53 protein-coding genes (2 of these 53 only partly in view) are annotated in these 56,364 nt (G+C 63.1%); 24 read left to right on the top strand and 29 right to left on the bottom strand.

From position 1 onward, the window contains the following. A protein-coding gene (locus ASF84_RS13000) for a LysR family transcriptional regulator (RefSeq protein WP_056838918.1) crosses the window boundary here: on the top strand, window positions 1-921 show its 3' portion. Its footprint begins 15 nt before the window's first position; the window shows 921 of its 936 coding nt (coding positions 16-936); its start codon lies beyond the left edge, outside the window; it ends in the stop codon at window positions 919-921. 1 nt (window position 922) lies between these two features. On the opposite strand, the gene ASF84_RS29475 is transcribed toward ASF84_RS13000, so the two are convergent. Both ASF84_RS29475 and ASF84_RS13005 read right to left on the bottom strand, forming a co-directional pair. Continuing rightward, window positions 923-1,087, bottom strand: a complete 165-nt coding sequence (locus ASF84_RS29475) for a hypothetical protein (RefSeq protein WP_164708306.1) — start codon at window positions 1,085-1,087, stop codon at window positions 923-925. A gap of 67 nt (window positions 1,088-1,154) precedes the next feature. Then, a complete protein-coding gene (locus ASF84_RS13005; RefSeq protein WP_056838919.1) occupies window positions 1,155-2,039 on the bottom strand; it encodes a CAP domain-containing protein in 885 nt (294 codons plus the stop codon). A 106-nt stretch (window positions 2,040-2,145) separates the two neighbouring features. Between ASF84_RS13005 and ASF84_RS13010 the strand changes: the two genes are divergently transcribed. Further along, complete coding sequence (locus ASF84_RS13010; RefSeq protein WP_056838921.1) at window positions 2,146-3,051, top strand: LysR family transcriptional regulator; 906 nt, start codon at window positions 2,146-2,148, stop codon at window positions 3,049-3,051. Window positions 3,052-3,100: 49 nt separating this feature from the next. Here the strand turns inward: ASF84_RS13010 and ASF84_RS13015 are convergent, their stop codons facing one another. From ASF84_RS13015 to ASF84_RS13070, 12 genes are all read right to left on the bottom strand, one after another. Next, window positions 3,101-3,460 (bottom strand): hypothetical protein, encoded by a 360-nt coding sequence (locus ASF84_RS13015; protein WP_236709418.1) that lies wholly within the window; start codon window positions 3,458-3,460, stop codon window positions 3,101-3,103. Continuing rightward, window positions 3,460-4,893, bottom strand: coding sequence for a lipid II flippase MurJ (locus tag ASF84_RS13020; protein WP_056838923.1), 1,434 nt, complete (start codon window positions 4,891-4,893; stop codon window positions 3,460-3,462). The genes ASF84_RS13015 and ASF84_RS13020 overlap by 1 nt, the downstream gene beginning before the upstream one ends. A gap of 10 nt (window positions 4,894-4,903) precedes the next feature. Further along, complete coding sequence (locus tag ASF84_RS13025; RefSeq protein WP_056838925.1) at window positions 4,904-5,725, bottom strand: acyltransferase; 822 nt, start codon at window positions 5,723-5,725, stop codon at window positions 4,904-4,906. Beyond that, window positions 5,722-7,137, bottom strand: coding sequence for an O-antigen ligase family protein (locus ASF84_RS13030; RefSeq protein WP_056838926.1), 1,416 nt, complete (start codon window positions 7,135-7,137; stop codon window positions 5,722-5,724). Before ASF84_RS13030 ends, ASF84_RS13025 begins: the two co-directional genes overlap by 4 nt. Next, a complete protein-coding gene (locus ASF84_RS13035) occupies window positions 7,137-8,237 on the bottom strand; it encodes a glycosyltransferase family 4 protein (protein WP_056838928.1) in 1,101 nt (366 codons plus the stop codon). The genes ASF84_RS13030 and ASF84_RS13035 overlap by 1 nt, the downstream gene beginning before the upstream one ends. Beyond that, window positions 8,228-9,445, bottom strand: coding sequence for a glycosyltransferase family 4 protein (locus tag ASF84_RS13040; protein ID WP_056838930.1), 1,218 nt, complete (start codon window positions 9,443-9,445; stop codon window positions 8,228-8,230). Before ASF84_RS13040 ends, ASF84_RS13035 begins: the two co-directional genes overlap by 10 nt. Window positions 9,446-9,448: 3 nt before the next feature. Beyond that, window positions 9,449-10,762 carry a hypothetical protein gene (locus tag ASF84_RS13045; protein WP_056839093.1) on the bottom strand — a complete coding sequence of 438 codons (1,314 nt, stop codon included), beginning with the start codon at window positions 10,760-10,762 and terminating at the stop codon, window positions 9,449-9,451. 6 nt (window positions 10,763-10,768) lie between these two features. Next, the gene (locus tag ASF84_RS13050) at window positions 10,769-11,947 is read right to left on the bottom strand and encodes a glycosyltransferase (protein ID WP_056838932.1); all 1,179 of its coding nucleotides are present in this window, start codon (window positions 11,945-11,947) and stop codon (window positions 10,769-10,771) included. Continuing rightward, entirely contained in the window at window positions 11,947-13,938 is a 1,992-nt protein-coding gene (locus tag ASF84_RS13055; protein WP_056838934.1) for an exopolysaccharide transport family protein, read from the bottom strand. Before ASF84_RS13055 ends, ASF84_RS13050 begins: the two co-directional genes overlap by 1 nt. An 18-nt stretch (window positions 13,939-13,956) precedes the next feature. Next, window positions 13,957-14,736 carry a polysaccharide biosynthesis/export family protein gene (locus ASF84_RS13060; protein WP_056838937.1) on the bottom strand — a complete coding sequence of 260 codons (780 nt, stop codon included), beginning with the start codon at window positions 14,734-14,736 and terminating at the stop codon, window positions 13,957-13,959. 111 nt (window positions 14,737-14,847) lie between these two features. Continuing rightward, window positions 14,848-16,305 carry a mannose-1-phosphate guanylyltransferase/mannose-6-phosphate isomerase gene (locus tag ASF84_RS13065; RefSeq protein ID WP_056838939.1) on the bottom strand — a complete coding sequence of 486 codons (1,458 nt, stop codon included), beginning with the start codon at window positions 16,303-16,305 and terminating at the stop codon, window positions 14,848-14,850. A 3-nt stretch (window positions 16,306-16,308) separates the two neighbouring features. Beyond that, the gene (locus ASF84_RS13070) at window positions 16,309-17,745 is read right to left on the bottom strand and encodes an undecaprenyl-phosphate glucose phosphotransferase (protein ID WP_056838940.1); all 1,437 of its coding nucleotides are present in this window, start codon (window positions 17,743-17,745) and stop codon (window positions 16,309-16,311) included. Window positions 17,746-18,280: 535 nt separating this feature from the next. Here ASF84_RS13070 and yegS point away from each other — a divergent pair. Continuing rightward, window positions 18,281-19,222, top strand: a complete 942-nt coding sequence (yegS, locus tag ASF84_RS13075) for a lipid kinase YegS (protein ID WP_056838942.1) — start codon at window positions 18,281-18,283, stop codon at window positions 19,220-19,222. On the opposite strand, the gene ASF84_RS13080 is transcribed toward yegS, so the two are convergent. Next, a complete protein-coding gene (locus ASF84_RS13080) occupies window positions 19,206-19,637 on the bottom strand; it encodes a hypothetical protein (protein ID WP_056838944.1) in 432 nt (143 codons plus the stop codon). The two genes, yegS and ASF84_RS13080, sit on opposite strands and share 17 nt — an antisense overlap. 531 nt (window positions 19,638-20,168) lie before the next feature. On the opposite strand from ASF84_RS13080, the gene ASF84_RS13085 reads away from it, so the two are divergent. The 4 genes from ASF84_RS13085 (at window position 20,169) to ASF84_RS13100 (ending at window position 22,943) form a co-directional block, all read left to right on the top strand. Next, window positions 20,169-21,101 carry a chemotaxis protein CheV gene (locus tag ASF84_RS13085; RefSeq protein WP_056838946.1) on the top strand — a complete coding sequence of 311 codons (933 nt, stop codon included), beginning with the start codon at window positions 20,169-20,171 and terminating at the stop codon, window positions 21,099-21,101. A gap of 76 nt (window positions 21,102-21,177) precedes the next feature. Beyond that, window positions 21,178-21,987, top strand: coding sequence for an MOSC domain-containing protein (locus ASF84_RS13090; RefSeq protein WP_056839095.1), 810 nt, complete (start codon window positions 21,178-21,180; stop codon window positions 21,985-21,987). Between the two features lie 387 nt (window positions 21,988-22,374). Then, window positions 22,375-22,575, top strand: coding sequence for a type II toxin-antitoxin system VapB family antitoxin (locus ASF84_RS13095; RefSeq protein ID WP_056838948.1), 201 nt, complete (start codon window positions 22,375-22,377; stop codon window positions 22,573-22,575). Then, complete coding sequence (locus tag ASF84_RS13100) at window positions 22,572-22,943, top strand: type II toxin-antitoxin system VapC family toxin (protein WP_177339463.1); 372 nt, start codon at window positions 22,572-22,574, stop codon at window positions 22,941-22,943. Before ASF84_RS13095 ends, ASF84_RS13100 begins: the two co-directional genes overlap by 4 nt. A gap of 187 nt (window positions 22,944-23,130) precedes the next feature. Here the strand turns inward: ASF84_RS13100 and ASF84_RS13105 are convergent, their stop codons facing one another. After that, window positions 23,131-25,059 (bottom strand): transglycosylase SLT domain-containing protein, encoded by a 1,929-nt coding sequence (locus tag ASF84_RS13105; protein ID WP_056838951.1) that lies wholly within the window; start codon window positions 25,057-25,059, stop codon window positions 23,131-23,133. Between the two features lie 215 nt (window positions 25,060-25,274). On the opposite strand from ASF84_RS13105, the gene ASF84_RS13110 reads away from it, so the two are divergent. Next, on the top strand, window positions 25,275-27,188 hold the full coding sequence (locus ASF84_RS13110) for an ATP-binding cassette domain-containing protein (RefSeq protein WP_056838953.1): 1,914 nt from the start codon (window positions 25,275-25,277) through the stop codon (window positions 27,186-27,188). A gap of 49 nt (window positions 27,189-27,237) precedes the next feature. Here ASF84_RS13110 and ASF84_RS13115 read toward each other — a convergent pair whose 3' ends face one another. Further along, window positions 27,238-27,678, bottom strand: a complete 441-nt coding sequence (locus ASF84_RS13115; RefSeq protein WP_056838955.1) for a universal stress protein — start codon at window positions 27,676-27,678, stop codon at window positions 27,238-27,240. 123 nt (window positions 27,679-27,801) lie between these two features. Between ASF84_RS13115 and ASF84_RS13120 the strand changes: the two genes are divergently transcribed. The 7 genes from ASF84_RS13120 (at window position 27,802) to ASF84_RS13150 (ending at window position 36,284) form a co-directional block, all read left to right on the top strand. Then, complete coding sequence (locus tag ASF84_RS13120) at window positions 27,802-28,245, top strand: hypothetical protein (protein WP_056838957.1); 444 nt, start codon at window positions 27,802-27,804, stop codon at window positions 28,243-28,245. 560 nt (window positions 28,246-28,805) lie between these two features. Continuing rightward, a complete protein-coding gene (gene fadB, locus ASF84_RS13125) occupies window positions 28,806-30,971 on the top strand; it encodes a fatty acid oxidation complex subunit alpha FadB (protein WP_056838959.1) in 2,166 nt (721 codons plus the stop codon). Window positions 30,972-30,975: 4 nt separating this feature from the next. Next, window positions 30,976-32,151, top strand: coding sequence for an acetyl-CoA C-acyltransferase FadA (gene fadA / locus ASF84_RS13130; protein ID WP_056838961.1), 1,176 nt, complete (start codon window positions 30,976-30,978; stop codon window positions 32,149-32,151). Between the two features lie 104 nt (window positions 32,152-32,255). Further along, window positions 32,256-32,492, top strand: coding sequence for a DUF1653 domain-containing protein (locus ASF84_RS13135; protein WP_056838963.1), 237 nt, complete (start codon window positions 32,256-32,258; stop codon window positions 32,490-32,492). Window positions 32,493-32,758: 266 nt separating this feature from the next. Next, window positions 32,759-35,371, top strand: a complete 2,613-nt coding sequence (gene topA, locus ASF84_RS13140; protein ID WP_056838965.1) for a type I DNA topoisomerase — start codon at window positions 32,759-32,761, stop codon at window positions 35,369-35,371. Between the two features lie 89 nt (window positions 35,372-35,460). Further along, entirely contained in the window at window positions 35,461-35,982 is a 522-nt protein-coding gene (locus ASF84_RS13145; RefSeq protein ID WP_056838967.1) for a DUF6586 family protein, read from the top strand. 65 nt (window positions 35,983-36,047) lie between these two features. Continuing rightward, entirely contained in the window at window positions 36,048-36,284 is a 237-nt protein-coding gene (locus tag ASF84_RS13150) for a hypothetical protein (RefSeq protein ID WP_056838968.1), read from the top strand. 21 nt (window positions 36,285-36,305) lie between these two features. Here the strand turns inward: ASF84_RS13150 and sulA are convergent, their stop codons facing one another. After that, window positions 36,306-36,791 (bottom strand): SOS-induced cell division inhibitor SulA, encoded by a 486-nt coding sequence (gene sulA / locus ASF84_RS13155; protein WP_056838970.1) that lies wholly within the window; start codon window positions 36,789-36,791, stop codon window positions 36,306-36,308. An 11-nt stretch (window positions 36,792-36,802) separates the two neighbouring features. Further along, entirely contained in the window at window positions 36,803-37,411 is a 609-nt protein-coding gene (gene lexA, locus ASF84_RS13160) for a transcriptional repressor LexA (RefSeq protein WP_056838972.1), read from the bottom strand. A gap of 230 nt (window positions 37,412-37,641) precedes the next feature. On the opposite strand from lexA, the gene ASF84_RS13165 reads away from it, so the two are divergent. Next, a complete protein-coding gene (locus ASF84_RS13165; protein WP_056838974.1) occupies window positions 37,642-38,367 on the top strand; it encodes a TetR/AcrR family transcriptional regulator in 726 nt (241 codons plus the stop codon). 87 nt (window positions 38,368-38,454) lie between these two features. After that, window positions 38,455-39,453 (top strand): beta-N-acetylhexosaminidase, encoded by a 999-nt coding sequence (nagZ, locus tag ASF84_RS13170; protein WP_177339465.1) that lies wholly within the window; start codon window positions 38,455-38,457, stop codon window positions 39,451-39,453. Here nagZ and pssA read toward each other — a convergent pair whose 3' ends face one another. Together pssA and ASF84_RS13180 are read right to left on the bottom strand one after the other, a co-directional pair. Then, window positions 39,454-40,797, bottom strand: a complete 1,344-nt coding sequence (gene pssA, locus ASF84_RS13175; RefSeq protein WP_056838978.1) for a CDP-diacylglycerol--serine O-phosphatidyltransferase — start codon at window positions 40,795-40,797, stop codon at window positions 39,454-39,456. Between the two features lie 63 nt (window positions 40,798-40,860). Beyond that, entirely contained in the window at window positions 40,861-42,006 is a 1,146-nt protein-coding gene (locus tag ASF84_RS13180; protein ID WP_056838980.1) for a glycerophosphodiester phosphodiesterase, read from the bottom strand. 207 nt (window positions 42,007-42,213) lie between these two features. Here ASF84_RS13180 and ASF84_RS13185 point away from each other — a divergent pair, with 207 nt between their 5' ends. The 4 genes from ASF84_RS13185 (at window position 42,214) to ASF84_RS13195 (ending at window position 45,429) form a co-directional block, all read left to right on the top strand. Beyond that, entirely contained in the window at window positions 42,214-43,530 is a 1,317-nt protein-coding gene (locus ASF84_RS13185; RefSeq protein ID WP_056838982.1) for a GGDEF domain-containing protein, read from the top strand. A 77-nt stretch (window positions 43,531-43,607) separates the two neighbouring features. Further along, window positions 43,608-44,543 (top strand): 2-hydroxyacid dehydrogenase, encoded by a 936-nt coding sequence (locus ASF84_RS13190; RefSeq protein ID WP_056838984.1) that lies wholly within the window; start codon window positions 43,608-43,610, stop codon window positions 44,541-44,543. Beyond that, window positions 44,540-44,689 (top strand): hypothetical protein, encoded by a 150-nt coding sequence (locus ASF84_RS29100; protein WP_156684223.1) that lies wholly within the window; start codon window positions 44,540-44,542, stop codon window positions 44,687-44,689. The genes ASF84_RS13190 and ASF84_RS29100 overlap by 4 nt, the downstream gene beginning before the upstream one ends. Next, on the top strand, window positions 44,686-45,429 hold the full coding sequence (locus ASF84_RS13195; protein ID WP_056838986.1) for a transporter substrate-binding domain-containing protein: 744 nt from the start codon (window positions 44,686-44,688) through the stop codon (window positions 45,427-45,429). The genes ASF84_RS29100 and ASF84_RS13195 overlap by 4 nt, the downstream gene beginning before the upstream one ends. Before the next feature lie 22 nt (window positions 45,430-45,451). Here ASF84_RS13195 and ASF84_RS13200 read toward each other — a convergent pair whose 3' ends face one another. The 3 genes from ASF84_RS13200 to ASF84_RS13210 all read right to left on the bottom strand — a co-directional run bounded on the left by ASF84_RS13200 (window position 45,452) and on the right by ASF84_RS13210 (window position 48,358). Next, window positions 45,452-46,870, bottom strand: coding sequence for a short-chain fatty acid transporter (locus ASF84_RS13200; protein ID WP_056838988.1), 1,419 nt, complete (start codon window positions 46,868-46,870; stop codon window positions 45,452-45,454). Between the two features lie 116 nt (window positions 46,871-46,986). Continuing rightward, window positions 46,987-47,643: a CoA transferase subunit B gene (locus ASF84_RS13205; RefSeq protein ID WP_056838990.1), complete on the bottom strand. Its 657-nt coding sequence runs from the start codon at window positions 47,641-47,643 to the stop codon at window positions 46,987-46,989. Window positions 47,644-47,659: 16 nt separating this feature from the next. Then, window positions 47,660-48,358: a CoA transferase subunit A gene (locus tag ASF84_RS13210; protein ID WP_056838992.1), complete on the bottom strand. Its 699-nt coding sequence runs from the start codon at window positions 48,356-48,358 to the stop codon at window positions 47,660-47,662. 127 nt (window positions 48,359-48,485) lie between these two features. Here ASF84_RS13210 and ASF84_RS13215 point away from each other — a divergent pair, with 127 nt between their 5' ends. The 3 genes from ASF84_RS13215 (at window position 48,486) to ASF84_RS13225 (ending at window position 50,472) form a co-directional block, all read left to right on the top strand. Then, complete coding sequence (locus tag ASF84_RS13215) at window positions 48,486-49,376, top strand: LysR family transcriptional regulator (protein ID WP_056838994.1); 891 nt, start codon at window positions 48,486-48,488, stop codon at window positions 49,374-49,376. 87 nt (window positions 49,377-49,463) lie between these two features. After that, window positions 49,464-49,739, top strand: a complete 276-nt coding sequence (locus ASF84_RS13220) for a hypothetical protein (protein ID WP_056838996.1) — start codon at window positions 49,464-49,466, stop codon at window positions 49,737-49,739. 127 nt (window positions 49,740-49,866) lie between these two features. After that, window positions 49,867-50,472, top strand: coding sequence for a LysE family translocator (locus ASF84_RS13225; protein ID WP_056838998.1), 606 nt, complete (start codon window positions 49,867-49,869; stop codon window positions 50,470-50,472). A 166-nt stretch (window positions 50,473-50,638) separates the two neighbouring features. Here the strand turns inward: ASF84_RS13225 and ssuE are convergent, their stop codons facing one another. The 5 genes from ssuE to ASF84_RS13250 form a co-directional block, all read right to left on the bottom strand. After that, a complete protein-coding gene (ssuE, locus tag ASF84_RS13230; protein ID WP_056839001.1) occupies window positions 50,639-51,220 on the bottom strand; it encodes an NADPH-dependent FMN reductase in 582 nt (193 codons plus the stop codon). A gap of 206 nt (window positions 51,221-51,426) precedes the next feature. Then, window positions 51,427-52,515: a polysaccharide biosynthesis/export family protein gene (locus ASF84_RS13235; RefSeq protein WP_056839004.1), complete on the bottom strand. Its 1,089-nt coding sequence runs from the start codon at window positions 52,513-52,515 to the stop codon at window positions 51,427-51,429. A 58-nt stretch (window positions 52,516-52,573) separates the two neighbouring features. Then, on the bottom strand, window positions 52,574-53,977 hold the full coding sequence (locus tag ASF84_RS13240) for an undecaprenyl-phosphate glucose phosphotransferase (protein WP_056839006.1): 1,404 nt from the start codon (window positions 53,975-53,977) through the stop codon (window positions 52,574-52,576). Between the two features lie 12 nt (window positions 53,978-53,989). Next, on the bottom strand, window positions 53,990-55,189 hold the full coding sequence (locus ASF84_RS13245) for a glycosyltransferase family 4 protein (RefSeq protein WP_056839008.1): 1,200 nt from the start codon (window positions 55,187-55,189) through the stop codon (window positions 53,990-53,992). A gap of 140 nt (window positions 55,190-55,329) precedes the next feature. Continuing rightward, a protein-coding gene (locus tag ASF84_RS13250; protein ID WP_056839010.1) for a glycosyltransferase family 4 protein crosses the window boundary here: on the bottom strand, window positions 55,330-56,364 show its 3' portion. The gene runs 63 nt beyond the window's last position; 1,035 of the gene's 1,098 nt are visible here — the last part of the coding sequence; its start codon lies off the right edge, out of view — the gene reads right to left on this strand; its stop codon occupies window positions 55,330-55,332.

Raw genomic sequence — 56,364 nt, forward strand, 5'->3', positions numbered from 1 at the left:
GCCCTTCGCAAACTGGACATGCAGGACCTGATGGTCTTCGTGTCGGTCTATGAGCAGCGCAACCTGACCCTGGTGTCCGAGGCGCTGCATGTCAGCCAGTCGACCGTCAGCTACTGCCTGAAAAAAATGCGGGCCCAGTTTGACGATGACCTGTTCATCAGCACCCGCAACGGCATGCACCCGACCCGCAAGGCGGTGGCCATGCTCAGTCATGTGCAGCAGATCCTGCATCAGGTCAATCTGTGCCATGACGGGCTGATGACCTTCGACCCGCGCCAGCAAGCCATCACCTTCAACCTCTGTGCGCCGGAGTATTTCGAACTGCTGGTGTTGCCGCACCTGATGCGCGGTTTCGACGAGGCGGGGTTTGCCGTGACCGTCAATGTGCACAAGCTCGACCGGGACCTGCCGGCCGATGCCCTGCAGGATGGCCGCTACGACCTGGCCTTGTGCTTTGGCCCGGGTTTTCATCGACTGCCGGCCGGGTTGTGCAGCCAGGTGCTGCTCGAGGACGATCTGGTGGGGGTGATGGACCGCCAGAGCCTGCCGGTCGATGCCCGGCTGGAACTGGAGGCCTACGCCGCCAGGCGGCACGTCTACCCCACGCCGTGGACCTCGGACAACAACATGGTCGATGGCTGGCTGCGCCAGCAGGGCCTGACCCGCGAGATTGCCGTGCGCAGCAACAGCTACCGTGCGGCCTTGCAACTGCTCGAAGGCAGCGATTGCGTGCTGGCGCTGCCCCGACGCATCGAAGCCCTGCTGGGCAACGAGCCCTGGCTGGGCGTGTGCGAACTGCCGTCGCAGTTGCCAGGCTTTACCCTGGACATGATCTGGAGCGAACAGGCCGAACGCCTGGAAGCCAACGGCTGGCTGCGCGAGCAGGTGGTCAAGGTCTGTGCGGCAAGAGGGCTGTTATAAGCTACTGAGGACCTTCCTCTGCAGTGCCATCGGACTGCTCCCGTGGTCTTGGCTGCTCGCCTTTTTCATTGGCCTGCTTGTTCTGCTCACCCACGTTGCCGGCGTTTTCCGGCTTGTGGTCGAGGTCTTCGCGTTGCGCGTGTTCTTTATCGTTCGCGGCAGTCATGGTCGTTCTCCATCAGGGAATCACTTGAGATTGGGCCGCAGCCGATGCACAAGATTCCCTGAATCGCTCACTCGCCTGTCTCTTGTGCCGGGGCACCGAACAGCGCAGTCCAGTAGATACCGGCATTGCTTTTCGGGTCGGCGGCATAGGCGGCGCCCACCTCGCTGTAGCCAGGGTTCATCAAGGCTGCGCAATGACCGGGACTGGCCAGCCAGCCGTCGACCACCTTGCGCGCGTTGTCTTGCCCGGCGGCGATGTTTTCGCCGATCTGCTGGCCCAGGTAGCCGGCCAGTTCGGCGCGATCACCCGGGGTGTCGCCGTTACGGCCCTTGTGGTCGAAAAAGTTGTTGTTGGCCATTGAGCGGCTGTGACCTTCGGCAGCGGCGGCCAGGTTGGCGTTCCAGCTCAGCGGGGCGGCCGCGTTGAACGCTTGCTCGCCACATTGGCGTGGCTGGCTGCGGGCAGTATTGAGAAAACTCAGAATGGCCTGGCCTTCGCTCTGCGAGGGGCCCAGGCGCGAGGTCAGCAGCGGGCGAGCCAGCACGATGCGCCAGTCGCGGCCTTCGCGGCTGATACCGATGTCGACGAATTGCGGGTCGAGCACCACCTGGCAGAAGCTTTCGCGGATCGCCTGCATGGCGGCCTCGGCATCACGCGGGCCCGACAGGGTGATGGCCTGAACCGTGACCATCGGATAGGACGCCTGGGTCATGGCCTGGCGCAGATCGATGGTGTTGCTGACCGGCATGATCAGGCGCGGATCGCGTGCCAGCGGCGGCAGTTCGGCCGAGGCCTGCCCGGCACAGGGTTGCACCTGGCTGCGGTAACTGTTGATCGATTCCTGCAGGCGGCCTTCTTCACGGGCCATGACTTCATCGGCGGTGGCCATGGCGCTGAACGTCAGACTCAATGACAACGCCGCAAGCGGCACAAGGGTGGATATCAAGCGCATGGAGAACTCCCTTACAACAGTGGGCACATGATGCGCGATTTCACCGGCTGCGGCGACCTGCCTGGCTTCGCGTTATCATCGTGAGCCTCTGACAACGGATCACGTCATGCAACTCCCGGACCTTAATCTTTTGATCGCCCTCGACGCTTTGCTCGATGAGGGCAGTGTGGTGGGCGCGGCGCGGCGCATGCACCTGAGCCCGGCGGCCATGAGTCGGACCCTGACCCGTATCCGTGAAGCGCTGGGCGACCCGGTGCTGGTGCGCGCCGGCCGCGGCCTGGTGCCCACGCCCCGGGCACTGGCCTTGCAGGCCCAGGTGCGCGAGTTGCTGGAGCAGGCCGGCCAGGTGTTCCAGGCCCGTGACGAGGTGGACATGAGCACCCTGCAGCGGTGTTTCAACGTGCGCTCCAACGATGTGTTCTTCGGCACCTTCGGCGCCCGCCTGATGGACGCCATGCGCGCCGGTGCACCGGGCTGCACCTTGCGTTTCGTGCCCGAGGGCATGGGCGACGACGATGCCCTGCGCGAGGGGCACATCGACCTGTACATCGCCTCGCGGCGCAATTTCGGTCCGGAAATCAAGATGCAGAGCCTGTTCACCACGCGCTTCTGCTGCCTGGCAAGGGAAGGGCATCCGATTTTCGAGGCGCCCATCACGCCTGAGCGCTTTGCCGCCTTCGACCATGTCAGCGTCTCGCGCCGTGGCCGTGCCCAGGGGCCGATTGATCCGGCGCTGGCGGCGTTGGGGTTGCAGCGTCGGGTGGCGCTGATCACTCCGCATTTTCACTCGGCCATCTTCGGCGTGGCCGGTTCAGACCTGCTGTTGCCGCTGCCGGAGCCGGTGATCTGGGGCATGCAGGGGCTGGGGCTGCGCATGCGCGCCTTCGAGATGCCGCTTGATCTGGAAGAAGTGACGGTGATCCAGGCCTGGCACCCGCGCTTCGACAAGGACCCGGCGCACCGCTGGCTGCGCCAGACGCTCAAGACGATCTGCGCGGTGCTGCCTGGCTAGCCGGGCCATTCACCTGCGCGCGATGGCTGGCCGGTCCACGCGTACGGCTTCAGGGCTTCCAGAATCGCAGGCTTTGCAGATGGCGTTCGATATCGTCCATTTCATCCTCCCCGAGCGTCGCGTCAAACTTTCTGCTGATGATCTTTCTGGCCTTGGCCAGCCGATGAGTGACGTTTTCATCATCAATGAAATCGGTGGTGGCTTTGCGGTACTGCGCGACAGGTTTGTCGCGGTAGTAACTGCCCATTTGATGCAGCGAAATCAGGATGAACTCTATCTCTGCCAGCACTTCAAGCGCTTCTTCGCCGGTCAGGGCAATGTGTTTGTTGCTTTCGAGCATGGTGTTCTCACAAAAATCCGGTTTGGCTGAGCAGTCCGGCTCACAGTCATGCCGGTAATGGGTGTTCATCAAACATCGGCCTGTTCAGCCGTGGCCTGCATCCGCCATGGCTTGAGCCACAGCCCCAGCCCGGCCAGCAAGGCCGCACCATACAGCGTGGCGAGGGTCAGTTGCAGCACGATCGATTGCAGCGGGTGCAACAGCAGCGCTGCCAGCAGCATGACGAGCATGGCCAGCAGCCCATGACGGCGCCAGGGCGTAACCTGCGTCAATCCCTGGCGACGCAGCAACAGCGCACCGGTGAGCAGCGCACCACCCAGCGCCGCCAGGGCAATACCATCGATGCCCAACGCCCAGGGCAGCAGCGCCAGCAGCACGGCATTGCACAGGCTACCCAGCAGTTCGCAGTTCAGCGGCAGGCGGGTGTCGCCGTCGGCATAGGCATAACGCGCCAGCAAGGCGTTCCAGGCATTGAACAGCAACGGCGTGGCAAACCAGGCCAGCAGGGCCGGCAAGGGGCCGCCGTGGGTCTGTTGCGGCAACAACAGCACCACCAGCGCGCCGGCCGCGCCGATCAGCCCGGCCACCGCCGGCAAGGTCAGCAGCGTGGCACTGGCCAGGCCGCGTCGCAACAGGTCCAGGCGTTGCTGGCCGGCGCTGGCGCTCATCAGGCCAAGCAGCACCTGGTTAAGGCTCATCAGCGCAATCAACGGCAGGTTGATCAGCTTGCGCGCCAGGTTGATCCAGGTCACCGCGCCTTCGCCGAGCAACGAGGCAACCATGCGCTCCAGCAGCGCCAGGCCCTGGCTGGCCAGGTTGCTGCCCAGCAAAGGGCCGATCCGCTGCAGCAGTTCACGTACCGCGAAGGTTTCGGCGTCGCGTTGCCAGGGTCGCCAGCCAAGGCGGCACAGGCTGGGCAGCAAGACGGCGGGCATCAGCAGGCTGCCGAGCAGGCAGGCACCGGCCAGGCCCATCGGGCTGGCGACATGGCCCTGGACCGCCAGGTACAGCACCGGCGGCAGGTTGAACAGCAGCGAGCCGAGCCCGGCCAGGACAAAGCGCGCCCTGGCCTGCAACGGCACGCACAGCAAGGCATGCAGGACAAAGCCCGGTGCGCACCAGGCCAGCCATTGCAGGCTGTTGGCCGCTTGCGCATAGGCCCCGGCCTGCAGGCCCGGACCGATCAGTCGCACCCACAACCCCGAACCCATGCTCAACAACAGCCCCAGCAACACCGCGCCCAGCACCAGCGGCAGGGTCAGGCCGGCCAGCCAGCGCCGTTGCTGGTGCTCATCGCGCTGCTGATAAAGCGGCAGCGCTGCAGCGCTGAGCAACCCTCCGGCCAGGGCCATGCGCAAGGCCTCAGGGAGGAACATCGACACCAGGAAAGCATCGCTTTGTGCCCCGGCACCCCAGGCCGCGACCAGCAGCCATTCACGGGCAAAGCCGGCGGCCAGGCCGGTAAGGGTGGCCAGGGTCAGCCACAGGGTCGAGCCGAGCACGGTGCGCGGGTCAGTGGAACAAGGTGAACAGGCCTTTGCCGCCCACCTTGTACTTGAGGTTGCGCGCCCGTTCGCCCTTGATCTCGGCATTCGGACCACTGACGATGGCGTACGGCGGGATGGGCTTGGACACCACGCTGGCGCCCCCGACCACCGCGCCCTCGCCGATGTCGGCGCCGAACGACAGCAGGGCGCGGCTGCAGATCCAGGCGTAGTCGCCGATGAACACCGGTCCCCCGACTGCCCAGAATTCCGGCGCCTTGAGGTCATGGCCGCCGGCGATGATCAGCACATGCGAGGCGATGGTCACGTGGTCGCCGATGATCAGCCCGCCGCGTGCATCGAGCTGGCAATGCCAGCCGACCGTGCTGTCGGCCCCGATGCGCAGGCTGTCGACGCCCAGCACCTCGGTGTTGCGCCATACGGTGGAGCCCTTGCCGATCTTCGCACCGCCCAGACGCAGCCAGGCCAGACGCAGGGTATGGCTGGGAATCTTGCAGATCAGCAGGTTGTACAGCTGCTCCCACACCCGCAGCATACGGTCGCGCAGGGTCGGCCAGTTGATGCCGTACAGCGGAATCAGCGCACCGTGCATCTCGCTGGCCAGCAACCGATAAAAGCGCCGTGCCAGAGGCGGCTCGATGCGCGGCTCGATGTTCAGGTAGCAGATGAATGACAGGGTGGTGTCCTTGATGCGCGTTTCGAAGGCCACCTCGTTGTCGAGCATCCACTGCCAGGTCGCTTGCAGCTCCTCAAGGCTGACGCCCATTTTCTCGGCGTACTGGGGCAGCGCCTCGCGCAGGTTGTGCGAGTGCATCAGGCGATGTTTCATGGACGTTCTCCCGGATCGGGTTGCGCAACGTGGGATTTGAAATCGGCCACCACCCTGGCGCGCAGGCGCCTGGACTCATGCAGGCTGATGCCGACAAACAGCCAGAACAGGGCGACCAGCACGCTGGTGAAGCTGAAGTAGTGGTCGAACAGGCCGCTGAACAGCGCCGCCAGCACGCCGCTGAGGGTGCCCAGGGCAATGGCGTTGTCGGCGGTCAGCACAATCGCCCCTTTAAGCGGACGTACCTGGCGCCACCAACTGACGCTGACCGCGATAAACAGCAGCATGCCAGGCAGGCCGAGCTTATAGACGAAGTTCAGCCACAGGTTGGAAATGCCGAACTCGGTGTAGTTGACCACTGGCGGATCGACCTTGAAGCCGATGCCGAACGGGAAGGTGGCCACGGCATCGGGAAAGTGCGTGTACTCCAGAAAGCGAATGGCGGTGCTGGCGTCGTCGTCGGAAAACAGGCTCATGATCCGGTCTTGCAGCGGCGGGTAGAACAGCAGCAAGGCAATGCCGGCAAACACCCCGGCCAGCAGGATACGGCCCAGGTGCGGAATGCGCCGCCGGGCCATCCACAGCATGATCGCCACCAGGCTCAGCAGTGCGCCGCGCGAGCCGGTCAACAGCAGGCCGGTCACCCCCAGCACCGCCACGGCCAGCGCCACGCTGCGCGGTCCGCCACTGCGGGTCATGCCGAAACAGAACGCCAGTGGCACGATCATCGCCAGTGCCCCACCGGCCACGTTGGGGTGCATCCACGGCGAGCCCATGCGGTTGGCCAGCGCCGTCAGGCTGCTGCTGAGGACATCGACGCCGCTGTAGCCGAGCACGCTCAGCACTGGAATCATCGACACCGCCGAGCGATTGACCAGAAATACCGGGATCGACAGCAACAACATGGCCAGGGTGCCGAGCATGACGGCCATGACCAGGCGTTCCAGGGTCTGGCGGTCGAGCAACAGGCGCGGCACCAGGAACAACACCGACAGGTTGAACAGCCAGCGCACCCAGTTGATCGGCCCGTTGCCTTCGGCAACCACGGTCACTTCGCCGATCACGAACGGGAAGGCGCTGTAGAGCATCAGTACCAGCAGCAGGCGCTCGGTGCGCAGCATGGCGGGCAGCCTGGGCTTGTCGAAGAACATCGATTGCAGCAGGTAACTGCCCCAGGTCAGCATGATCAGCGCTTCGGACACCGTGGTGCGCACCCCGATCTGGATGGTCGAATAGGGTATGAAGGTGCCCAGCACGCAGAACAGCAGCAGCCCCAGTTGCGGGCGGCGCACCACGGTGACGACCGACGCCATCCCGGCCAGTACCAGCAGCACCATGGGCAGCGGTGCCAGCCAGATCAGCAGGCCGAAGATCACCGCCACGATTACGCCAAGGGGCAGGGCAATGGGCATCAGCGCAAGGTCTCCAGGGCGGCATGGATTCGCTGCCTGAAAGCGTCCACGCCATACTGCGCGGCCCAGTCCTTGAGCGGCTGTGGATCTTCAGGGCCGGCGCTGGCCAGCACACCCATCAGGCGCACCAGGGCGGCACTGTCGCCGGGGACAAAACGCGGGCTGTCGGGCGGGGTGATTTCATCCAGCGACGAGCCGCTGGCCACCGCCACGGGCGTACCGGTGCCCAGCGCCTCGATCACCGGCAGACCGAAGCCTTCGGCCCGCGACGGGTGCCAGAGCCGCTCGGCCTGTGCATACACAGCATGCAGTTCGGCGTCCTGCAGCCCGCGCAGCCCATGCAGGCCCGGCAGGCTGCGTTGCGCGGGGCTCAGCGGCTCATCGCCGCCCACCAGCACCAGGTCCGGCACCTGCGCGGTGCGCAGACGGGCGGTCTGCCAGGCCTCGACCAGCCAGGCGATGTTCTTGCGCGGCTCGCGGGTGCCGACGCACAGCCAGTAGCGCTCGGGCAGGCCCAGGGCGCCGATGTCGGCAGGTTCCCCGGCAAAGCCTGCGACCACATGCGGCAGGACCCGCAGCTTGTCCTGTGCCCAGGGAAACAACCGCCGGGCCTCGTCGGCGGTGAATTGCGACGGCACCCAGACCTGATCGGCCACACGCAGCGAATGAGCGATCGACAGCCGGTCGGTGTGGCGGTACACCTGCGCCTTGAGCCTTGATCCGTGGCTGTTGTTCTCCGTCAGCTGGAACAGATCATGCAGTTGCAATACGTACTTCAGGCCGTCGGGCTTGCGGCCCAGCGGCAGGCCCATGTTGATATTGGCCACATACAGCTCGATGCCGGCATCGCGCAGCGCACCGGGCAGAAACAGCCCTTCGAATCTGAGGCGCTCGGGCAGGCGGTGCACCGCATCGAGCGGGGTGGCCCAGCGCGGCGCGAAGATCCGCTTGCGGATCGGGTGGTCATGGGGCGCCACGCCGAACAGTTGCAGGCTGACCTGGGGATGGGCACGAAAGGCCGCTTCCAGGGCCAGGTTCTGCCGACCGATCCCGCTGAACGGGTAACCGGCAGCGGCACGGTAATCAAGACCTATCTGCATGAGCGCGCTCCAGGCTGAGGGGGCGTGAGTCGGGTATAGAGGCCTTCGAGCTGGGCGGCCGCCACCGACCAGTCATGGCGTGCACGCACATAGGCACGACCGGCTTCGCCGATCTGCGCCAGGCGCAGGGGGTTGTCGATGGAGTCGCTGATCAGTTGCGCCAACGCCTCGGCCTGCTCGGCGCCCAGATAGTGCTCGGTGTTCTGTACCGCCAACCCCGAGACGCCCTGGCGGGTGGTCATGACCGGCAGGCCGGCGGCCATGGCTTCGAGAATCTTGAGCTTGGAGCCGCCGCCCTGACGCAGTGGCGCAAAGAACAGCGCCGAGCGGCCCTGCAAGGCACGCAGGTCTGGCACATAGCCCAGCCATTCGATGCGCGGGTCGGGCCATTGCTCGCGCCAATGGGCCGGCAGGGCGAAACCGGCGAGGGTCAGGTGTACGTCGGGCTGCAGGGCCCAGACCCTGGGCATGATGGCCTGCAGCGCCCAGTGCACCGCATCCACATTGGGCGCGTATTCGTAGTTGCCGATAAACAACAGGTGACGGCTTTCGCGGTTGGGGTGCACGCTGGCGTAATAGCCGCAATCGACGCTGTTGACCACGATCGACACCGGCTTGCCACTCAGGCGCGACAAGGCCTTGGCGTCGTCCTCGGTGACCGAGATCAACTCGTGGGCCTGGCGGAACACCCGCGCTTCCCAGCGCCGGTAGCGCCAGCGGTCATACACCGCGAACGGCGCCGCCCAGCGTGGCAGCTTGTCGTAGCTGGCCGCGCCCAGGGCCGATTCGACGTTGTGTTCGGTGAGGATGAACGGCTTGCCACTGCGTTGCAGGGCGCGCTCGAACGGCTGAAAGGCGTAGGTGTGCTGGATCTGGATCACGTCCCAGTGTTCTTGCAGCAGTGCCTCGAAGGTGCGCTCCAGTTCGGGCGCATAGCCGTTGATGCTGGCCAGCATCGGTGCGGGCGCGAAGGCCACCGCCAACAGTGTGCGCAGGCTGCGCAACGGGCGCCGGGGCAGCACGATCAGGCGCTCCAGCCAGGGCTCCATGGCCTGCCGGCATTGCGGGTCAAGGCCGGTCTTGGACTGCACCAGCAAGGTGATGCGGTGCCCGCGCGCGGCCAGGTTGCGCAGCAGGTGGTATTCGCGGGTCTTGCCGCCGCTGGTGGTCGGCCAGGGCAGGTACGGCAGGGTCCAGAGAATGCGCATGGCTCAGGGCTTCCATTCCAGGATCTGCAGGGTCGGGCGCAGCGCCAGGGTCACGCCTGCACGGCTGGCCAGCGAGTTTCGTGTGCCGTCCAGCGGATCATGGACCACGGCTTCCCGAATGTTCGGGAAGGTCAGGCTGGCACTGCTGGCGCTCCACACCATCAGCAGGCGCGTGCCGTCCGGGCGGCTCCAGGGCACGGCGTACAGGTCGCGCGGGACACTGCTGACCGCTGGCGGGTCGGCAGGCAGCAGGCGCGGGCCGGTGATGGCCAGGAAGTTCTGCAAGGCCAGGTACACAGGTTTCGGCCGGGCCTGCAGGTCAACCAGTCCATAGCCCTGGTCGCGGGCGCTGGCACGTTCGTCCAGATCGCTCAGGTTGAACAAAAAGATGCGCTGGTAATCCATGGCGCTCATCAAGGCCAGGCGGCGCAGGGTGTAGTCGGCCTGGCCGCGCAAGCCGATGATCGCCTGCATTTCCACCGGCCCGGCATAACTGGACCAGCCCCATTCGGTGGCCCAGACGTTTTGCACACCGTTGCCGTGCAGCAACTGGTTCATGGCATTGCCGCGCACCAGGAAGTCGCGGTCGGGCGGCGAGTCGCCTTCGGGGAACTCCGAGTACGGGTGGTAGGCGGCGACAATGTTCTGCTGGCCCAGGCCGCCGTCGACCAGGGTCTGCAGCAGGTAGCCCGGGGTGCTGTGCATCTGGCTGTAATAGGCCATGCCGGCGGTGGCGACCGACTTGCCCGGTGCCACGCTGCGGATGGCCTCGGCGGTGACGCTGAGCAGGCGGCCATAGGCGACCGGGTCTTCCTTGGGGCGCCAGATGATATTGGGCTCGTTCCACACCTGCCAGGTGTCGACCTGCGGGTAGCGCTGGGCCAGGCGCGCCATGCGCGAGGCGAACAGGGCGAAGTCGACGGGCGGGTACTGGTCGCGGCTTTCGGCATCCAGCGGTGCGCTGCTGGCGAACGGTGCCGAGCCGACCAGGTACGCCAGGGTCTTGTAGCCCCGGCTCTGGATCGCGGCCATGGCCGCGTCCACGGTCTGCAATTGAAACTGATCGCGTACCGGTTCGATCAATGGCCAGTGCAGGGTCAGGCGCACCCAGCCCAGCCCGAGGGCATCGAGGCGGTCCATCTGCTGCTGGTAAACCTCAGGGGCGAAATAGGGGAACTGCACGTTGACCCCCAGAAAGTCGCGCCACTCGACCGGGCGCGGGGCCTTGAGCACCGTCTCGGCCAGGCCTTCGCCGGTGTAGGCAAGGCCGGTGGCCAGCAGCGCGGCCGCCAGCCAGGGTGTGGAAGGGACGTGCATGGTCATTCACCTCGCCTGACAGGCATGCTGGAACATTTCGCGAAAGCGCTCGGCCGTGTGTGGCCAGACCCTGTGCCGGCCCAGTTGCGCGGCGTGCCCGGCCCAGTCCTGGGCCTGATGCGGTTGGCTGCACAAGTGCGCCAGCGCCTGGCCCAGGGCCGCGACGTTACCTTGCGCGTACAGCGCGCCGTTGCCATGCGAGACCTCCTCGGCAAACGAGCGGGCATCGGAGGTGATCACCCCACGCCCGCAGGCCACGGCCCACGACAAGGCCCCGCTGGTGCCGCGCAACTGGCCCAGCAGCCTGAGCTTGCTCGACTCGCGGTACGGCAGGACCATCACATGGTGGGCCTGGATCACGCTGGCAATGTGCTCGGCCGGCAGGTCCAGTTGCCAGTCGATCAAATCGCTCAAGCCCAGTTGGCGGATGCGCAGGCGCAACTGGTCGAGGTAACTGCCGGCGCCGGCGAAGGCCATTTCCGGCTCGCTGCCGCCGGCCAGGGTCAGGCGCACGCTCTGGCGCAGGGCCGGCTGACTGACGAACAGCCCCGCCAGCGCGTCGAGCAGGTCCTCGATACCTTTGCCACGGTAGATAAAGCCGAAGTACAGCAGGCGCAGCGGTTGCAAGGGCGGCAGGGGCACGGGTGCGATGTCCAGGTTGCCGTGGGGGATAACCACCATTTGTTGCTCATGCAAGCCCATGCGCTGGCGCAGGCTCTGGCTGCCGGTGCGCGTCAGCGTCACCAGGCGGGTCATGCCCCTGGCCAGTTGCCGTTCCTGACGCAGGCACAACGGGTCGGCCAGGACGGTGGCCACCTGTGTGGCAGGGGCTGGCAGGCGGTTGGCCAGCGACAGCGGCCAGGGCAGGCTTTCCAGGCGCCAGACCAGCCGCTCCGGGTCATGCACGGTGGCGGTCAGCGGCAACCCTGGCCAGCGCTGGCGCAGGGTCTGCAAGGCGCGAAACTCGGCCAGCCGGCCGCCGCCCAGTTCAGCGTGCACCAGGTCGATGCCTTGCCAGTCGGTGTCGAGCACCCGCTGCCGGGCCTGTCGGGGGTCGTTGCCCACGCCCTGCAAGGGTGTCAGTACCTCGACATCCAGCGCCTGCAAGGCCTGGCGCAGATGGCCGGCATAATCGGCAATGCCGTTCTGTTCGGGCGGCAGCGGGGCGAGCAGGGCAATACGCATCAGGCACGGCTCCCCAGACGCTTGATGAACCTGAGCACTTTTTCCGGCACTTCGAAGCGGCGACGGTTGAGAATGATGCCGTCGACCCGCTTGAAGGCGGTGTTCAACGTGGTCAGGGCGTCTTCGAGCATCGGCACGGTGGTCTGTTGCGCACGCACCACCAGCACGATCAGGTCGGCCTCGCGCAGCAGTACGAACGGCTGGTCGTTGCCGTACAGGCCCGAGGCGTCGATCAGGACGATCTCGCCGGGGCTGGCCGGGCCCGCGCCTTCTGTGCGTACACGGTGGCCGTGTTCGACCAGCACGTTCTTCAGGCGCGCAATCACGAACTTCACCCCTTCGCCGGGGTGCTCGGAAGTAAAGCCGATGGCCAGGCCTCTTTCCGCTACCTGCTGGAGCGGCAGGATGCCGTACACCCGGTGCAGGTGCGAGGTGAACGCCGCACTGCGTTCCTGGGCGCGTTCCAGGTCTGGCAGGCTGGTCCACACCGGCACCCCGAAGCGGCTTTCGATCTTGTCGCCGTCGTGGATGCGCTGGTCCAGCAGGTAGAAGAAGTACAGCGCCAGCAGGCCCACCAGCAGACTCAACGGCAAGGCCAGCAACAGCATCAGCATGCTTTTGGGGAAGACCCGGCTGGGGTTGAGGGTGGCTTCTTCGATCAGGGCGATGTTGCTGATCTGGCTGTTGTCCAGCTCACGGTCGATACGGGCCTTTTCCAGGCTGTCGGAATACAGGGCGTAGCTTTTTTCGGCGGCGTCCAGTTCGCTTTGCAGGCGCGACAGTTCAGGTTCCAGGCTCAGGGCCTGTAGCCGGTCCTTTTCCAGTTGGGCCAGTTGCGTGTCTTGCTCGGTCAACTGGGTCAGCAGCCGCGCATAGCTGGTCTGCTGGTCGGCGTAGACGTTCTGCATGCGGTTGTAGATCGGGTTGGGGGTGATGCTTTCCGAGCGCTGTACGGTCGTTTCCTGCTCCTTGAGCAACTTCTTGATGTTATCGATTTCCTCGCTGATCGCCCGGATCGGTGGGGCGGTGTCGAAGAAGGTCCGGCGCAGTTCCTGGCGCTCGACCTCCTTGGCGTTGATGCGGTTCTGCAGGTCTTGGCGGTTAGGATTCAAGGTCAGCTCGCGACCGGCGGAGACGGTCTTGGGCTGACTGGCCAGTTGTTTTTTCAGGGTTTCCAGGCCGGCCTTGGTCGAGGCGATGGCGCGGATGGTGTTGTTGCGTTCGGTGCGCAGGTCGTTCAGGCCCTGGGAGGTATCGGCCAGGCGCTGGGAAATGCTGACGGCGCCCAACTGGTTGAGGTAGGTCTGGATCTGTTTCTTGTAGACGATGATATTGGCGCCGGTTTCCTTGACCTCGGTGTCGAAGAACGTATACAGGCTGACCCGGCCCAGGGTCTTGGTGCGTTGCAGCTGGTACTCCTCGATCCAGTTGCGCAGCACGTCCTGGGCCACGGCCGGATCGTCCCAGGTGAAGGTCAGTTCCATGACCGACGAGCCTGGCTCGTGGCGCACCTTGAAGCCCTTTTCCAGGTTCTCGGCCAGGCGCTCGGCTGCCGAGCGCCGTTCGGCCAGGCCGATCAGTTCGAACAACCGGTGCACGGTGTCGAACACTGCGTAGACCGAATCCTTGAGCAGGTTCTTGACCGAACCCATGAAGCCCGCTTCTTCCCGGGCCTTGGACATTTCGGCCAGGTATTTTTCGGCCACCGTACGGGTGATCGGTCGGCCGGTGAGCATCCGTTCTTCGTCCAGCAACGGGTCGCGCAAGGCACTGGGCAACACGATCGACTGGCGGTTGGACAGCTCGATCGGCACCGTGCTGCTGTCGCGGCCAGGCTTGACCAGCAGCAGGGCGGTGGACTCGTAGCGGTTGGGCAGCAGGAAGGCACCCAGCACCACGATGACAAACGTCACCAGCACCGTGGTCTGCACTTCACGCCTGAAAATGAAAAACAGGCGCAGCAGATCACGAAATGAACGGATGTTGATCATGTGTCTTTTCCCTGACAGTTAGTTCTGCAACTCGTAATTCACGCCAAAGCCCAGGGACTTGGAGAACGGGATCAACTGGTTGAAGTACAGGTTGACGCCATCGGCCTTGTTGCCGACCGTGGATTTGGGCACGAACACCACATCGCCGCGTTGCAGCAGCACCGGGCCCCGGGGCGCCTGGGGGCTGGACCAGAGCATCTTGCTGTAGTCGAAAAAATAGGTCTTGTAGAGGCCGTTGTCTTCCTGGCGCAGCAAGGCCACTAGTTGCGCGTCGCCGTCAGGGGCCACGCCGCCGGCCCCGATGATGGCCTGGTCCAGGGTGGTGGCGACGGTCACCGGCAGGTTGGTCGAGTTGCGCACCGCGCCACCGATGAACACCGTGTTGCCCGGCGCCTGGTTGATGTTGATGGTCATCGCGGTCTCGCGATAGATGCCCTTGAGCTGGTTCTGCAGGTGCGCGGTCAGTTGCGGGACGGTCAGGCCGGCGGCTTGTACGGTGCCGACCCAGGGATAGGAAAAGGTGCCGTCGGTGAGCACCTGAAACAGCGTCAGTTCATAGAGGGTGTTGGCCGTGAAGGCCGAAATGGTCGGCGGCTCGCCGGTGTTGCGCACGATACGCAACGTGTCGCCGGCTCGAATCTTCTGCGCCGGCAACGGCTTGCCGGCCAGCGCAAGCCCGGCGGTGCGGCCGGCCTCGATCAAGGCGCTGTCGTCCGGTACGCCGACCCTGGCCGGGGTGTTGCAGGCACCGAGCGCCAGCAGGCAGGCGGCCAGCAGCACGGATTTGAAAGGGCGCATATACATCCGATCCATGAATACAGCTCCCTGACGGGGAAAACATGCCGGCCCACAGCGCCGGGTTGCAAGTGCCGCGTGCCAGAACGCACACGCGGCCGGTCACGCAGCGGTTCAGGCCTTGGCGGTCTGGGCCGGCACGCGCCCGTAGATGTCGGTAAAGCGCACGATGTCGTCTTCGCCCAGGTACTCGCCGCTCTGCACCTCGATCATCACCAGGTCGATGACCCCGGGGTTGACCAGGCGGTGAGTGTGGCCGGGCTTGATAAAGGTCGACTCGTTGGTGTCGAGCATGAATTCGCGCTCGCCGTTGGTGACCGTGGCCATGCCGCTGACCACGATCCAGTGCTCGCTGCGGTGGTGATGCATCTGCAACGACAGCGAAGCCTGCGGGTGCACCACGATGCGCTTGATCTTGAAGCGCTTGCCCTCCTCAAGCACGGTGTAGGTGCCCCACGGCCGGGTGACGGTGCGGTGCAGGCGATAGGCTTCATGGTCCTGGCGCTTGAGTTCCTGGGCGATGAGCTTGACGTCCTGACTGCGGTTGCCGTCGGCGATCAGCAGGGCGTCGGGGGTGTCGATGATAATCAGGTTGTCCAGGCCGACCGCGCCGACCAGGCGCTTGGGCGAGTCGATGAAACAGTTGGTGACCTCGTGCAGCACGGTCTGGCCGTTGCACTGGTTGCCCTGGGCGTCGGCCGGGGTCAGTTCGCGCAGGGCCTGCCACGATCCGATATCGCTCCAGCCCAGTTGGCAAGGGACCACCGCCACTCTGGCCGAGTGCTCCAGCAGGGCGTAGTCGATGGAAATGTCCGGCACCTGCGCGAACAGGTCATTGTCCAGCTCGACCTGTAATTCATGGCTGCCTTGCTTGGTGGTGCTGTGGGCCAGGCAGGCGCTGACTGCGTCGAGCACCTCGGGGGCATGCAGGCGCATTTCGGCCAGCAGGGTGTCGGCGCGCAGGCAGAACATGCCGGCATTCCACAGGTGCAGCCCGCCGTCGACCCAGGCCTTGGCCGTGTCGGCGTCGGGTTTTTCGACAAAGCGCGCCACCTGGTAGCCGTCGCCATTGAGCTTCTGGCCCTTTTCGATGTAGCCAAAGCCGGTTTCCGCTTTGTCGGGCACAATCCCGAAGGTCACCAGCCAGCCCTGTTCGGCCAGGTGCCGGGCCTGGGCCACGGCGGCCTGGAATGCCTCGATGTCCGAGATCAGGTGGTCGGCCGGCAGGATCAGCAGCTGCGCATCCTCGCCGTACAACGTGGCCACGTGCAGCGCGGCGGCCGCGATGGCCGGTGCCGTGTTGCGCCCCACCGGCTCCAGGATGAAGTCGAGTCTGGCGCGCTTTTTATTCAGCGGCCGGTAGTCGTCGACCGTGCGGAAATACACTTCACGGTTGGTGACGGTCAGCAGGTGTTCGACCTGGGGAATGCCGGTGGCGCGGTTGAAAGTTTTTTGCAGCAGGCTTTCGCCATCGGGCAGGCGCATGAACGGCTTGGGCATGGCCTGGCGCGAGACCGGCCACAGCCGGGTGCCGGAACCGCCGGCGATGATGCAAGGGATGAGGGTACTCATCAATCAATAAACCTCTCGGTTGAGCAGCACGGCCGGAACCGTGCGCAGAAGGATGTAGAGATCGAACCAGACGGACCAGTTTTCGATGTACTCAAGATCGAATTCGACGCGCTTCTCGATTTTTTCCACGGTATCTGTCTCACCCCTGTAGCCGTTGATCTGCGCAAGTCCTGTAATGCCCGGTTTGACGCGATGCCGCGAGGTGTACTCCTTGACCGCTTGCTCGAAGAGAATGCCGGCCGCTTTGGTGGCTGTGGCATGGGGGCGCGGGCCCACCATGGACATGGTGCCGGCCACCACATTGAACAGCTGTGGTAGCTCATCCAGGCTGGTTTTACGGATGAAGCGACCGACCCGCGTGACCCTGGCATCGTGGCGGGTGGTTTGGTTTTCCGCCGTGGCATCGGCCTGGTGCTGATGCATGGAGCGAAACTTGAAGACCTCGATGAGGCGATTGTTATAGCCATAGCGTTTCTGCCGGAACAGCACCGGCCCCTTGGAGTCGAGCTTGATGGCTATGGCGATCAGTAGCATGACCGGCGACAGCAGGGCGACGGCCAGTGACGACAGCACGATGTCCTCGGCGCGCTTGATGAACGGCGACCAGCCGTTGAGCGGCACATCCGAGGCATTGAACATCGGCAGGCTGGCCACTTCGGTGATGCGGTTATGGGTGTGGCGAAAGGCAATCATGTCCGGCACCAGCAGCACATTGACCGGTAACCGGCGCAACTCGCGAATGATGTAGTCCATGCGGTTTTCGGCCGTCCAGGGCAGGGCCACCAGCACCTGGGTGACCTTGTCTTCGCGGATCAGGCGCTCCAGGTCACCGGTATTGCCCAGCAGCGGCAGGTTGGCAACGGTCTTGGGCATGCGCCCGATGCGATCGTCGATGAAACCGCTGACCCCCGAACGAATGTCCTGATGCTGGAGCAGGTATTCGGCCAGGCGCAGGCCGTTCTCGGTGGCGCCCAGAATCACTGCGTTCTGCAGGAACAGGCCTTTCTTCATCAGGTGGCGGAACAGCACCAGTAACAGCAGGCGCAGCAGGCACAGCAGGGCCAGGGTCGACAGGTACCAGACCAGCAGCGTGTCCTGGCTCACCGACTGCAGCACTTGCATGAAGTGATGCATGATCAACAACAGGCCGAAGGCCGCCGTCCAGGCGAACAGGATCATGCGCATGCGCAGCGAGTTGCTGAACAAGGCCTCGGAGTACACGCCCAGCGCCTGGAACATCATCACGCAGATCAGGCCGAAGACCAGCAGCATGCCCAGTTGGCCCTTGGCCTGATCGACCTGGATCGCAGGTGCCAGTGCCAGGATCACCAGCCCTGGCACCACGCAGGCCAGGCCATGAGCCAGGCGAATGCCGAACAGGAAATATTCCACCAGGCTGGTTCGGGTCAGCGACAGGCTGTCGACGGGCTGCAACCGCATAGGGTTTCCTCACTGCGTGTCGGTCCTTTGCTCAAGCGTCGGTCCTTGAAATCCATGGCTTGACAGGAGAGGGTCAAAAAAATGTCTATTTGTAAGAGCTTGGAAAATATAGTCATTGTTTTGGCGTTTGCAGGCTTGATTGCTCCTTGATTTTCAGTCACTTGTTAACAGTTCTGACGATTGCTGTAGCTAATGCCTTGTTTTCATGTAGGACGTATCTGTGATGGCGGACAGAAGCCGCTCTCGGTCAGGCTTTTTGACAGTAAAGCCCATGCAACAAAAAACGTCGGGTTCGACACGCGGATTTGCCGGACAGCGAACGTGCAAACCGCCCGCCTGCAGTTTCTTTCCCCAATAAAACCGGGCCGATGCAGGCGCTGGCCGGGGTACGAAAAAATTACTGGCGCTCGCGAGCGCTTTTGTTTTGGCCAGGGTCATATGCAGGTATCGCCCGCCGCCCGCGACGAACCTGCCCAGGGCAACGCCTGGCGTCCGGCGCGGACGTGGCAACCATCATCGATTACAGGGGACCGTCATGGCTCAACGCAGAGCGATTCTGATTCTTCATGGCAAGCAGTCGCTCAATGAGGATGTACGCAGTGCCGTCAGCCGCAAGCGCGAGGAGGGCTGGCAGCTGGATGTGCGCCTGACCTGGGAAGGTGGCGACGCGCAACGGCTGGTCGCCGAGGCCCTGGCCGCCGGTCATCGACGGGTGATTGCCGGCGGTGGCGACGGCACCTTGCGCGACATCGCCGAGGCGCTGGCCTTGAGCGACGTGCCAGTGGACGATGATGATCCGTTGAGCCTGGTGATCCTGCCCCTGGGCACGGCCAATGACTTTGCCCGTGCCGCCGGCGTGCCGCTGGAAGTCGATGCCGCCATGGACTTGCTGGACGCCCCGGCACGCCCGGTGGACCTGGGCGAGGTGGACGGCAAGCTGTTTCTCAACATGGCCACCGGCGGCTTCGGCAGCCAGGTGACGGCCAATACCTCTGAAGACCTGAAAAAGGTCCTGGGCGGTGCCGCCTATCTGTTCACCGGGTTGAGCCGTTTCAGTGAACTGCATGCGGCCTATGGCGAGTTGAGCGGCCCGGACTTCCAATGGAGCGGCGACCTGCTGGCACTGGGTATCGGGAACGGACGCCAGGCCGGCGGTGGCCATGAACTGTGCCCCACGGCGCTGGCCGATGATGGCCTGCTGGACATCAGTATTCTGCCGGCCCCGCAAGAACTGGTCGGTACGCTCAAGAGCCTGCTGTCCGGCGGGCTGGGTATCGAGAACATGTTTGTCCGCGCCCGCCTGCCGTGGGTCGAGATCAAGTCGGCACAAGGCCTGGACATCAACCTTGATGGCGAGCCGTTGTCGATCAAATCGATGCGTTTCAGTGCGCGGCCGGCAGCCTTGCGGGTGCATTTGCCAACGGGGTCCGCGCTCTTGGGTGCCAGCGAAACGCCCTGGCTCAGTCGCGCTGACTGACGCCTGGGGGCGTAGCGGTTGCTGCCTGATCGCCGAGTCTGGCGAGCAACCGATGCTGATCATCATCGTCCAGCGGCAACTCGCCGGTGTGCGGGTCGATCAGCTCCAGTTGCCAGGCCAGCAGGCCCAGGCAGTGCCTGAGCGTGGCGATGGCCTCAAGGCTCAAGCCATGACTATCAATCAACCGCGCCAGGCGTTGCTGCAGTTGCAGGGTGAAGGCTGCCATAGCGTCCAGCGAGGCGCCGGCAGCCTGCTCGGTGAGGCTGAGCAGGGTCGCTTGCAGGCAGGCGATGGCGTCTTCGTCATCGGCGATCATTTCCAGATGAGTCACGCATTCGTGCAACCGGTGCAGCAAGGCCTGGGACTGGGTCACGAATTGATCGTGTCGATGCAACCATTGATTGCTGTTCAGCATCCTTGATCTCCATGCTCAATGGATAGCGCACACAGGGCGTGCGTTATGAATGCCTGACAGTTAATTTTGGTTTTGTTGGAAAGTCTGTAGGGCGTTTCTGAATGTTGTCTGGCTGTGATATTCAACCGCCTTGAACGCACGACAGAGGCTGCAGCAGGCGCGCACCCGGACGCGCAATAGCGCCCGGGCAGGTGTAAGGGTCGCAAATCCTGAAGCACGGTCAACGGCCTGACTCCATTCATGCGTTGAGAAGGTCGTCACAATAATGGCTATCGAATATGACGAGTATCGGGCGCGCCCCGAGCCGGACTCAGGCTTACCCTTACGCTCGGGCATTCCAATTGGCTTTGCGGGAGGGCTTGCAGGCCTGTCGGACAGTGGCAATCAAGGCACCACTCAAGCATGATGACTGTATGACATCAATGACTCCGATTGACTGCAAATAGCCTTCAAGGGTCGCTAAGGTCTGGCGTTTCCCAGCCGATAAACCGGCTGGCAGACTCATCGTTATCAACGCTTCAGGAGCTATAAATGGCCGGCATTCTCGACACAGTAGATCAGCGCACACAATTGGTGGGCGAGAATCGCCTGGAAATCCTCATGTTCCGCCTGGCCGGTCGTCAGTTGTTCGCGATCAACGTATTCAAGGTCCAGGAAGTGCTGCAGTTGCCCAAGCTGACGCTCATGCCGCAGCGTCATTCATTCGTGTGCGGCGTGGTCAACCTGCGTGGCCAGACCCTGCCGGTGATCGACCTGTCCCAGGCCATCGGCATGCGCCCGCTGGTGCCAGGCCCGGAAAGCACCATCATCGTGACCGAGTACAACCGTACGGTGCAGGCATTTCTGGTCGGGGGCGTCGATCGCATCATCAACCTGAACTGGGAAGCGATCATGCCACCGCCGGCCAGTGCCGGTCGCCAGCATTACCTGACGGCCATCAGCAAGGTCGATGACCAGTTGGTGGAAGTGATCGACGTGGAAAAGGTCCTGGCCGAGATCGTGCCGTACAACGCCAAGGTCTCACGCGAAAAACTCGAGGACCCGATCCTGGATCATGCGCACGGGCTCGAAGTGCTGCTGGTGGACGACTCCAAGGTGGCCCTGGCCCAGTTGCGCGATACCCTGTCACAGCTGGGCCTGAAGCTGCACACGGCCAGCGATGGCCTCAAGGGCCTGAACATGCTCAAGGCTTGGGCCGACACCGGCATGGACATGAACGAAAAACTGCTGATGGTCTTTACCGACGCCGAAATGCCGGAAATGGACGGTTATCGCCTGACAACCGAAATCCGCAACGATCCGCGACTGAAAGGGTTGTATGTGGTGTTGCACACCTCATTGTCGGGCAGTTTCAACGAATCGATGGTCAAGAAGGTGGGATGTGACAACTTTCTGTCCAAGTTCCAGCCCGACAAACTGGTGGACATCGTGCGCGACCGGTTGAAAATGGTGCTGGAAGGCTAAAATTTGCGCAAAGCCTGTAAGCTGTGGCGCGAGTCTTGAAGTGTTCGTGTCACACAAGGAAAAGCCGGCCATGGCCATGTTACAACTCAGCGCGCTCTACCGTTACCCCCTCAAGTCCTGCAAGCCCGAGGTGCTCGACAGCGCCCGCTTCGATGCGCTGGGGCTGGCCGGGGACCGCCGCTGGATGCTGGTCGATGCGGCCACGGGACGTTTTCTGACCCAGCGCGCCTTGCCACACATGTCGCAACTTTCAGTGCTGTGGAATGCCACCGGTGGCGTCACGCTGGCCGCCGAGGGCCTGGGCTCGCTAGACGTGGCCGTGCCCTGTGATCAGGCCGATACCCTGCGTGGCGTGACGGTCTGGCGCGACAGCCTGCAGGTGCCTGATGCCGGTGACGAGGCCGCCGCCTGGGTCAGTGCCTTTATCGGCAAGCCGGCCCGCATGGTGTACATGCCCGAGGGTCGGGCGCGCTGGTTGCCGGATGGCTATGGCACGGTCGACGACAAGGTGGCATTTGCCGATGGCTTTCCGCTGTTGCTGATTGGTCAGGGCTCGCTGGACGATCTTTCGGCGCGCATCGGCCGGCCGCAGGAGATGCTGCGCTTTCGGCCCAACCTGGTGATCAGCGGGGCCGAGCCGTTCGCCGAAGACAGCTGGAAGCGCATTCGTATCGGTACGATGGAGTTGCGGGTGCTCAAGGGCTGCTCGCGCTGCATCCTGACCACCATCGATCCGGCCACCGGCCTGCGCAGCCAGGACCGCGAACCCTTGACCACGCTCAGGACCTATCGACAGGTCGAGGGCGAGATCTTGTTCGGGCAGAACGTGGTGGGTGACGGGGAAGGGCGGCTGGAGGTGGGGATGGCGGTCGAGGTGCTGGAGTAGGGCCCTTTAGGACCCCTCTAAAAACGACCTGCGTTTCATCGCTGCGTTAAAAACACGCTCGTGCGCGAGTCCGATCGTGCGCGATCCCGGTCAAAATGCTCATTTAAAACCTGTAAAGTCGAACTTGACTCCGACCGTTTTTCGCCTGTTTTTGTGGGGCCGCCGTCGGTATTGCGCTGACTGCCTCGCCTACGTTTATAGAGGCCCCCCTTTATGGCGTGGCTTCGCGCACTTTCCCCAGTCCTATCCGTCCAGATCAGCGGCCGGTTGATTGCGCGTCTGTCGTTCCTTTATGAAACACAAGTATTGTATTAAAAGGTACACGCTGCCAGCATCAGGTTTGATGTATGTTCGCATTATTATTGATGTTGTAAGCGAGGTTCGATCATGAGAACGACCGTTACGATTGATGACGCCCTGTACGCGCGCGCCCTGGAAGTTGCAGACCCCAACATGGACAAGGCCGATTTGTTTCGTGAAGCCGTACAGACGTTTGTCCGTGTCCAGGCGGCCAAGCGCCTGGCTGCCCTTGGCTCTTCAATGCCCTCGATCAAGGACATTCCACGCAGAAATGAAGATTTGAAATGATGGATGTATTGGTCGATACATCCATCTGGGTGGCGCACTTTCGAACTCACAATCAGCCCCTGGTGCAATTGCTTGAGCATGATCGAGTGCTGATCCACCCTATGATCCTGGGTGAGCTGGCGTGCGGTACGCCGCCTGCGCGGGTTCGAACGCTGGCTGACCTTTCCAGCTTGAAGCATTGTCAGCAACCTGCCTTAAGCGAAGTGATGACCTTTGTAGAGCAGCACAAGCTGTATGGTCTGGGATGCGGACTGGTCGACATGACCCTGTTGGCATCAGCCTTGATCACTCGTGCCAGGTTGTGGACGCTGGACAAACGACTTGCCAGTCTGGCCACACGCCTGCAGATCAACTACCAGCCCCTTTGACAGGCCCCTGCATACTTACTGTTGCGGTTGCCGCTTTGCCAACACTGATTGCAGACGCCTGGTGATTTGGGGGCGGGTTGTTCTTGCAGGCTATGGTCTGGCTGGGGAGAGGGTCGCAACCTCTCTCACAGACCGCCCCGGTCAAAGAACAACCCGGCCGCAAGCGTGGAGCCTGGCCGTTCAGCCCTTACAAGTCATCAAAAAACCGTTCATGCCAATCCACCAGCGGCTGCGGCGAGTTGAGCTTCTGGCCGTAGATCACCGAATACGACAGCACGTTCTGCACATACTGGCGCGTCTCGTCGAACGGAATGCTTTCGACCCACACATCGAATGCCAGGTGATTGGCACCCTTGAGCCATTGCCGCACGCGGCCCGGGCCTGCGTTGTAGGCGGCCGAGGCCAGGACCCGGTTGCCATTGAACTGGCCATGCACCTGGCTCAGGAACGCGGCACCCAACTGGATATTGGTATCCGGGTTCAACACCTGCTGCGGTGAGGCCAGCGGGATATTGAAGCGCTTGGCGGTCTCCTTGGCGGTGGCCGGCATCAGCTGCATCAGGCCGCTGGCGCCGACACCTGAGCGAGCGTCATCCATGAAGGCGCTTTCCTGACGGGTTATGGCAAACACCCAGCTCGAATGCAGGCCGCGCAGATTGGCTTCACGCACCAGGGTGTCGCGATAGGCCATCGGGAAGCGGATATCCAGATCGTCCCAGTACTGCGCCTGGCTGATGGTGCGAATGGCCGGGAAGTACCATTTCAGGTCATAGGCCAGTTTGGCCTGGGCGACCATTTCATCGCGGCTGAAATGACGGCTGACGTGATACCACTCACGGCGTCCGTCGACGATCTCGCCCCGGTCATGAAACTCCAGGGCACGGCGCACGCCTGGGGTGTTGCGCACCTTGGTGATCAGCGCCTGGCTGAGCAGCAGCGGCTTGTTGTTGAGCTGATAAGGGTTCTGGGTACGATCGGCGGCCAGGAAGCCGTAGAAATCACGCTCCTTGGCCACGTCCTTGTACAGGGTTGGAATCTGTGGATTGTTCGGTTGCGCCAGCTCCAGCGCACGCGCTTCCCAGTAACGCCAGCGGTTGGTGTCGGCCAGCGACGGCGGCAGGCGCCGGGCCAGGTCGTAGGCGTCCTGCCAGCGGCCCAGGCGCAGCAGCAGGCGCATGCGCCATTCGCTGACCGTGTCGTCGCGCAGTTCGGGGTCGTAGCGGGTCATGACGTCCAGTGCGCGGTCGTCATAGCGCCGCGCCAGGGTCAGGCCGATCTCCTTGGCGATCTCGACTTTCTCTTCCCGGGAAAAGCGCAGGCTGGTGGCATAGCCATCGAGCATCGCCAGCGCTTTCTGCGGGTCCTGGCGTGCCAGGCGGCGCAGGCCCAGGCCGACGACATCGGACATGGCCTCGTCGACCGGCATGAACTGCGCCGGGTTGTTGAGCATCTCGGGCTTCTGCGCCACGGCCAGCAACAGCTTGCCCTGGGGCGCCAGGGACGTGAGGCTGTCGACCAGCGTCTTGGCCAGCGTGTAGTTGCGCGCCTGGGCGGCGAGCTTGGCACGCTGCCAGCGTTTTTCTTCGGGTAACTGGCCAGCAGCTGCCCATTGCGCGAAAAAGGCATCGCAGGCGCCGGGCAGGGTCTTGCTGGTCATCCACAGTTTTTCGGCGCTGGCAAAGCCTTCGGCGCGCTGACCGTGGCCGATCTGGTACTGGCCATACAGGCAGTCCAGCTCGGTGAAGTTCATCTTCGGGTCGTAGTACTTGACGAAGGTCGCCCAGTCGCCGCGCTCGGACAACCAGCGCAGCCAGCGCAGTTTCATCCAGTTGGCCTGCGGCAGGTCGCCATGCTCGGCCAGGAATTTCTCGATCTCGGCGTTGCTGGCGCTTTTCAGGCGGGCCGTCAGTTCGTCGTATTCGAGGTAGGGCTGCAGCGGGTAGTCGGCCAGCGCCACGCTGCTGGCCATGTACGGCCCGGTATCGCCCCGCGCCAGGGCACGCTTGGCCTCGTCATAGAGTTTACGCTGTTGGCTGAGGTCCGCCGCCTGGGCATGGGTGGCGGCCGTGATGGAGAGAAGCAGGCAGGATACAAGGCTGAACAAACGACCGCGCATGGGACTTCCGGGCTGGTGAGTCGTAAAAAGTGCCGCTAGCTTAGCCTTTTGCCACCTCCGGTTGAAAGCATTGCCGTCCATCGAGACTCACCTGGAAATAAATCTTTGTCCCGCAGGGTGCAGGTGGCGGGCTTCAAGGGTATTGCCCGGTCATCGGATGCCGACATTCGCCCGCCATCTCAGGTAGAATACGCGCCCGGTTTTTGGAGAAGATCATGACCCTGCTCAAATTCAGCGATGTGTCCCTTGCCTTCGGCGCCATGCCATTGCTGGACAAGGTCTCCTGGCAGATCGCCCGTGGCGAGCGGGTGTGCATCATCGGCCGCAACGGCACTGGCAAATCCAGCATGTTGAAGCTGGTCAAGGACAGCCAGAAGCCTGACGAGGGCTCGATCTGGCGTGCGCCAGGGCTCAAGATCGGCGAATTGCCGCAAGAATTGCCCGAAGCCGACGAGCGGACCGTGTTCGACGTGGTTGCCGAAGGCCTGGACGGTGTCGGCGCGCTGCTTGCCCAGTACCATCACCTGGCGCAGAACTGCGTCACCGAAGACGACCTCAATCAGCTCATGCATGTGCAGCAGGAGCTCGAGGCCCGTGACGGCTGGCGCCTGCAGCAAGTGGTCGACAGTACCCTGAGCCGCCTGCAACTGCCGGCCGACAAGACGCTGGCCGAGTTGTCCGGTGGCTGGCGCCGGCGTGTGCTGCTGGCCCAGGCACTGGTGTGCGAGCCCGACCTGCTGCTGCTCGACGAACCGACCAACCACCTGGACATCGGTGCCATTGCCTGGCTTGAAGAGGCCCTCAAGGATTTCCAGGGCGCCGTGCTGTTCATCACGCACGACCGCTCGTTCCTGCAGAACCTGGCGACCCGGATCCTGGAACTGGACCGTGGCGGCCTGATCGACTGGAATGGCGACTACGCCAGCTTCCTGGTGCACAAGGAAGCCATGCTGTCGGCCGAAGAGACCGCCAACGCGCTGTTCGACAAGCGCCTGGCCCAGGAAGAGGTCTGGATCCGCCAGGGCATCAAGGCCCGCCGTACCCGTAACGAAGGCCGTGTGCGCGCCCTGAAGGCCCTGCGGGTCGAGCGTGGCGAACGTCGTGAGCGCACCGGCAAGGCCAATATCCTGATCGAGTCGGCCGACAAGTCCGGCAAGCAGGTTATCGTGCTGGACAACGTCAGCTTTGCGCACCCGGGCGGCCCGCAACTGATCAAGGACTTCTCGATGGTCCTGCAGCGCGAAGACCGCATCGGCCTGCTGGGCGCCAACGGCACCGGCAAGACCACCTTGCTCAAGCTGATGCTCGACAACCTGCAGCCGACGTCTGGCACGGTCGAGACCGGCACCAAGCTGGAAGTGGCCTACTTCGACCAGTTGCGCCATCAACTGGAACTGGAAAAGACGGTAATCGATAACATCGCCGAAGGGCGTGACTTCATCGACATCGACGGCCAGAGTCGCCATGTGTTGAGCTACCTGGGTGATTTCCTGTTCAGCCCGCAGCGTGCCCGCACGCCGGTCAAGGCACTGTCCGGTGGCGAGCGGGCACGGTTGCTGCTGGCCAAGCTGTTCAGCAAGCCGGCCAACCTGCTGGTGCTCGACGAACCGACCAACGACCTGGACGTCGAGACCCTGGAGCTGCTTGAAGAGGTGCTGTCCAACTACAAGGGCACTGTGCTGATGGTCAGCCACGACCGGGCATTTCTCGACAACGTGGTGACCAGCACCCTGGTGTTCGAAGGCGAGGGCAAGGTTCGCGAATACGTGGGCGGTTACCAGGACTGGCTGCGCCAGGGCGGATCGCCACGCCTGCTGGGCGTGGCCGACAGCAAGTCGGGCAAGGCCGAGCTCAAGAGCGCCGTGGTGCCGCCTGTGGCCGCCGCGCCCGTGGCGGCAGCGCCTGCAGCCAGAAAGAAGCTCAGCTACAAGGAGCAGCGCGAGCTGGAAGCCTTGCCGGGGCAGATCGAGCAGGCTGAAACGCAACTGGCGACCCTGAGCGCCGAGATTGCCAAGCCGGCGTTCTATCAGCGACCCTCTGCCGAAGTGACGGCGATGCTGGCCAAGGTCGAGACGGTGCAGGCCGAGCTGGATGCGCTGCTTGAGCGCTGGGCCGAACTGGACGACTGATGAAACGAAAACGCCCGGTTGATACCGGGCGTTTTTCGAGGCGGCTCGCTTACTCCTGTTTCTTCAGGCGTACGGCCAATACGTCACATGGCGCGCCATGCAGTACATCGTTGGCGGTCGAGCCCAGTAGCAGTGCCAGGCCATGACGGCCATGGCTGCCCACCACGATCAGGTCGCAATTGTGTTCACGGGCGAGCTTGTGGATCTCCTGGCGCGGCTGGCCATATTCCAGGTGGCTTTCGCCGGTCTTGATGTCCGGGTACTTGAGTTTGATCTGCTCCAGCTTGGTCTTGGCCTGGTCGATCTGCTGCTGTTGCAGTTGTGACAGGTCCATCGGCACATCGCCACCAAAGGCCATGGCCATGGGTTCGACGATATGGACGGTCGATAGCCTGGCACCACTGACCTGGGCCAGTTCGCGTGCCTTGCGGATGACCGGATCGCATTCTTCGGTGAGGTCTATGGCAACCAGGATGTGTGTGTACGGCATGAGGGTATCCTCCGGAAGATTGCATGCGGCGAGTATGACCCTTTCGCGCCCTTCTGGGCAGGCCGTTGTGGGCCAGCGTTTTATTGATTTTTGTAAGGCCTGGGTAAGGCGGGGGCAAGAAATATGACGAGCTGGATCATTCTGTCAATCATTTGTGTGATGTTGAGCCCTCTGGTGTGGATGATGCCCACTCGTCGGCAGAACGGCAGAATGGCCCTGCGCCTTGAGGCGCGGCGCCTGGGGCTGGGCATGCAGCTCAGTCGCGAGGAGTGGCCACACTGGCTGCAACGCGAGCCGCCAGGCTCCTGTGCCCAATACCACCGCCCGCGCCAGGCCGGGCAGACAGCCTGCTGGGCTTACTGGCAAAGTGAACCTGGGGTGTGGGTGAACCGCTGGCGCGAAGTCTGTGAAGACGAGCAGATGATGGCCCATTTCAGGGCGTTACCGGCCGATGTCTACAAAGTCGAGGCCGATACGCAAATGGTCGCGCTGTATTGGGGAGAACGCGGCGATGCACAAGTGTTGCAACATATGAATGCGACACTCAAGGCCCTGGCAGCCAGATGAACAGGGCTGGATGACAGGCATAAAAAAGCCCGATAGCAACATCGGGCTTGGGTGTGGCCAGGCAGGCCGGTAATGCGGTGAGCTGACGGTGCAATGCCGCAGTGATGACGCTGTTATGCGGGTGTCAGGCAATGGCTGGACTCTAGCGGCTTTGCTCTTTTTTGTCGCTTTTTTTCTTCAGAATTTGCTGATGTGAACCGCCACGGTGCACGGGCAGCCGCTGGACTTTGACCCATACTTTGCACGGGTGCCGCTATTGGCAGCGCAGGCGTGTGCCTGCGGGTACCGACCAGGCGGAACATGCAGGCTCGATGCTGGCCCGGTTTCACGGGTTTTTGAGGCGAATTGACAATTGGCCGGTTTTGGATGAAGGTGTGCTACCCAAATCAAACGGGCGTATGAATTGATCGTTTGGTGTCAGACTTTTCTGACAGAATCCTGACTGCCGCGTCGGCGGGTTTGCCTTTGATTTGGCGTGTTCATGACGGCGACGTCGTAGTCTCGTTGGACCCTGCTGTCCGGCGTGTATTGTTCAGCTTCCATATCGTGGAGATCAGTTGATGATTTACGAAGGTAAAGCCATCACGGTTAAGGCTCTTGAAAGTGGCATCGTCGAATTGAATTTCGATCTCAAGGGTGAGTCCGTCAACAAGTTCAACCGCCTGACGCTCAATGAGTTGCGTGAGGCGGTCGAGACCCTCAAGGCCGATGCCTCGGTCAAGGGTGTGATCGTTACCAGTGGCAAGGACGTGTTCATCGTCGGTGCCGACATCACCGAGTTCGTCGAGAATTTCAAGTTGCCTGAGGCCGATCTGGTCGCCGGCAATCTGCAGGCCAACCGCATCTTCAGCGACTTCGAAGACCTTGAGGTGCCGACCGTCGTGGCCATCAACGGCATCGCCCTGGGGGGCGGCCTTGAGATGTGCCTGGCAGCCGACTATCGCGTCATGTCCAGCAGCGCAAAAATCGGCCTGCCTGAAGTCAAGCTGGGCATCTACCCGGGGTTTGGCGGCACGGTGCGTCTGCCAAGGCTGATCGGCGCCGATAACGCCATCGAGTGGATCGCCTCCGGCAAGGAAAACGGTGCCGAAGACGCCCTGAAAGTCGGCGCGGTCGATGCCGTGGTCGAGCCCGGCAAGCTGCAGGCAGCTGCTCTTGATCTGGTCAGGCGTGCCATTGCCGGCGAGTTCGACCACAAAGCCAAGCGCCAGCCCAAGCTCGACAAGCTCAAGCTCAATGCCATCGAACAGATGATGGCCTTCGAGACCGCCAAGGGCTTCGTCGCCGGTCAGGCCGGCCCGAACTACCCGGCCCCGGTCGAAGCCATCAAGACCATCCAGAAGGCCGCCAGCTTCGGGCGCGACAAGGCGCTTGAAGTGGAAGCGGCCGGTTTTGCCAAAATGGCCAAGACCTCGGCGGCGCAGAGCCTGATCGGCCTGTTTCTCAACGACCAGGAGCTCAAGCGCAAGGCCAAGGCCTATGACGCCCAGGCCCGCGAGGTCAAGCAGGCGGCCGTACTCGGTGCCGGCATCATGGGCGGCGGCATTGCCTACCAGTCTGCCGTCAAGGGCACGCCGATCCTGATGAAGGACATCCGCGAAGAAGCCATCCAGCTGGGCCTGAACGAAGCGGCCAAACTGTTGGGCAATCGTGTCGAAAAGGGCCGCCTGACCCCGGCCAAGATGGCCGAGGCGCTCAATACCATTCGCCCGACCCTGTCCTATGGCGATTTCGGCCATGTCGACCTGGTGGTCGAGGCGGTCGTGGAAAACCCCAAGGTCAAGCAGGCCGTCCTGGCCGAAGTCGAGGCGCAGGTGGGTGACAACACCATTCTGGCGTCCAATACCTCGACCATTTCCATCAGCCTGCTGGCCCAGGCCCTCAAGCGCCCGGAAAATTTCGTCGGCATGCACTTCTTCAACCCGGTGCACATGATGCCGCTGGTCGAAGTCATTCGCGGCGAGAAATCCAGCGAAGAGGCCGTGGCCACCACTGTTGCCTACGCCCGCAAGATGGGCAAGAACCCGATCGTGGTCAATGACTGCCCGGGCTTTCTGGTCAACCGCGTGCTATTCCCGTACTTCGGCGGTTTTGCCCGTCTGGTCAGTGCCGGGGTGGATTTCGTGCGCATCGACAAGATCATGGAAAAGTTCGGCTGGCCCATGGGCCCGGCCTACCTGATGGATGTGGTCGGAATCGACACCGGCCACCACGGCCGTGACGTGATGGCCGAAGGCTTCCCGGATCGCATGAAGGACGATCGCCGCTCGGCCATCGATGCCCTCTACGAGGCCAAGCGCCTGGGCCAGAAGAACGGCAAAGGCTTCTATGCCTATGAGACCGACAAGAAGGGCAAGCCGAAAAAGGTCAACGATGCCACCGTGCTCGACGTGCTCAAGCCGGTCATCTATGAGCAGCGCGAGCTGAGCGACGACGACATCATCAACTGGATGATGATCCCGTTGTGCCTGGAAACCGTACGTTGCCTGGAAGACGGCATCGTCGAAACCGCCGCCGAGGCCGACATGGGCCTGATCTACGGCATCGGTTTCCCTCCGTTCCGTGGTGGCGCCCTGCGCTACATCGATTCGATCGGCGTTGCCGAATTCGTGGCCCTCGCCGATCGCTACGCCGAGCTGGGCGCCCTGTATCAACCGACCGCGAAGCTGCGCGAAATGGCCCGTACCGGCCAGAGCTTCTTTGGTCCTGCGTCTGTCAAGGAGTAAACCTATGAGCCTGAATCCGAGAGACGTGGTGATTGTCGACTTCGGTCGCACGCCCATGGGTCGTTCCAAGGGCGGCATGCACCGCAACACCCGCGCCGAAGACATGTCGGCGCACCTGATCAGCAAGCTGCTGGAGCGCAATGCCAAGGTCGACCCGGGCGAAGTCGAAGACGTGATCTGGGGCTGCGTCAACCAGACCCTGGAGCAGGGCTGGAACATTGCGCGCATGGCATCGTTGCTGACCCAGATCCCGCACACGGCTGCCGCGCAGACCGTCAGCCGCCTGTGCGGTTCGTCGATGAGCGCGCTGCACACCGCCGCGCAGGCGATCATGACCGGCAACGGTGATGTGTTCGTGGTCGGTGGCGTCGAGCACATGGGGCATGTGGGCATGATGCACGGCGTGGACCCCAACCCGCACCTGTCGCTGCATGCGGCCAAGGCCTCGGGCATGATGGGCCTGACCGCCGAACTGCTGGGCAAGATGCATGGCATCAGTCGTGAACAGCAGGATGCCTTCGCCCTGCGCTCGCACCAGTTGGCCCACAAGGCCACCGTGGAGGGGCGTTTCAAGGACGAGATCATCCCGATGCAGGGGTATGACGAGGACGGTTTCCTCAAGGTCTTCTCTGAAGACGAGACCATTCGTCCCGACACCACCCTTGAAGGCCTGGCGGCCCTCAAGCCGGCCTTCAATCCCAAGGGCGGTACGGTCACGGCCGGGACCAGTTCGCAGATCACCGACGGTGCCTCGTGCATGATCGTGATGTCAGCCCAGCGTGCCAAGGACCTGGGGCTGGAGCCGCTGGCCGTGATCCGTTCGATGGCCGTGGCCGGTGTGGACCCTGCCATCATGGGCTACGGCCCGGTACCGGCCACCCAGAAGGCCCTCAAGCGTGCCGGCCTGTCGATTGCCGACATCGACTACTTCGAGCTCAATGAAGCCTTCGCTGCGCAGGCGCTGCCGGTACTCAAGGACCTCAAGGTGCTCGACAAGATGAACGAGAAGGTTAACCTGCACGGCGGTGCCATCGCGCTGGGTCACCCGTTCGGTTGTTCCGGGGCGCGGATCTCGGGCACCTTGCTCAATGTCATGAAGCAGCGTGAAGGTCGCCTGGGGGTGGCCACCATGTGTATCGGGCTGGGGCAGGGTATCTCGACTGTCTTCGAGCGCGTCTGATTCTGCGCATGTGAGACCAGCCGGGGCCTTGTGCCCCGGCTTTTGTATTTTTCAGATACGGTTTTTCAAGGGCAGGTTCTGCCCGACTCAAGAGGATTCTGTTGATGCAGTTGCAGCCCGGTCTATATCGTCACTACAAGGGGCCCGAGTACCGGGTTTTCAGCGTCGCGCGTCATTCCGAGACCGAGGAGTACGTGGTGTTCTACCAGGCGTTGTACGGTGATTACGGCATGTGGGTCAGGCCCCTGGACATGTTTCAGGAGACCGTCGAGGTTGACGGCGAGCCTGTGCCGCGCTTTGCTTTGGTCCAGGCCGAAGAAAGTCTTTTTTCCAGGCCGTGAGTCAAAACCGCCCATCAGGCGGTCTGAAAAATCGCTGCGGCATGACAAGCGCTGTTGCAAAACTGTGAGGCAGGTGGCTGCAGTGCCTGCTTTCATGGGGGCAAAGCGCGAGCCAGAGCGTGTTTTATGCATGAGGTGATCGACCCGGCGACGGTTTTGCTGCACAGTCCCGTGCTTGACCTCACTCTGTAGCCACTATATATAGCGGTGCCTTTAGCAGGCTCGCGTCTGTCTTTCATTTATCGTATTCAGGAATTTACTGATCCATGGGCAAATCGCTGGTCATCGTGGAATCCCCGGCTAAGGCCAAGACCATCAACAAGTATTTGGGCAACCAGTACGTGGTGAAGTCGAGTATCGGCCATATCCGTGACCTGCCCACCAGCGGTTCGGCCAGTGCCAGCAAAGAGCCTGCCGCCAAGCGCGGCAAGGCTGCGGCCGGTGATGCGCCGGTCCTGACGCCCAAGGAGAAGGCTCGCCGTCAACTGGTGGCGCGCATGGGTGTCGATCCGGATCAGGGCTGGAAAGCCCAGTACGAGATCCTGCCGGGCAAGGAAAAGGTCATCGAAGAGCTGCGCAAGCTGGCCAAGGATGCCGACACCATCTACCTGGCGACGGACTTGGACCGCGAAGGGGAGGCCATTGCCTGGCACCTGCGCGAAGCCATCGGTGGCGAAGACGAGCGCTTCAAGCGTGTGGTGTTCAACGAGATCACCAAGAAAGCCATCCAGGAAGCCTTCTCCCAGCCGGGCGAGCTGGACATCGACCGGGTCAACGCCCAGCAGGCGCGTCGCTTCCTTGATCGGGTGGTGGGCTACATGGTCTCGCCGCTGCTCTGGCAGAAAGTCGCTCGTGGCCTGTCGGCCGGTCGCGTGCAATCGGTGGCGGTGAAGCTGGTGGTCGAGCGCGAGCGTGAGATTCGTGCGTTCAACCCCGAAGAGTACTGGGAAGTGCACGCCAACCTGGGCACGGCCAAGGGCGCCCAGGTGCGCTTCGAAGTCGCCCGGCACAAGGGCGAGGCCTTCAAGCCGCTCAACGAGGCCCAGGCCACCGCCGCTCTGCAGACGCTCAAGGCGTCCAGCTACAGCATCATCAAGCGCGAAGACAAGCCTACCAGCAGCAAGCCGTCGGCGCCGTTCATCACCTCGACCCTGCAGCAGGCGGCGAGCAATCGCCTCGGCTTTGGCGTGAAGAAGACCATGATGATGGCCCAGCGCCTGTACGAGGCCGGCTACATCACCTATATGCGTACCGACTCGACCAACCTGTCGGCCGATGCCCTGGAGATGGCGCGCAGTTTCATCGAGAGCGAATTCGGCAAGAAGTACCTGCCCGAAGCGCCCAACCTCTACAGCAGCAAGGAAGGCGCCCAGGAGGCGCACGAGGCGATCCGTCCTTCGGACGTCAATACGCACCCAAGCAAGCTGACAGGCATGGAGCGCGACGCCGAGCGCCTCTATGAGCTGATCTGGCGCCAGTTCGTGGCCTGCCAGATGCCACCGGCACAGTACCTGTCGACCACCGTCAGTGTCAGTGCCAGTGACTATGAGCTGCGTGCCAAGGGCCGCATCCTCAAGTTCGACGGCTACACCAAGGTGCTGCCTCAGATCGCCAAGCCAGGCGATGACAGCGTGCTGCCGGACATGGGCGAGGGCGAGGCGCTTGAGCTGCTGGCACTGGAGCCCAGCCAGCATTTCACCAAGCCACCGGCCCGCTTCTCCGAGGCCAGTCTGGTCAAGGAGATGGAAAAGCGCGGTATCGGCCGTCCGTCGACCTATGCTGCGATCATTTCCACGATCCAGGACCGTGGTTACGTCGCACTGCATAACCGTCGGTTCTATTCCGAGAAAATGGGCGATATCGTCACCGAGCGCCTGGCCGAGAGTTTCTCCAACCTGATGGACTACGGTTTCACCGCCGGCATGGAAGAAAACCTCGACGACGTGGCCCAGGGCGAGCGTGACTGGAAAAACGTGCTGGACGAGTTCTATGGCGATTTTCGCAAGAAGCTCGAAGTGGCCGAGGCGGCCGAAGGCGGCATGCGCGCCAACCAGCCGGTGATGACCGACATCCCGTGCAAGACCTGTGGCCGGCCGATGCAGATTCGTACCGCCTCCACTGGCGTGTTCCTCGGCTGCTCGGGCTACAGCCTGCCGCCCAAGGAGCGCTGCAAGGCGACCATCAACCTCACCCCCGGCGACGAGATTGCCGAAGACGACGAGGGTGAGTCCGAATCGCGGGTCCTGCGCGGCAAGCATCGCTGCCCGATCTGCAGCACGGCGATGGATGCCTACCTGCTCGACGAGAAGCACAAGCTGCACATCTGCGGTAACAACCCTGATTGCACCGGCTACGAGATCGAAGAAGGCACCTATCGCATCAAGGGCTATGAAGGTCCGAGCCTGGAATGCGACAAGTGCGGCAGCGAGATGCAGCTCAAGACCGGCCGTTTCGGCAAGTTCTTCGGCTGCACCAATGCCGAATGCAAGAACACCCGCAAGCTGCTCAAGAGCGGTGAGGCGGCACCGCCCAAGATGGACCCGGTCAAGATGCCGGAGCTCAAGTGCGAGAAGGTCGACGACACCTACATCCTGCGTGACGGGGCTTCAGGGTTGTTCCTGGCCGCCAGCCAGTTCCCGAAAAACCGTGAAACCCGCGCACCTCTGGTGATCGAGTTGCTGCCGCACCGTGAAGAGATTGATCCCAAGTATCACTTCCTGTGCGACGCACCGGCCAAAGACACTGAAGGCCGTCCGGCGGTGGTGCGTTACAGCCGCAAGACCAAGGAGCAATATGTGCAGACCGAAGTGGAAGGCAAGCCGACCGGCTGGCGTGCGTTCTACGACGGCAAGGCGTGGAAGGTCGAAGACAAGCGCTGATAGGGTCAGCCCTTGCCGGGTAATCCCGGCAAGGGTGCCTGGCCTCCGGCCTACGCCCGTTCCATTTGTGACTCAGGGGAGTTAGCCGCATGGCTCAAGAGCGTTATACCCGTACCAACCAGAAGATCTACTTCGCAGGCCTGGCCCTGGAAGCGTTGGGCAAGGCCGAGCAGGGCCAGGCCATCAACGCCCAGGCGCAGGTTCAGGCAGGTCGTGAAGCGGTGTTGTTTCATCTGTACGGTGCCCTGCTGGGCCTGTGCCATGAAATCGCCGGTTACTACCGCCTGCCGCAAGCCAATGCGCCACGTGCCGAGCAGTTGCTGACCCCGCAGGTCATCGAGAGTGTGGCCATTCCGGAGCTGGGCGAGTTGATCGAGCTGGCGCAGAACTCGCACACCTGGGTGGCCCGGTTGCTGGCCGCCTATGGCGCGTTGTTCGAGCCACCGCGTGAAGTCGTCAAGCCCAAGGGGGATGTCACCCAGCCGATGATCGTGGCGGTGAACCTGGACCGCGAGCCTGAGCCGGAGCTGGACCGTGAGGAGCTTGAAAGCTGGCGGCAATCGCTCAAAGCACTGGCGGTACGCTTTCGCGAAGGCCTGAACGAGTTCTGAAACCTGTGATGTATGCGACCGTGCGGACTGTTACACTGTCCGCCTTTCGCGGAGTATTTGTACTGATGCCTACTTCTTTTCTTGAAATTGTCGAACTTCCTGACGGTCGTATCGAGCTGCGTCGTGCTGATGACGAGGGTTCGCTGGTGACGCTGAATTTCTCCGAGGACGCCAAGGTCTTCCTGCAGGGTCAGCATGTAGAAGTCGCCAAGGCCATGTTGAGCGTAGGCGTGCAGATGGCCGGGCGTCTGGCAGAAGGCGTGACGGAGAAGGAAGAAGACGGGCCTCGCGTGCTGCACTGAGCCCCGTCGACTTTCCTGAAATCAGCCCAGGCGGATGTTCAGGCTTTGCGCATCGCCGATGCGTGCGGCAGCCATCAATTGCTGGCGTGCTGCAGGGCTGAGGGGATTGAACCAGCTCACCACCGTGTGGCTGCGGCCCAGGCGCAGGACTTCACGAGCCAGTTGCAGGGCGTTCTGATTGCCGCTGGGCTGTAGCAGCAGGATCCGCTCCCGATTCAGGCCTGCCTCACGCAGCCAGTTCTGGGTCAGGCTTGGCGGCGGCGCAACCAGGGTCAGCCAGCGTGCGTTCGGTCCCAGGCTCAACTCTCTCAGCATGGGCGCCAGCAGGCTCAGGCAGTTCCCGGCGGCACCACGCAACGACACTTCACTGAATACGTCCGGAGCGGGCTCTTGTAGCGCTGGCTGCAAGGTCGCGGCCAAAGGCACATCCATGGACACAGGCATGGGCTGGGCCAGGAATGCCTCGAACAGGTGGAGTTGGGTATTGGGTACCGAATGGAACTGCATAGTGTTCTCCCTTAGCGACGAATCACGCCAACGCTCAACCCTTCGATGACCAGCTCCTGCTCCTTGAGGTCGATTTCGATCGGGGCGAAATCGGGATTCTCGGCAATCAGCCAGACCTTGTTGCCTTCGCGCTTGAAGCGTTTGACCGTCACTTCATCGCCGATACGGGCAACGACGATCTGGCCGTTACGGGCTTCACGCGTGGTGTGGACGGCCAGCAGGTCGCCGTCGAGAATGCCGACGTTCTTCATGCTCATGCCATGCACGCGCAGCAGGTAGTTGGCGCTGGGGTGGAAGAAGGCCGGGTTGATGTTGCACGACTCCTCGATATGCTGCTGGGCGAGGATCGGTGCGCCGGCAGCGACGCGGCCGATGACCGGCAGGCTGCTGTCGTCGGCGCGCGCTTCGAAGCCCGGGATGCGAATGCCCCGCGAAGCACCGGGGGTCATCTCGATGGCACCTTTGCGGGCCAGGGCCTTGAGGTGTTCTTCAGCGGCATTGGGTGACTTGAAACCCAGCTTCTGGGCAATCTCGGCACGGGTGGGCGGGTAGCCATTGTCTTCGAGACACTGCTTGATGAAGCCCAGGATTTCGGCCTGGCGTGGCGTCAGTTTGATCATGATGGGCGCTCTGGATTTTTGTACAGTGACTGGGATTATATACAGTGAAGGCGTCTTGGCAATCGCGCCGTTTATTTTTTCGCCAGACGGACGTCTATATAGAGCAGCTGAATGCGCTTGTCAGACCGGCTTGAATACGTGACTGTTCGGCCACAAAATGAACCGCTGACTTGACAACCTGCCTGCCTGAAACGTATGTTTCAAACGATTGTTTTGTCAGGCAGAGAGTCATGGCCCAGTCGGAAACCGTTGAACGTATTCTTGATGCTGCCGAACAGTTATTCGCCGAGCGGGGGTTCGCCGAGACTTCGCTGCGGCTGATTACCAGCAAGGCCTCGGTCAACCTGGCGGCCGTGAATTATCATTTTGGCTCCAAGAAAGCCCTGATCCAGGCGGTGTTCTCGCGGTTCCTCGGGCCGTTCTGCGCCAGCCTGGACCGTGAGCTGGAGCGCCGCCAGACCCGTCCCGAACACCAGCCGGACCTCGAAGAACTGCTAGGCATTCTCGTCGAACAAGCCATGGCGGTGCAGCCGCGCAGTGGCAACGACCTGTCGATCTTCATGCGCCTGCTGGGCCTGGCCTTCAGCCAGAGCCAGGGTCACCTGCGCCGTTACATGGAAGACACCTATGGCAAGGTGTTTCGTCGTTACATGGTGCTGGTCAATGAGGCTGCGCCGTCCATACCGCCCATCGAACTGTTCTGGCGCGTGCACTTCATGCTCGGGGCAGCCGCCTTCAGCATGTCCGGTATCAAGGCACTGCGGGCAATTGCTGAAAACGATTTCGGCGTGCACGCCTCGATCGAGCAGGTCATGCGCCTGATGGTGCCGTTCCTGGCCGCTGGCATGCGCGCCGACAGCGGGTTGACCGACGCGACGATGATTACCGCCCAGCCACGCCCGCGCACCAAGACCGCCGGTGTACCCAACGGTACGGCAGGCATTGCCAAAGCCTGAGCGCCTGCATTGCACCAGGCGGCCGGATCAAGCACCATGCGGCCCTGATCCAAGGCAATGGTGTGAAGGTTTCCTATGAGTTCTGGCCTGCAAGGCTCCTTGATGGTCGATGTCGAAGGCCTCTGGCTGACAGCTGAAGACCGCAGTTTCCTGCGCCACCCGCAAGTGGGTGGCCTGATTATCTTTGCACGCAATATCGAACACCCGCGCCAGGTGCGCGAGCTGTGTGCCGCGATTCGTGCCATTCGTCCCGACCTGCTGCTGGCTGTCGACCAGGAAGGCGGGCGCGTGCAGCGTCTGCGCCAGGGGTTCACCCGCCTGCCGGCCATGCGCTCGATTGCCGAGCGCCCCGAGGCGCAGGCGCTGGCCCGTCATTGTGGCTGGCTGATGGCCGCCGAGGTGCTGGCGGTGGGGCTGGACCTTAGTTTCGCGCCGGTGCTGGACCTGGACCACCAGCGCAGTGCCGTGGTCGGCACCCGTGCCTTCGAAGGCGACCCGGAACGCGCAGCACAACTGGCCGGCGCCTTTATCCAGGGCATGAACGAGGCCGGCATGGCCGCCACCGGCAAGCACTTTCCGGGTCATGGCTGGGCCGAGGCCGACTCGCATGTGGCCATCCCCACCGACGAGCGCAGCCTGGACAGTCTCCGCGCACAGGACCTGGTGCCTTTCGCCCGCCTGAGCCGGCAACTGGCCGCCGTGATGCCTGCCCACGTTATTTACCCGCAGGTCGACGCTCAACCGGCCGGCTTTTCCCGGCGCTGGCTGCAAGACATCCTGCGCGGCGAGCTGCAGTTTGACGGGGTGATCTTCAGTGACGATCTGTCGATGGCCGGCGCCCATGTGGCCGGCGATGCCGCCAGCCGCATCGAAGCGGCGCTGAGCGCCGGTTGCGACATGGGGCTGGTGTGCAATGACCGCGCTGCGGCCGAACTGGCCCTGAGTGCGGCGCAACGCCTGAACGTCACGCCGTCGCCGCGCCTGGCGCGCATGCACGGCCAGGCCCATGCCGCCAGCGAGTACCGCCAGCACCCGCGCTGGCTGCAAGCCGTGCAGGCCTTGCGGGCCGCGCAACTGGTCGACTGATCAGAGAATCCGGTAGAGCAAGCGCTCGATACGGACCCGGCTGACCCTGCGCAGGAATTTGTGCACGCCTTCGGGGTAGTCGGCCAGGGTCTGCAGCTCTTCGAAATGGCCGACGCGCCGGGTGTGCTGCATCAGGTGGGCAACTTCCTCGGCCCGTGGCTGGCGCCATTGACCTTGCGGGTCATCGATCAGCAGGGCGTTTTCCAGGTCCAGGTTGAAGGCCCGCGGGTTGAGGTTGTTGCCGGTCAGCAGCGTGTAGCGCTCGTCAATCCAGATGCCCTTGAGGTGAAAGGTGTTGTCGCCGTCTTTCCACAGGTGCACGTTCAGGCGCTGGCGGGCGATCGCTGCCTGATGCTTGCGGGTGAAGCGGCGCAGGCTGATCTCGTACAGGTAGGGCAGGGCCGAGATGACCTTGAACGGTTCCTGGGGCGGGATGAAGAAGTCGTTGGCGGTCTTGTCGCCAATGATGATGTCGACCTTGACCCCACGCTTGAGCGCCCGATTGACTTCCCGCGTCACGGCCACCGGCAGGTTGAAATACGGGGTGCAGATCGTCAACTGGCTTTCACTGCTGGCGATCAGGTCGCAGATCGTGCGGTTCAGGGCATTGCGTGGCCCGACCCCCAGCAGTGGCGTGATGCGCAGCTCACCATTGTCAGTGATGCCGGTCGAGGTGTCGTAGGCGGCGCGCTTGAGCTGACCACGAAACGCCCGGATCTCGCCTCGCAGGCTGCGCGAGGTCGGGGGTTGTGGCAGGTCGAGGCGATGCACCGCCGGTGATGCAATGATCTCGCGCTGCACCAGGTCGACAAAACTGTCGGCCAGTGCGGCACTGTGGATCAGGTGATAGCGGTCCAGACGGTACTTGTCCTGCTTGTGCAGGTAGACATTGTTGATGCTGGCGCCGGTGTACAGCACGTTGTCGTCGATCACGCTGCCCTTGAGGTGCAGCACGCCGAACAGCTCGCGGGTCTGCACCGGCACGCCGTAGACCGGCACTTCCTGCTCGTATTCCAGGTGCTGGGCCTGGTACCAGGCGCTGTTGCCCGGCTGGCGGCCGGCGCCGATCAGCCCGCGCTGGGCCCGGAACCAGTCGACCAGCACGCGGATGTCCAGGTGCGGACGCGCCTGTTTGGCCGCGTACAACGCGTCGAGGATTTCCTGCCCGGCTTCGTCCTGTTGCAGGTACAGGGCGATGATGTAGATGCGCCGGGTGGCCGAGGCAATCTGTTCCAGCAGGCACCGACGGTAGTCGGCGGCGCTGGGAATCAGGGTGATTGCCTGTTCTGACAAGGCAAAACCGCGCAGCGCGGCCAGGGTCGAGCGTCTGAAGGGGGACTGCATAAGCCTCTCATGGGGTTTGCGCAACAGCCTGCGAGCTTACACCAGAAACAGGCTGTGATGCCCTCAGTAACCGTGCCGCTTGAGCAGCGCGTCGCTGTCCTCTTTGGCCGGTCGCTCGTAATAGCGCAGCAGCTCGGCCGGGCGGTTGGTGAAGAAGCCGTCGACGCCGGCCGCGCTGATGGCCTTGAAGTCTGCGGCAGCGTCCACCGTGTAGGGGTGGATGATCAGGCCGCGGTCGTGGGTCAGGCGGTTCATCCACGGCTTGACCAGGTCCATGTAGCTTTGCTCGCCACCCTCGGCCAGGCGGGACGAGGGGCCGGTGCCCAAGGCGCCGTTGTCCCGGGCCCAGTCGACCCAGGCCTGGAAGTCGGCTTCGGATTTGACCTCCTGGGCAGCGTAGTAGCTGGCCCGGTCCTTGAACCCCGAGTCCTTGAACGCCACCTCGGACTTGCCCGGGATCGACCCCGGGCCGATCCACAGCAGCAAGACCTTGGGCACCTGGGGCATGGCCTTGTGCAGCAGTTGCAGGCTGTTCTTGTCGAAGGTCTGCAGCACCACCCGGCCCGGTCGTTGCGCGACATTGACGTGTCCGGCAGAGGCTGCCGGACGTTCGCCGAGCCAGCCGCGTTTGGCCAGAGCCTTTTGCAGGTCGGCCTCGATGCCCGGAAACTGACCGGGCGCCTTGGTCTCGATGTACAGCCCGGGCTTGTTGGCACCGCCCTCGGCAATGTCGATGACCTCATCGAGGGTCAGAATCTTCAACCCTTTGAAGGCGGCACGCGCGCGGTCCGGGTGAGCCTTGTTGAACCAGCTGCCGGCATCAAGCTGTTTGAGTTCGGCCAGGGTGAAGCGGTTGACGGGCTCATCGGCACGCGCCGGAAACACTTCGGCGACATTGGTGGTACGGCGCAGGTTATCGTCATGCAGCGCGATCAGGACGCCATCCTGGCTGCGCTGCAAGTCCAGCTCCAGGTAATCGGCGCCCAGCTCGCGGGCCAGGACATAGGCCGGCACGGTTTCTTCAGGCGCATCGTACGAGGCCCCCCGGTGCGCGATGACCGCCGGCCACGGGATGCCGGCCTTTTCGCTCAAGGCCTTGCCGGCAGGCTCGCTGGCCAGGGCGGTGCCCGTGCTCAGCACCAGGCCGATCAAGGCCTGGGCAAGCCACTGTCTGGTCGTGGAGAAACGGGGCAATACAACATCCTGCATGTTCAGATTCCTTGCGATGATGAAAAAGGCGCCACGCGCCGTCTGTCGCCTGCCGCCGCCTGACAGCGGTGTCCGGCATGCAGTAATGGCCGCAAGCCTTCAATGCAGGCACTATTGAGCGCGCAAGCAGGCAGTCTAGCTGGCAGTTCAGTCTGTGTGGTCAATGAGTCCAGCGTATGAATGTCCCCAATTTCCCAGGCAGGTCTCATGGAAAACACCACTCACCGGGCCCTCGAAGGTTTCGTCGATATGCTCATGGACGCGATCTGCGTGGTGGACACAGAGGGACACTATGTCTATGTCAACGCCGCGTGTGAGCGGATCTTCGGTTATACCCCACAGGAATTGATCGGCACCCAGATGATCCGTCTGGTCCACCCGGACGACCGGGCGCGCACGCAGGCAGCGGCGCAGGAAATCATGCAGGGACAGCCCAAGCTGCATTTCGAGAACCGTTACCTGCACAAGAACGGTCAGGTGGTGCACATCATGTGGTCGGCCCGCTGGTCGGAGGTGGATCACCTGCGCATTGCCGTAGCTCGCGATATCACTGAGTTCAAGCGCGCCGAGCACCTGCGCCTGAGCCTGTTGCAGATTTCCGAGGCGGCCAATGGCTGTGATGAGCTGCCGGACCTGTACCGACGTATCCATGAAGTACTTGATGAGCTGCTGCCGGCGCGCAACCTGTCGATTGTCCTTTGCGGTCAGCCGCCGGATCACGTGACGTTTGCCTACCACGTCGACGACGAGGCCGACCCGGCCACTGTCCAGGCCCTGGCCCTTGAGGTGATGCGCAGCGGCCAGTCCTTGGTGTTTGCTCCCGACCACGCCACTGCCTGGCCGCAGGCCCTGCGTGAGCGTCTCGACCCGCACGCGCCACCCTGGCTTGCGGTGCCATTGCAGTCCACAAGCGGCATCATCGGTGCCTTGATGATCAAGGGCACTTCCGAGAGCCCGGCCTACACCGCCCAGGATCAATCGGTGCTGCAGTTCGTGTGCAGTCAGGTGGCGGCGGCCATCGAGCGCAAGCAGTTGCACGAACGCTTGCAGTCGATGGCCCGTTACGACCAGCTCACCGGGCTGGCCAATCGCATGCTGCTGCAGGAGCGCCTGCAAGAAGCGATCGAGTCTGCCCAGCGCCACGGCGATCAACTGGCGGTGCTGTACCTGGACCTGGACAAGTTCAAGCAGGTCAACGACACCCTTGGCCACGCGGCTGGCGACGCCTTGCTGCAAGAGGTGGCGCGACGGCTCAAGGCCTGTGTGCGCAACAGCGACACTGTGGCGCGTATCGGCGGCGACGAGTTTGTGGTGTTGCTCGAGCGGATGCAGGCCGACACTGACGCGGCGCGTGTCACGCAATTGATCCACAGTGCCTTGCAGGTACCGATGCAACTGGAAGGGTGGCCCTGGAGCATTGGCGCCAGCATCGGCATTGCCCGTTATCCGCAGGATGCCACTGACCTGGCGCAACTGTTCCGCCATGCCGACCAGGCCATGTATCGCGCCAAGCGTCAGGGCTGATCGGTCAGAGGAGGGCTGCACAAAGCTTCGACTCGGGTTACTGTCGGCACCTTTGAACAGGCTGTGGACGCATTCCCATGACAACGACGGTGCTGGTGCTGGTCGAAAACCTCAACGCATACCTGCCGATTCTGGAAGACAGCGGCTTTCGTTTGCTGCGCGCGCCCACCGCCGCGCTGCGCGCCGAGGCCATTGCCCGGCACGCCGATGAGATCACAGCGGTGGTCACCCGCGGACCGCTGGGTTTCTTTGCCGAAGAAATGGATGCCTTGCCCGGCCTGCGCATCATCTGCGTCAGTGGCGCAGGCTATGAAAAAGTCGATGTGCCGGCGGCCGAAGCGCGCGGTATCCAGGTTACCAACGGCGCCGGCGTCAACGCCCCGACCGTGGCGGACCATGCGCTGGCATTGCTGCTGGCGCTGGTGCGCGACATCCCGCAGGCCGATGCCTCGGTGCGCCGCAGCGAGTGGCGCAAGGCAATGTGCCCGTCGCTGGCCGGTAAACGCCTGGGCATCGTCGGCCTGGGCGCGGTGGGCCTGGCGATTGCCCGCCGTGCCGCCGCGTTCGATATCCACATTGGCTACCACAACCGCCGTGCGCGCCAGGACACCAAGTACAGCTGGTACGCCTCGGTGCTCGAACTGGCCCAGGCGTCGGATTTCCTGCTGCTGGCCACGCCAGGCGGTGCCGACACCCGGCACCTGGTCGACACCTCGGTGCTCGAAGCCCTGGGTGCGCAGGGGTATCTGGTGAACATCGCCCGCGCCAGCGTGGTCGACACCGCCGCCTTGCTCGATGCCCTGCAAGCGCGGCGCATCGCCGGCGCGGCGCTGGACGTGTTCGACGACGAGCCGAATGTGCCTGACGCCCTCAAGCGGCTCGACAACGTGGTCCTGACCCCGCATGTCGCCGGCTTGTCGCCCGAGGCCTCGCATGACTCGGTGCGCCTGGTGGCCGACAACCTGCTGGCCTTCTTTGCCGGCCAGCCTGTGCTGACGCCGGTTTCGTCTTGATAAGACTTGTATTGGTGCGTCATGACCTGATCAGCCCGGACCTGTTCATCACGGTGGCCCAGGAACGCAACCTGACCCGTGCCGGGTATATCTGCATGCACGTCATCACCTGGATTTTTCCCTCACACCACAGGAGCACCCGATGAACACTGTCACCCCTGCCGTACTGGCTGACCTGGCCCCCGAGGGTGTGCTGCGTGCAGCCATCAATCTGGGTAACCCGGTGCTGGCCCAACAGACCGCCGAGGGCACGCTGCAGGGGGTTTCGGTGGCCTTGGCCAAGGCGCTGGCCCTTGAGCTGGGCGTGAGCCTGCACATGCAGACCTTTGATGCCGCCGGCAAGGTGTTCGCCGCGCTGGAGCAGGGCGCCTGGAACCTGGCGTTTCTGGCCATCGAACCGGTACGGGCGGCGCAGATCGATTTCAGCGAACCCTATGTGCTTATCGAAGGCACCTACCTGGTGAATGCCCAAGCACCGTACCAGCGCGTCGAAGAGCTGGACCAGCCGGGGTTGCGCCTGGCCGTGGGGCAGGGCGCCGCCTATGACCTGTACCTGAGCCGCACCTTGCAACAGGCCAGCCTGGAGCGGGCCGAGACCTCGGCCGGGGCGGTGGAGCTGTTTATCGAGCAGGGCCTGGATGCGGTCGCCGGTGTACGTCAGCCACTGGAACAGACAGCGGCCAGCGACCCGCGCTACCGGGTGCTGGACGGCGCCTTTACCGCAATCCGCCAGGCCATGGCGGTGCCGCGCGGGCGCGAGGCCGGCGCGGCGTATGTGCGTGACTTCATCGAGCGCCAACTGGCCGGCGGCTTTGTGCGCGGCGCGCTGCTCGCCAGTGGCCAGACCGACGTCAGCGCGACCGTGGGGTGGCAGTCAAACGCCTGATATTCCTCGGTCGCAAGACCCCTTATGGCATGACCGGGGGGATGTAGGTCAGGGTCGTGCCCAGCGCCCAGAGCAGGAACAGCACGATGGGCGCATGCACCAGCAACTGCACGAACGAGAAGCCGATCAGGTCACGCGCCTTCAGGCCCAGTACGCCCAGCAGCGGCAGCATGTAGAAGGGGTTGATCAGGTTTGGCAAGGCCTCGGCGGCGTTGTAGATCTGCACCGCCCAGCCCAGGTGGTACTGCAGCTCGTTGGCCACTTGCATCACATAGGGCGCCTCGATGATCCACTTGCCGCCACCAGAGGGAATGAAGAAGCCCAGCACCGCCGAGTAGACGCCCATCAGCAATGCATAGGTGTCGTGGGTCGCGATGCTGGTGAAGAACAGCGAAATGTGGTGCGCCAGGGTTTGCGCGTCACTGCCCTTGACCGTGGTCATCAAGGCGGCGATCGAGCCATACAGCGGGAACTGGATCAGCACCCCGGTGGTGGTCGGCACGGCGCGGGCCACCGCATCCAGGAAGCTGCGCGGGCGCCAGTGCAGCAGGGCGCCCAGCATGATGAACAAAAAGTTGTAGGTGTTGAGCCCAGAAATCGCGGTGATCACCGGCTTGCTGCTGAATTCGTTGATCAGCCAGCCCACGCCCAGCGCGACCATCGCCAGGATCAGGATCGGGCTGTATTCCAGCCATTCACCCGGACGCGTGCGCGGGGCCAGCGGCGGCAGGTTGAAGGCCGGGTCCACGCCGCAGTCCTTGGCTTCACGGGCGCTGTTGGGGCCGGGAGCGGTGGCGTAGGCGACGATGATCGAGATCACCACCAGCGCCAGCAGGATCACTCCGGACTGCCAGAGGAAAATGGTCTCGGTAAACGGTATCACACCGGTGATCGACAGGATCGACGGTGGCAGGCTGGCCGGGTTGGCCTGCAACTGCGCCGCCGACGATGAAATACCCAGCGCCCAGACCGCGCCCAGGCCCAGGTAGGCGGCAGCGCCCGCAGCGCGATAGTCCATTTTCAGGTCTGTACGGCGTGCCAGGGCGCGCACCAGCAGGCCGCCGAACACCAGCGAAAGGCCCCAGTTCAGTAACGAGGCGACCATCGAGATCAGGGCGACCCAGGCCACGGCACTGCGTCCGTTTTTCGGGATACGCGCCAGGCGATCAATCAACCGCACCGCCGGCGGCGAGCTGGCGACCACATAGCCGCTGATGACCACGAAGGCCATTTGCAGGGTGAAGGGGATCAGGCTCCAGAAGCCATCGCCAAAGGCCTTGGCAGCCGCGGCCGGCTTGGCGCCCATGGCCAGGGTTGCGAGAGTCACGATCAAGACGGCCAGGGCGGCGAACACCCAGGCATCGGGGAACCAGCGTTCAGCCCAGGCCGAGCAGCGCAAGGCAAAGCGGGCGGAGCGGCTTTCCTGGATGGGAGCAGACATGAGAAACCTCGTTATTATTTTTAGGGCACCTCTAAAAACGACCTGCGTTTTTAGAGGCACCTTTTAGCCATACGAAAAAGACCCCTGACGAGGCAGGGGTCCGGAAAAACCAGAATTCAGAACTGCATTTCGATCACATTGTCCGGCACGATCAGCTTGCCGGCGGTCTTGGCGACAATTTCTTCAATGCTGACCCCCGGTGCCCGCTCGCGCAGGATGAAGGCGCCGTCCTCGATCTCCAGCCAGGCCAGGTCGGTGAGCACCCGGCGGATGCAACCGGCGCCGGTCAATGGCAGGCTGCACTGCGCCAGCAGCTTGGATTCGCCGTCCTTGGAGGCGTGGGTCATGGTGACGATGATGTTGTCGGCGCCGGCCACCAGGTCCATCGCGCCGCCCATGCCCTTGATCAGTTTGCCGGGGATCATCCACGAGGCGATGTTGCCGCTGACGTCCACTTCGAAGGCGCCCAGCACCGTCAGGTCGACATGGCCGCCACGGATCATGGCGAAGGAGTCGGCGGAGTTGAAGATCGAGGCGCCGGTGCGGGCGGTAACGGTCTGTTTACCGGCGTTGATCATGTCGGCGTCGAGGGTCTGCTCGGTGGGAAACTCACCCATGCCCAGCAGGCCGTTTTCCGATTGCAGCATCACGTCGATGCCGTCGGGGACATAGTTGGCCACCAGGGTCGGAATGCCGATGCCCAGGTTGACGTAGTAGCCGTCCTTCAGTTCACGGGCGACCCGTTGAGCCATTTGTTCGCGCGAAAGTGCCATGGTCGAATGCTCCTGCTCAGGCCTTGAGGGTACGTTTTTCGATGCGTTTCTCGAAGGTGCCCAGGATCAGCCGATCGACGTAGATGCCGGGGGTGTGAATCTGTGCAGGATCGAGTTCACCGGGTTCGACGATCTCCTCGACCTCGACCACGGTGATGCGTCCGGCGGTGGCCACCAGCGGGTTGAAGTTCTGCGCGGTGTGGCGATAGATCACGTTGCCGAAGTGATCGGCCTTCCAGCCTTTGACCAGGGCAAAGTCGCCGGTGATGGCCTCTTCCAGAATGTAGTTGCGGCCCTTGAACTGACGACTTTCCTTGCCTTCGGCGACCGGGGTGCCGTAGCCGGTGGCGGTGTAGAACGCCGGGATGCCGGCGCCGCCGGCACGCAGTTTCTCGGCCAGGGTGCCTTGCGGGGTGAGGTCCACTTCCAGTTCGCCGTTGAGCAACTGCTGTTCGAACAGCGCGTTTTCGCCCACGTAGGAAGAGATCATTTTGCGGATCTGCCGGTCTTCGAGCAGGATGCCCAGGCCAAAGCCGTCGACGCCGCAGTTGTTGGACACCACGGTCAGGTCGCGGATGCCCATGCGCCTGATCTGCGCAATGAGGTTTTCCGGGATGCCGCACAGGCCAAAGCCGCCGCACAGCACGGTCATGCCATCGGTAAGCCCGGCCAGGGCTTGTTCATAGGTTGCTACTCGTTTGTCGAGTCCGGCCATGATGATCCGCCTTGTTGTCGTTGTAATTGTCTGGGAGTGTGGCGCGATTGCATGCTGGCCATCTTCTGCTTTGAACAATGATTTGTTAATTTTGTTTTTCTGATGATTTGATAAGAAAAGCAAAACAATGAACGTCAAACAACTGCGTGCCTTCGTGGCTGTGGCCGAATGCCTGAGTTTCGCCCAGGCCGGCGAGCGCCTGCACCTGTCCCAGCCGGCCCTGAGCCTGACCATCAAGAACCTCGAGGAGTCGTTGGGGGGCCAGTTATTGACCCGCACCACCCGCAGCGTGAGCCTGACGCCGGAGGGCGAGACCCTGCTGCCGCTGGGCCGGCAGTTGCTGGCTGATTGGGACAACACTGAAGAACTGCTGCGCCAGCGCTTCACCCTGCAAATGGGGCGGGTGTCGCTGGCGGCCATGCCGTCGTTTGCCGGCAACCGCCTGCCGGAAGCGCTCAAGGTGTTCAGGCAGCGCTATCCACGGGTCAACGTCGCGGTGCATGACGTCATCAACGAGCAGGTGCTGGAGATGGTGCGCGAACGCCGCGTTGAAATGGGCATCGGCTTTGAGCCCGAGCCCGGGCATCTGCTGCATTTCACGCCGTTCTGGCTGGACCGCTTCGTGGCGGTGGTGGCGGCGGACTCGCCGCTGGCGGGGCATGAGGAAATCGACTGGAGCGAACTGCTGCGCGAGGATTTCATCGCCTTGCAGCGGCCTTCGGCAGTGCGCCTGCTGCTGGAGCAGTCCATTGCGCCACTGCATGGCCGGCTGGCGGTGGCCTTCGAAAGCCATCAACTGGCAACGGTGGGACGCATGGTTGCCCATGGCCTTGGCGTCAGTGCGGTGCCGGCCTTGTGCATCGGTCAGATGCAGGAGCTGGGCGCGCGCTGCATCCCGCTGGTAGGCCCGCGTATAGAGCGGCGTATCGGCCTGATGACCCTGGGTGAGCAGCCCCTGTCAGTGGCTGCCCAGGCGCTGCGCGACGTGCTGATCGAGCAGGTATCGATGAACAGATAGTGACTATCAAAGGCGGTGATTTTTGGCCGGGACGGCACGGGATTAAGCTTTGCTCATTCCCGAATCGAAACGACCACGGAGGTCGCCATGAACCGTATTACTGCCCTTGCCCTGTTGCTCACCGTCGCCGTCGTCAGCGGTTGCTCGACCCATCATGCGGTCGAACAACGCCCTTTCAGCGCCGAGGAGTCCCGTCAACTGGCGCTGGAAGACCTCAACCGTCGCGGCCTGTCGTTCGATGAGTACCATGCCCGCAAGGCGCAGTTGCTGGCCGAGCCGCAGATTCAGCAGGTGCGTGAATTCGACCGCAGCGCCGAGGTCAGCGTCGACGCCGGTGTGATCGGCCAGGATCGCCAAGGCTGACAGTTTCTGTAGCACGCTTATGCGCCTGAAACTGTACTGGCTCAACTTTCGTGTAACTGTCTGTGTGTTTGTCCAGCCTGGCTGGTTAGTGTGAACGCCTTGTTTACCGCTGCCCTGGACCGTCGTCATGCCTCTCTCGTTCGATCTGCTGCTGGCCTTTGCCCTGTTTGCGCTGGTGACCTCCATCACGCCGGGCCCCAATAACATGATGCTGCTGGCCTCGGGCGTGAACTTCGGCTTTCGTCGCACGCTGCCGCACATGCTGGGTATCAGCACCGGGTTCATGGTGTTGGTGCTGGCGGTCGGTTTTGGCCTGGGCAGCCTGTTTCAGACCTGGCCGTTGCTCTATACGCTGCTGCGTTATATCGGCGGCGCCTACCTGCTGTACCTGGCCTGGAAGATCGCCACCTCAGGGCCGGCCAACGAAAATGACCAGCCTCAGGGCAAACCCATGAGTTTCATGGCGGCCGCGCTGTTCCAGTGGGTCAACCCCAAGGCCTGGGTCATGGCAATCGGTGCGATCAGCACCTACACACCGATGCAGGGCTATTTCACCAATGTGCTGGTGATTGCCGCCGTGTTCGCCTTGATCAACCTGCCAGGCGTCAGCATCTGGGCCGGCTTCGGCAGCCTGCTGCGCAACGTGTTGCGCGACCCACGCGGGCTGCGGATCTTCAACGGCGTGATGGCGTTGCTGCTGGTGCTGTCGCTGTACCCGCTGGTGATGGGGTGAACGGCGGGTGACGGGCTGGAGGGCGGCTGTAGGAGCGCGCTCTGCCCGCGACCGAGTGCGAAGCGCTCGCAAAATTGATGCAACGCCACACATTTACGATCTGAAAATCTGCGAAATGCCACTATTTTACGACTGCTAACGCAGCCGGTCGCGGGCAAGCGCGCTCCTACAACGCCAGTTGCAAATGGGTGCCGGCGGCTTTCTGGCGGGTGTGCAGGCGGTGCTGCAGGCTGCGCAGGAAATGCTCCAGCCCCTCATGCAAACGCTCGGTCAGAACCTGATCGAGCACGCCGCCTTCAGGCCCGTCGCCGTAGCTGATCTGGCTGTCGATGGCGAAGATGCCGTGCAGCACTTCCTGGGACTTGAGCGCCGACAGCACCGGCTTTAGCGCATAGTCCACCGCCAGCATGTGCGCCATGCTGCCGCCGGTGGCCAGCGGCAGCACCACCTTGCCATACAGTGCCCGTTCGGGCAGCAAATCCAGCAGCGTCTTGAGCGCCCCGGAGAACGAGGCCTTGTACACCGGCGTGCCGATCAGCAAGCCATCGGCCTGCCTCACCGCTTCGATATACGCCTGCACCTGTGGGCTGTCGAAGCGGGCGAACAACAGGTCCTCGGCATTGAAGTCACGAATGCGCAGCGTTGTCACATCGACACCGTGCTGCGCCAGCCAGGTACCGGCATGGGCCAGCACCACGCCGGAACGGGAAGTGAGAGAGGGACTGCCAGAGAGTGAAACGACCAACATCGGAGAGATTCCTTGCAATAGGCGTCTGACGGTAAAGCAGCTTGCGTGCCAGTCCGCAGGGTGGCCTGCAGGCCACGCAGTGCAAGGGGGCGAGGCGGGTGGGAGCTTGCGGGTGATGCTCCAGCAACAGGCCGGTGTCGAATGGCTGTTGCTGGAGCAACAGGGGGGTAAAGGGGACAAACGTGCAAGAGCGGCTGTGGCGAGGGTCAATTGCGGAACGAGGCACCGGTCTGCACCACGCTGGCCGAGCCCAGCAACTGGCTGATGAAGCGGCTCCAGCGGGTGATATTGGCTGGCCCCACGAACACCACATCCTGCGCCTTGAGTTCGAACTGTCCGGCCAGCAGGTAGGCGGTGGGTTTTTTGGCCTTGAGGTTGTAGACCGTCGACACGGTATTGGCCTGGGCATCAGCCCCGCGAATCACATACACCGCATCACCATCGGCGCTGTCAGGGCTCAGGCCGCCGGCGTTGCCCAGCGCTTCGAGCAGGGTCACGCGCGTGGTCCCGAACGACAGCACTTGCGGAGTGCGCACTTCACCGAGCACGTAGATGCGGTTTTTCGAGTTGCTGTTGAGATGCAGGTAGTCGCCGTCCTTGAGGTAGATGCGGCTCAGTTGCGAACCGCGGCGGTTGAGCGAGTCGATGTCGATCAGGTAGTCGCGGCCATCGCGGCGCAGGGTCAGGCCGGCGAGGTTGGCATCGGTGAGGTCGACGCCGGCGGTACTGACCGCCTGCACCAGGCTCAAGGGGATATTGGTGATCGGTTGCGGACCCGGGGTCTTGAACGAGCCCGACAGCAATACCCGCTGGCTGTTGTAGCGCAAGACTTTGACGTCGACCTTGACCTCGGTGTACTGCGGCGCCAGGCCCATGCGCAGTTGTTCGCGAATCTGCCGCACGGTCTTGCCCGCCGCCTGGATGCGCCCGATGTACGGAAAGTACAAGGTGCCGTCGCCCTGCACTTCACGGGTGTTGGCATCGAGTTGGTCCTGGGAGCCTGGCGCGGTGAGCTCTGGGTGTTCGAACACCGTGACCAGCAGCGTGTCGCCCGGTCCGACCTGGTATTCAGGCGTCTTGTAGTTGAGCAGCTCGGGCGGTAGCGGCTGGCTGTTGGCCAGGGCCACATCCTGCGCCTGTTGCAGGCTTTGCGGGGTAATGTCGACCAGCCGGGCCTGGGGACCGTCAGGGTCATGGGCTTCGATGTCGTCCGGGGTCATGTGCTGGCCGGGGGCAAAGGCACAGCCTTGCAGGAGCAGGGCAAAGATCATTGCAGCGGCGAGAGGTCGCTTCATAGGGCGGTTTCCTTCCTGAGAATTCGCGGGGGGCCATGGGAGGTGTCGACGTGCAGCGTCAAAAGGCGTTCTTGTTGAGAAAGCCCTTGAACAGGGTCAGCAGGATGATTTTCAGGTCCAGCCAGACCGACCAGTGCTCGATGTAGTGCAGGTCGAATTCGACCCGCTTGCGCATTTTGTCCAGCGTGTCGGTTTCACCGCGCCAGCCGTTGACCTGGGCCCAGCCGGTGATGCCGGGCTTGACCTTGTGGCGCAGCATGTAGCCGTTGACCTGCTTGCGGTATTGCTCGTTGTGCGCCACGGCGTGCGGGCGCGGGCCGACGATGGACATGTCGCCGCGCAGCACATTGAAGAACTGCGGCAGCTCGTCCAGCGAGGTGCGGCGCAGGAAGCTGCCCAGCGGCGTGATGCGCGCATCGTTGCGGGTGGCCTGGCGCACCACGTCGCCGTTTTCCTGTACGGTCATGCTGCGAAATTTCCAGACCATGATCGGCCGGCCATCCAGGCCGTAGCGACGCTGGCGAAACAGCACCGGGCCCTTGGAGGTGAGCTTGATCGCCACGGCGATGATCAGCAGGGGCACGGCGATCACGGCCAGGATCAGGCAGGCCAGGACGATGTCTTCCAGGCGCTTGACCACACCCCAGGCACCGTCCATGGGCGAGTCGAAGATGCTGATGGTCGGCAGGCCGTTGATGCTTTCGCTGCGGGCGTGCAGCAGTTCGAAGGTGAACACGTCAGGAATCAGATAGACCGAGGCAGTGGTGTCGCTCAGGCCGGTGATCAGCTCGCGCAACTGCGGCTCGGCCTGGGTGATGTACACCTTGTCGATACGGCCACAGCGGGCATCCTCGATCAGTTGTTCAAGGTTGCCCAGCACCGGGACACGTAGCCCCCGGCTGCGCAGGTCGGTCTGTTGCGGGCAGGAGTCGTAGAAGCCCAGCAGCTTGAGGCCCATCCATGGCGCATCGTTGATCGAATGGGCCAGGCTCACACCGACCTGGCCGGTGCCGAAGATCGCCACCCGCCGGGTATTGAAGCCGCGTCGGCGCAAGGCGTGCAGCCCCTGGCGGATCAGAATCCGGTAGCCGCACAGCACCGCCAGCACCAGGGCGAACCAGGTCATCTGTTGGGGCGCCGGCAGGTCGCGCTGGCCCAGCAGCAGGTAGTTGCTCGACAGCAGGATCACGAAGGCCAGCGCCCACCAGGTGAACACCTTGGTCAACTCAGTGGCAATGCGCTCGCCGCGCCAGGAGCCATACAACTGATGAAACTCGCTGAGCCAATGGAACGCCAGCACCGCCAGCAGAATCTGCAACCAGGCTTCGGTGTGGTCGAACAGCGGCATTTGCTGGTGTTGCCAGTAGCCGATCGACACGATGACCAGCAAATCCAGCAGGCGATGGGCAACTGACAGGATCGATTGATGGGCATGCAAGATGCCGCGTACAGGGTTGTCCATGACCGTCTTGCCTCATGCCGACTCGATGGGGGCGGCACGTACCGGCAGCTCGTTTGGTATGGGCACGGGCAGGCGTACGTCCTGGACCGCCAGGCGGGTGCTGGCCAGGCGGCTGTCGACGAAGGCTTCGAACTGCTGCTCGAAACGGCTGACCGAGAAACGCTCGGCATTGAGCCGGCAGGCCGTGGGTGTGATACGCGCCTGCGCGGCTTCGAATTCACGGACTGCCGCGCAGAGCGACTCAATGTCCTGGTGCTGGAAAAACACCCCGGTGGGCGTCGGGTGGTCCAGGCCCAGAATGGTTTCCAGCGCGCCGCCCTTGCCATAGGCAATCACCGGCGTACCGCAGGCCTGGGCCTCCAGCGGGCTGATGCCGAAGTCTTCTTCGGCGGCGAACACAAAGGCCTTGGCGGCACGCATGTGTTGCAGCATGACCGCCGCCGGCTGGTAGCCGAGCAGGCTGACGTTGGGCGCTGCGATGGCTTTGGCACGGGCCATGTCCGGTCCGTCGCCAATCACCACCAGGCGTTTGTCGGGCATGGCCGCAAAGGCTTCGACGATCATCGGCAGGCGTTTGTAAGGCACCATGCGCGAGGCGGTGAAGTAGTAGTCCTGACGCGGGCCCTGGGCGGTGAAACTGGAGGTGTCCACCGGCGGGTAGATCACCGTGGATTCACGCCGGTAGGCCTTGCCGATCCGCGCGCCGATAAAACCTGAAACCGCAATGAACTCGTCCACGCCGGCCGCCGTGCGCTGATCCCACAGGCGCATATAGTGCAGCACCATGCGCGCCAGCCGACCCTTGAAGCCCTTGTCCAGGCCCGACTCGCGCAGGTACTGGTGCTGCAGGTCCCAAGCGTAGCGAATGGGCGAATAGACATAGCTGATATGCAACTGGTCGGGGCCGGTCAGCACGCCCTTGGCCACCGCATGGCTGCTGCTGATCACCAGGTCGTAGCCGGACAGGTCCAGTTGTTCGATGGCCAGCGGCATCAGCGGCAGGTAGCGCTGGTAATGCTTGCGTGCGCCGGGCAGGCGCTGGATGAAGGTGGTGGTGGCCATCTTGCCGCCCAGTTGCACACGGTCCTTGTCGCTGAGAAAGTCGATCACGGCAAACAGGTCGGCCTGGGGCCAGATGCGCAGCAGCGAGGCCAGGGCGCGTTCGGCGCCAGCGTAAGTCACCAGCCAGTCATGGACGATTGCGATTTTCATGGGTCTTCCTTGATGTATGGAATCTCGCTACATCAGGCGCATACAGCAGGCGTCTAAGCGTGTAGGAACGGCTTCAGCCGTGAAGGGCATCACCAAAAGAGGTTGTGTTGTCGGCTGACACGGCTTGCCAAACCACGGCTCTACTTGTTGGAGCCATTGGCGGTCTTGCCTGGCCGGGCGTGGGCGGCTTGCAGGTTGTCGATGTGTTGCGACAGGCGCTGCGCCGAACGTTGCCAACTGAAGCGCGCCGCATTGGCCAGCCCCTGGCGGCGCAGCGACTGGCGCAAGGCCGGGTCGTGGAGAATGCGCTGCATGGCGGCGGCCATTTGCCCGACATCCAGCGGGTCGAAATACAGCGCACTGTCCCTGAGTACCTCCGGGATCGAGGCGGCCTTGGCAGCCAGCACCGGGCAGCCGCAGGCCTGGGCTTCGAGCGGTGGAATGCCGAAACCTTCATACAGTGAAGGAAACACGAATGCGGTCGCGCCCTGGTATTGGTCCAGCAGTTCCTGGTCATCGAGACGGCCCAGAAAACGGATGCGTGGATCGCGGCTGGCCAGGCGCTGCAGGTCAGGCTCGGCGAACAGACCATTGGTGGAGCCGACAATGTGCAATTGCAGGTCCGGCTGGCCGCGCAAGCTCAGGAACGCCTGGATCATACGGGCAAAGTTCTTGTGGGCGCTGGGTGAAGACACGGCTAGCAGGTAAGGGCGTTCGACCTGTGCAGCGGGGTTGGGCACAAAGTGTTCGGTCACCGCATTGGGCAGGGTCAGGATGCGCTGTGGGTCGATCTTGTAGAAGCGCGATATTTCACCTTTGGAAAACTCGCTGGGTGTCAGCAGTGTCCTGATCCGCGACAGCAGGATCGGGGTCATGAGCCGGTAGGCAACGCGGAACTTCCACGAGTAGGTGTGGGGAAACCGCACATACGTGATGTCATGGTGCGTGGCGATCTGGTTGGCATAGAACACCGGGCTGGTGCTGCACAGCGACACCAGCAGCGGATTGCCTTGCTGGCGCAGGTAGCGGGGCAGGTCGAGCTGCTCCCACAGGTGGCCCCGATGGCGGCCGATGCAACGTGCTTGCAGTACGCCTGCGATGTGATGCGAGTGGATGTCATGCGGGGCGACGAACACCACGTCGTCGCGCAAGCGCTTGAGGGCCAGGCTGATTTG

It is taken from the genome of Pseudomonas sp. Leaf127 (assembly GCF_001423155.1).
GTDB lineage: Bacteria > Pseudomonadota > Gammaproteobacteria > Pseudomonadales > Pseudomonadaceae > Aquipseudomonas > Aquipseudomonas ovata.

Bases quoted from the DNA above. Each gene is read 5' to 3' on its own strand.
- pssA (WP_056838978.1), bottom strand. From the start codon at position 40,797: ATGCAGTCCCCCTTCAGACGCTCGACCCTGGCCGCGCTGCGCGGTTTT.
- ASF84_RS13040 (WP_056838930.1), bottom strand. From the start codon at position 9,445: ATGCGCATTCTCTGGACCCTGCCGTACCTGCCCTGGCCGACCACCAGC.
- ASF84_RS29475 (WP_164708306.1), bottom strand. From the start codon at position 1,087: ATGACTGCCGCGAACGATAAAGAACACGCGCAACGCGAAGACCTCGAC.
- sulA (WP_056838970.1), bottom strand. From the start codon at position 36,791: ATGCAGTTCCATTCGGTACCCAATACCCAACTCCACCTGTTCGAGGCA.
- ASF84_RS13205 (WP_056838990.1), bottom strand. From the start codon at position 47,643: ATGGCACTTTCGCGCGAACAAATGGCTCAACGGGTCGCCCGTGAACTG.
- ASF84_RS13095 (WP_056838948.1), top strand. From the start codon at position 22,375: ATGAGAACGACCGTTACGATTGATGACGCCCTGTACGCGCGCGCCCTG.
- ASF84_RS13105 (WP_056838951.1), bottom strand. From the start codon at position 25,059: ATGCGCGGTCGTTTGTTCAGCCTTGTATCCTGCCTGCTTCTCTCCATC.
- ASF84_RS13245 (WP_056839008.1), bottom strand. From the start codon at position 55,189: ATGAAAATCGCAATCGTCCATGACTGGCTGGTGACTTACGCTGGCGCC.
- ASF84_RS13145 (WP_056838967.1), top strand. From the start codon at position 35,461: ATGGCTCAAGAGCGTTATACCCGTACCAACCAGAAGATCTACTTCGCA.
- topA (WP_056838965.1), top strand. From the start codon at position 32,759: ATGGGCAAATCGCTGGTCATCGTGGAATCCCCGGCTAAGGCCAAGACC.
- ASF84_RS13185 (WP_056838982.1), top strand. From the start codon at position 42,214: ATGGAAAACACCACTCACCGGGCCCTCGAAGGTTTCGTCGATATGCTC.
- ASF84_RS13080 (WP_056838944.1), bottom strand. From the start codon at position 19,637: ATGCTGAACAGCAATCAATGGTTGCATCGACACGATCAATTCGTGACC.
- ASF84_RS13005 (WP_056838919.1), bottom strand. From the start codon at position 2,039: ATGCGCTTGATATCCACCCTTGTGCCGCTTGCGGCGTTGTCATTGAGT.
- ASF84_RS13055 (WP_056838934.1), bottom strand. From the start codon at position 13,938: ATGATCAACATCCGTTCATTTCGTGATCTGCTGCGCCTGTTTTTCATT.
- ASF84_RS13150 (WP_056838968.1), top strand. From the start codon at position 36,048: ATGCCTACTTCTTTTCTTGAAATTGTCGAACTTCCTGACGGTCGTATC.
- ssuE (WP_056839001.1), bottom strand. From the start codon at position 51,220: ATGTTGGTCGTTTCACTCTCTGGCAGTCCCTCTCTCACTTCCCGTTCC.
- ASF84_RS13135 (WP_056838963.1), top strand. From the start codon at position 32,256: ATGCAGTTGCAGCCCGGTCTATATCGTCACTACAAGGGGCCCGAGTAC.
- yegS (WP_056838942.1), top strand. From the start codon at position 18,281: ATGGCTCAACGCAGAGCGATTCTGATTCTTCATGGCAAGCAGTCGCTC.
- ASF84_RS13035 (WP_056838928.1), bottom strand. From the start codon at position 8,237: ATGCAGATAGGTCTTGATTACCGTGCCGCTGCCGGTTACCCGTTCAGC.
- ASF84_RS13065 (WP_056838939.1), bottom strand. From the start codon at position 16,305: ATGAGTACCCTCATCCCTTGCATCATCGCCGGCGGTTCCGGCACCCGG.
- ASF84_RS13050 (WP_056838932.1), bottom strand. From the start codon at position 11,947: ATGCGTATTGCCCTGCTCGCCCCGCTGCCGCCCGAACAGAACGGCATT.
- ASF84_RS13195 (WP_056838986.1), top strand. From the start codon at position 44,686: ATGAACACTGTCACCCCTGCCGTACTGGCTGACCTGGCCCCCGAGGGT.
- ASF84_RS13060 (WP_056838937.1), bottom strand. From the start codon at position 14,736: ATGCGCCCTTTCAAATCCGTGCTGCTGGCCGCCTGCCTGCTGGCGCTC.
- ASF84_RS13015 (WP_236709418.1), bottom strand. From the start codon at position 3,460: ATGAACACCCATTACCGGCATGACTGTGAGCCGGACTGCTCAGCCAAA.
- fadB (WP_056838959.1), top strand. From the start codon at position 28,806: ATGATTTACGAAGGTAAAGCCATCACGGTTAAGGCTCTTGAAAGTGGC.
- ASF84_RS13025 (WP_056838925.1), bottom strand. From the start codon at position 5,725: ATGAAACATCGCCTGATGCACTCGCACAACCTGCGCGAGGCGCTGCCC.
- ASF84_RS13240 (WP_056839006.1), bottom strand. From the start codon at position 53,977: ATGGACAACCCTGTACGCGGCATCTTGCATGCCCATCAATCGATCCTG.
- ASF84_RS13225 (WP_056838998.1), top strand. From the start codon at position 49,867: ATGCCTCTCTCGTTCGATCTGCTGCTGGCCTTTGCCCTGTTTGCGCTG.
- ASF84_RS13010 (WP_056838921.1), top strand. From the start codon at position 2,146: ATGCAACTCCCGGACCTTAATCTTTTGATCGCCCTCGACGCTTTGCTC.
- ASF84_RS13165 (WP_056838974.1), top strand. From the start codon at position 37,642: ATGGCCCAGTCGGAAACCGTTGAACGTATTCTTGATGCTGCCGAACAG.
- ASF84_RS13030 (WP_056838926.1), bottom strand. From the start codon at position 7,137: ATGCCCATTGCCCTGCCCCTTGGCGTAATCGTGGCGGTGATCTTCGGC.
- ASF84_RS13190 (WP_056838984.1), top strand. From the start codon at position 43,608: ATGACAACGACGGTGCTGGTGCTGGTCGAAAACCTCAACGCATACCTG.
- ASF84_RS13200 (WP_056838988.1), bottom strand. From the start codon at position 46,870: ATGTCTGCTCCCATCCAGGAAAGCCGCTCCGCCCGCTTTGCCTTGCGC.
- ASF84_RS13235 (WP_056839004.1), bottom strand. From the start codon at position 52,515: ATGAAGCGACCTCTCGCCGCTGCAATGATCTTTGCCCTGCTCCTGCAA.
- ASF84_RS13120 (WP_056838957.1), top strand. From the start codon at position 27,802: ATGACGAGCTGGATCATTCTGTCAATCATTTGTGTGATGTTGAGCCCT.
- ASF84_RS13115 (WP_056838955.1), bottom strand. From the start codon at position 27,678: ATGCCGTACACACACATCCTGGTTGCCATAGACCTCACCGAAGAATGC.
- fadA (WP_056838961.1), top strand. From the start codon at position 30,976: ATGAGCCTGAATCCGAGAGACGTGGTGATTGTCGACTTCGGTCGCACG.
- lexA (WP_056838972.1), bottom strand. From the start codon at position 37,411: ATGATCAAACTGACGCCACGCCAGGCCGAAATCCTGGGCTTCATCAAG.
- ASF84_RS13110 (WP_056838953.1), top strand. From the start codon at position 25,275: ATGACCCTGCTCAAATTCAGCGATGTGTCCCTTGCCTTCGGCGCCATG.
- ASF84_RS13070 (WP_056838940.1), bottom strand. From the start codon at position 17,745: ATGCGGTTGCAGCCCGTCGACAGCCTGTCGCTGACCCGAACCAGCCTG.
- ASF84_RS13215 (WP_056838994.1), top strand. From the start codon at position 48,486: ATGAACGTCAAACAACTGCGTGCCTTCGTGGCTGTGGCCGAATGCCTG.
- ASF84_RS13045 (WP_056839093.1), bottom strand. From the start codon at position 10,762: ATGCACGTCCCTTCCACACCCTGGCTGGCGGCCGCGCTGCTGGCCACC.
- ASF84_RS13180 (WP_056838980.1), bottom strand. From the start codon at position 42,006: ATGCAGGATGTTGTATTGCCCCGTTTCTCCACGACCAGACAGTGGCTT.
- ASF84_RS13085 (WP_056838946.1), top strand. From the start codon at position 20,169: ATGGCCGGCATTCTCGACACAGTAGATCAGCGCACACAATTGGTGGGC.
- ASF84_RS13210 (WP_056838992.1), bottom strand. From the start codon at position 48,358: ATGGCCGGACTCGACAAACGAGTAGCAACCTATGAACAAGCCCTGGCC.
- ASF84_RS13220 (WP_056838996.1), top strand. From the start codon at position 49,464: ATGAACCGTATTACTGCCCTTGCCCTGTTGCTCACCGTCGCCGTCGTC.
- ASF84_RS13090 (WP_056839095.1), top strand. From the start codon at position 21,178: ATGTTACAACTCAGCGCGCTCTACCGTTACCCCCTCAAGTCCTGCAAG.
- ASF84_RS13100 (WP_177339463.1), top strand. From the start codon at position 22,572: ATGATGGATGTATTGGTCGATACATCCATCTGGGTGGCGCACTTTCGA.